Below are 57671 nucleotides of genomic sequence, written 5' to 3' on the forward strand. Positions count from 1 at the left end.
GCGTTTGAGTGTACCCTTGCCCTCATCATCCAGGTCGACATAAATGAATCCGTAACGCTTGGACATTTCCGAAGTGGACATGCTCACCAGGTCAATCGGACCCCAGGCCGTATAACCCATCAGCTCCACACCGTCCTTGACTGCTTCTTTCATCTGAATAATATGCTGCTTCAGGTAGTCGATGCGGTAAGTATCATGGATAGAACCGTCAGCCTCAACACGGTCGATGGCGCCGAGTCCGTTCTCTACAATAAAGAGAGGCTTCCGGTACCGGTCATACAAGGTGTTCAGCGTAACGCGCAGGCCTACAGGATCGATCTGCCAGCCCCAGTCGGAAGCTTCAAGATACGGGTTTTTGACGCCGCCGATCAGGTTGCCTCCTGTCACGTCCCCTTCCGGTCCGGCTGTTACAGTAAGTGTCATGTAATAGCTGAAGGAAATGAAATCGACTGTGTGCGCGGCAATGATATCGTCATCCCCCGGCTCGCGTACGATCACGATATTGTTTTCGGCAAAATAACGGTTCATGTAGTTAGGATATTCACCGCGGGCATGCACATCAGTAAAGAATAGGTTCATCTGGCTTTCCAGCTGGCTCTTACGGACATCTTCAGGGTTACAAGTGTGCGGGTATGATTCAAGACGGGCCAGCATACAGCCGATCTGCGAACCCGGAATGATCTCATGACCCAGCTTCGTAACCAGCGCGCTTGCTACAAATTGATGATGCAGCGCCTGGTAGACTGTCTGCAGCTTGTGCTCGGTTTTGTCGGACAGAATACCTCCGCCGGTATAAGGGCTCATTACCATTACGTTAATTTCGTTAAAGGTCAGCCAGTATTTCACCTTGTTCCGGTAGCGGGTGAACACGGTCTCGGCGTATTTTACATAATGCCCGATTACTTCACGGCTGGCCCATCCGTTATACTTCAGGGTCAGGCCAAGCGGAGTTTCATAATGGGACAGCGTTACCAGCGGCTCAATACCGTATTTCAGCAGCTCGTCGAACACATTGTCGTAGAATTGCAAGCCTGCTTCGTTCGGCTCGGCGTCATCACCGTTCGGGAAAATACGCGCCCAGTTGATCGACATGCGGAATACCTTAAAGCCCATTTCAGCGAACAGGGCAATATCCTCTTTATAACGGTGGTAGAAATCCACACCTTCGCGTTTTGGAAACCGCTCGCTGAGGTCTCCCGCCAGAATCTCGGCAATGCGCTCCGAGGAAATCTCCATCGAGTGATCCCCTTTACGCAGCGCCTTCGGCACATGGGCAATCATATCGGCAGTAGACAAGCCTTTGCCGTCCAAGTCAAAACCGCCCTCAAGCTGGTTAGCCGCCGTAGCGCCGCCCCACAAAAAGTTGTGCGGGAATTCTGTTATTGCTTTAGCCATGAACATAACCTCTTTCTGTAATTTTATGAGTAGGATGCCCGAAAACAAGAAAAACCTAAACCGTTAGTAAAGAAATTTGCCGCCCTCCAAAAAGAGTAGACAAATGCTTTACCATCAGTTTAGGTTTTGCCTGGCCCGGCCAGTAACAATCCATTAAACGATGAATTTAAGGATTATTCAATTACTCCTATCCTAACACAGCAATTCCGGAATTTCAAATTCTTATGCAGGGGTACACACCGGCTTATCCAAAAACCAGTAAACATACGGCAATAGCCGCGATGAAGCCGACAATGTCGGAGAACAGGCCGACCTTGAGCGCATAACGGCCGTTACGAATACCGACTGCGCCGAAATAGACTGTCAGCACATACAATGTTGTGTCTGTGCTTCCCTGAATGGTGGACGCAATCATGCCGATCAGGGAATCCGGCCCGTGGACGCGGATCAGGTCGGTTGTATAGGCCAGTGAACCGGTACCGGTCAGCGGCCGCAGCAGGCCGAGCGGCAGCACCTCCGGAGGCACACCGAGCCCTTCCAGCGCAGGAGCGATAAAACCCATCAGGAAATCCAGAGCTCCGGAGGCCCGGAATACGCTGATGGCGACAAGCATGCCGACCAGATGCGGAATGATGGCAATCGCTGTGCTGAAGCCGTCTTTAGCACCTTCGACAAAGGATTCATACACTGGAACCTTACGTGTAAAAGCATACAGCGGAATAAAGGTGATCATGACCGGGATCGCCCAGGCTGAGATGAGGCTGATTAGGTGTAACAAGCTCGGCTCACCCTTTCATCGAGGTATGCGGGAGCCCGGGGCTCCCTCCGGACGGATCTCCCGTCCTTACGGCGGGCGGCTTCGGCGGCTTGCGCAGCAGCGTCAGCCTGCGCATTAGCCTGTCCGCGCCAATCGCAGCCAGTGTCGCTACGGCGGTTGCCGCCAGCGTCGTACCGACAATCCCGGCCGGATCAGCTGAGCCGTAATTGAGCCGGATCGCAATCAGTGTAGCCGGAATTAGCGTTATACTGGCTGTATTCAATGCGAGCAAGGTGCACATGGCCGGGGTCGCTGTCTCCTTGTCAGGGTTCAGCGTCTGCAGCTCCTGCATCGCTTTTATCCCCATTGGAGTTGCAGCATTGCCCAGGCCCAGCAGGTTAGCGCTCATATTAGAGAGAATATAGCCGATTGCCGGATGGCCCTTCGGCACATCCGGAAACAGGAAGCCTACCACCGGCCCGAGCAGTCTGGCAATTTTGCGCAGAAGCCCCGCGTCCTCGGCTACCCGCATCATCCCCATCCAGAATACCAGCACACTGATCAGGCCAAAGCTTACCGTAACCCCGTTTTTGGCGCCGTCAAAGACAGCTGCCGTAAATGCATCCATCCGGCCGTTTACGGCAGCAAATATAAAGCCAATCACGATCATTCCTAGCCAGATTCCATTAATCATCCCGGTCCCTCCCCTGCCCTATAATCCCGGACCTCTAATTATCTTCCCATCTGCAGCAGTGCCCGTAGCGCACTTCCCAGTGCCTGCAGCCAGTTGCTTGCCGGATAGGCAGCGGCAGTTCCGGCCGTGCTGTATCGCTTCATATACTGTGATTCTTCAGGCGGCAGCTGATTGGGCTCATAGACCGGTACCCGGCCGATTTCCTTCCCGCCCAGCTGCAGCACTACAGCTCCCTTCAGTCCGAAGCTGCTGGTGCGGACTGCCGTTCCCGTGGCGGGCTCCTCACTGAGCACCAGCTTTGTTGTAATTCTGGCCTCCTCGCCCTGGCCGAGCGGATAGGCAAATTTCCTCGACGTCAGGAAGCTGTAGCCGCTGATGCCCTCGCCGCGCTCAATTAAAGTTTTTAGCGGATAATGATTGAACCCGAAATTCAGCAGCGCCGCATGATCATTCCAGTCGTTGCCGTCATTCAGCGTCACCGCAACCAGCTGCTGGCCGCCGCGGGTAGCGGAGCTGACCAGGCAGCGCAGCGCTTTTTTGGTGTAGCCGGTTTTAACGCCGTCGGCCCCTTCGTACAAGCGCAGCATTTTGTTCTTATTGGCCCATTTGTAGTCCCATTTCTCATAAGGGTTGTCTGCTGTCTTCTCTTGTGTCTTCACAATCTCTTTGAATACAGGATTATGCATTGCATATGCGGTCAGCACAGCCATGTCATTGGCACTGGAATAATGGCCTTCTGCATCCAGCCCGTGCGGATTGGCAAAGTGGCTATTCTTCAGCCCCAGCTCTTCCGCCTTGGCATTCATCATGTAGACGAAACCCTGCTCTGATCCGCCCACATGCTCGGCAATGGCTGTGGCTGCATCATTTCCCGAGCGCAGCATCAGGCCGTACAGCATATCCTCCAGCAGCATCTCTTCCCCCTGCTTCAGGTACAGCGAGGAGCCTTCCTTGGCAAAAGCATTTTTGCCCACCTTTACTTCGGAAGCCAAATCCCCGTTCTCTATAGCCACTATAGCCGTCATGATCTTGGTCAGGCTGGCAATTAGCATTGGCTCATCTCCACGGCTGCTGTATAGCAGCCTCCCGGACTCAACATCAATCAGCGCCGCTGCCCTGGCATGTGTTGAGATAGAGGCGTTCTCAGCCCGGACCGGATAAGCCGGAGCCGTAACGGCCAGCAGCATGCACATTATCAAAAGCAACATCGGCTTCCCAGTGATCCTTTTTAATCGTTTCATGTTCTGTTCATCCTCCGGCTTTCATTCAGTTCTACTATCCTTCTGTGTTGTACAAGTGTATGCGGGTGGCCCGGCAGGTATGTCCTTCTCCACCCCGGAAGGCAAAAAAGGACACCGCCCTGTTTAGGCGGTATCCCAAAGGTTATAAGCTGCCGGACATTAATGGGCTGATGAGTTGGATTGCACGGTTTCCGTTTTTACCGTTGTCGTTTTGCTGCCCGGAGCGCCTACAATCTCGGCACCGACCGGTGTCCCGGATTGAATCATGTTCTGAATTTTGTCAATCAGATTCGGGGCTGCATCAATGATCTTTTCAAACAGATGGGTCTGGTTATCCAGCGGCACAATATGTACCCCTTCCCTGCCGACTACGAGAAAAGCAATCGGACGGATGGATACCCCGCCCCCGCTGCCACCTCCGAACGGAAGCATTTTGACTCCGCTTCCGCTTCCGTTGACGCCGGGACCGTCGTCCTCCACTCTGAAGTCGCTGCCCCCTGCAGCAAATCCGAAGGCCACTTTACTGATTGGCAGGATAACACTCCCGTCCGGGGTTTCCACCGGATCTCCGACAATCGTATTTACATCCACCATGCCCTTGATATTTTCCATCGCCGTCTGCATCAGACCTTGAATCGGATGGTCGCTCATATTATTATCCTCCTTTGGCTTTTAAAGACTGTTCAGGTTGATCACAGGTGATATCATCCCCAATACGCAGCATTTGTATGTAAGATGTTTCTTAGCATAAGCTTCGTAAGCGGGAATCAGCTTTTATTCTTAAGCAGTCGTATCCAGCGTGACAGCCCGCCCTTTACCCGGATGACACGCCACAGCAGCTGGATTCCCGCATAGAAAACACTGGAAACCGGCAGCTTGCCTGTACAGACAGCTTCTGTAGAAAAGCACAGCTCATCATCACGGAACACAGGAACGACAAACATGCGCGGACTGCGCTGCAGGCGGACATAACGCGAGATCCAGCCGACCAGGCCCCATTTCAGCCCGGACAGCGCTCCTGTAGCCGTGGCTGTATAAGCAGCGTCACCCAGAGAGAAATCAGTAGACCAGTCAAGCCGGGTAATACGGACATGGGATAGCAGATTTTTCATCCAGCGCTTCAGCCCCTGAGTAGCCTGCAGTGCCTCTTTCAGTTTGTCCCTCCAGTCCCGCAGCGTCTCATCATCAATTCGCTCAACCGAGTCGGCCTCCCTGGTGACAGGCGCAATCCCGCTCTCCTCAAGCTTAACCCTTACACCGCGGGCAATTCCCTCATAGATCAGCTTGGGCAGCTCATAATGGAATTTAACCAGGCCAAATAAAGCTTTTATATCGAATTCAATCCGGTCATCCTTGCCGATTCTGCATAAACGGAAGTGAAAATGAATGGAGGAAGACATCACAAGTACTATTACAAGCAGCAGCAGCGCTAAGGGTACAGCAAGCCATAACGTCACGGATTAACCTCCAAGCAGCCTTTTTATAGAACCCTTGGATTAGTATGGCAATGTTAGCTGGAAAACATTCGGACAAATCCAAATCATCGCCGGAAAAAAAGCTCCGGCCCTGCTGTGCTTGCCCGAATAGGCTGTAAACGCAAAATAAGCCCGCAAGGCGGAGGCTTACACCCGAGCTGACTCAGTCGCTTTGCGGGCAATCCGGAATTCTTATTGTATAAAAAAAACCGCTGCTCCTTCCGGAGCAACGGTCAATGATAGAGATAAGGATAATGGCTTTATTGCCCTGCATCTTCAAAGGACATCTGGCTGTCCAGCTTATTGAACAAAAGCTGGGTTTCCTCCTCCAGATTGTCGGCTGTATCGAAGCTTGAAGGCTCCGGCAGCTCCTTCAGGCTGGCCAGCCCGAAGCTGTCCAGGAAGGATTTGGTTGTACCATACAGAATAGGCCGCCCTACGGCTTCAGCACGTCCAACCTCGTGGATCAGATCCTTGTTGTTCAGCGTCTGGATCGCCCGCTCAGACTTCACTCCGCGGATCTCCTCGATCTCAACACGGGTAATCGGCTGGCGGTAAGCCACAATAGCCAGCGTCTCAAGTGCAGCCTGGGACAAGGAAGATCTTGCCGGCGAATACGCCAGCCGCTCGAAATAGGGTGCATGGTCAGGCAGCGTAGCCAGCCGGTAATTACCCGCAATCTGTACTACCTGAAGGCCTCGCTCCTGAGCCACGTAATCATCCTTCAGCTCCTCCAGTGCCCTGGCCGCCAGCTCCGGACGCTGCTCGGTAATTTCAGCAATCTGCCGGACAGACAGCCCTTCATCCCCGGACAGGAACAGCAGACCCTCAATAATTGATTTCAGCGTTTTGTAGTCCACTGAATTCCTCTCCTCCTCTCCACTCCATCACAATGTCATCAAACAATTTTTCCTGAAAGCAGAAAATCGCCTTCATCTTCATCAGCTCAAGAATAGCCAGGAAGGTCGTAACGATCTCATGGCGGTCCATACTCTCGTGCAAAAGCGCCGAAAAACGCAGTCTGCCGCCCATGCCTTTGCGCATCAGCGCCTCTGATACATCACGGATCCGGTCTTTAACCGAGATTTCATCGCGGGTAATCCTCTGATAGGAGGTTCTTCTTGCCGCCTTGCTCAGCGCTTTACGGAAAGCGGCAATGAGGTCGGAGGTATGCAGCCCTTTGAGCGTATGATCCAGGTTGACCGGCACAAACGGTCCGAGATCCTCTGGTTCTTTGGTAAAAATCAGGCTGCGCTCGCTTTCCATATCCATCAGCTGTACGGCAATGCTCTTGATTTTGCGGTACTCAATCAGCCGCTCAACCAGCTCGGCCCGCGGATCATACCCGTCATCCTCGTAGTATTCGAAATCCTCGATCTCGATAACCGGCGGCTTGGGCAGCAGCAGCTTGCTCTTGATCGACAAGAGAGTAGCCGCCATGACGAGAAATTCACTGGTAATGTCCAGCTCAAGCTCCTGCATGCTCTGCAGGTAGGCCATGTACTGCTCGGTAATCTCGCTGACCGGAATGTCCTGGATGTCGATTTCCGCTTTGTCGATTAAGTGCAAGAGCAGATCGAGCGGACCTTCGAACGTCTCCAGCTTGTACAATACAGTCACGACATTTCCTCCTGCAAAAAAAAGTAAAGTGCAGCGCCGCTAAAAGGACGCTACACAAGTAGAAAGATTTTTTATAGTCCAAGCTTTCTTCTTATACTTATAACTAAGCACGAATCCTGCCATTCCGTCAAGAGGGGTGCTCTCCCTACCGCCCAAAAAGCTTACTTAAACAGCTTGTTCAGGTTAGCCATCTCAATGGCGGAGGTAGCTGCATCCCAGCCCTTGTTGCCTGCTTTGGTTCCCGAGCGTTCGATCGCCTGTTCAATATTCTCGGTAGTAACAACACCAAAGATTGTGGGAACGCCGGTTTTGAGATTAATAGCTGCTACTCCCTTGGCAACCTCGTTGCACACATAGTCATAATGGGTTGTGGAGCCGCGGATAACCGTTCCAAGCGCAATAACCGCATCGTACTTACCGCTTTCAGCCATTTTTTGGCAGATCAGCGGGATTTCGAATACACCCGGTACCCAGGCTACATCCACTTCATCGTCGGCTGCACCGTGGCGTTTAAAGGCATCCAAAGCGCCTGACAGCAGCTTGCTCGTAATAAATTCATTGAAACGTCCTACAACGACACCGTAACGCAATCCCTCGGAGACTAAATGTCCTTCAAAATAATTCGGCATAATCGTTCATCAACCCTTCATTGGTTAGTTAGTATTTTATGGTAAAAGTCAAGCCTTCGAATCCTCATTTTGTTCAATGTTGTCAAAAGACAGCAGATGACCCAGCTTTGCCTGCTTGGTATGCAGATAACCTGTGTTGTCCTTGTTCTCCGGCATCTGGATCGGCACACGCTCCACAACCTCCAGGCCATAGCCTTCCAGCCCTTTGATCTTACGCGGATTGTTGGTCAGAAGCCTGATCTGGCGGATGCCCAGATCCTTCAGAATCTGCGCGCCAATCCCGTAATCCCGAAGATCTGCCGGGAAACCGAGCTTAAGGTTGGCATCAACAGTATCCAGCCCTTCCTCCTGCAGCTTATACGCCCGCAGCTTGTTAATCAGGCCGATGCCTCTGCCTTCCTGACGCATATAGAGCAGTACGCCCCTCCCCGCATCTTCGATCTGGCGCAGCGCCGCTTCAAATTGCGGCCCGCAATCACAGCGGTGCGAATGAAACACATCGCCGGTCAGACATTCGGAATGGACACGCACGAGCACCGGCTCATCACCGGAGATATCCCCTTTCACCAGGGCGACATGCTCCTTATCGTCCACTTCGTTCGTGTAGGCGATAGTCTGGAAGATGCCGAAGTCAGTCGGCAGATTCACCGATACTTCACGGGTAACCAGGTTTTCCTTCTCGTTGCGGTAATGAATCAGATCCTGGATGCTGATCAGCTTGAGATCATGCTTCTTCGCAATTTCTACAAGATCAGGCAGGCGGGCCATCGTGCCGTCGACCTTAACCACTTCACAGATAACGCCGGCCGGATAAGAGCCGCACATGCGGGCCAGATCGACAGCAGCCTCTGTATGGCCGGAGCGGCGCAGCACACCGCCTTTTTTGGCAATGAGCGGGAACATATGCCCCGGTCTGCGGAAATCGGACGGCTTCGCATCCGGATCCATCAAAGCCTTGATCGTCTGGGAACGCTCTCCGGCTGAAATTCCGGTAGTTGTGCTGACATGATCAACCGATACGGTAAAAGCAGTGCCGTGATTGTCGGTGTTCGTGGTCACCATCGGCTGCAGATCCAGCTCTTCTGCACGCTCTGCGGTAATTGGCACGCAGACCAGGCCGCGGCCCTCTGTAATCATGAAATTAATAACTTCAGGCGTAGCCCGTTCGGCCAGGGCAACGAAGTCCCCCTCATTCTCACGGTCCTCGTCATCGACCACGATAATCACCTTACCGCGCATCAGATCATATATGGCCTCTTCAACAGGGTCCAGGACACTGTCCTGCTTGTTATGCTCGCTCATTATTCTGTCCTCCTGATCGCTTTATGCTTATTAGTTCCCGCACATTCGGATACCGTCCCATTCTGGGCAGCGCAGCCGTTACGGCCTGTTATACAAATCCGTTCGCCGCCAGAAAATCACGGCTGATCCTGGAACTGCTCTCTTCTTCCTCACTGCCTGCGCCCCTGTAATGCAGCAGATGATCGACATATTTGCCGAGCACATCACATTCAATATTGATGCTGTCACCCGGCCGCTTATGGGTAAGCACCGTTTCACCGAGTGTATGCGGGATAATGGATACGCTGAATGCAGCGGATGATGTATTCACTACGGTAAGACTGATGCCGTCAAGTGTAATGGAGCCCTTGGGGATAATATATTTGAACAGGGAATTGCGGTCCGGCGTAATTTCGAACACGACCGCATTCTGGTCACGCTTGACACTGCGGATCTCGCCAGTGCCGTCCACGTGTCCCTGGACGATATGGCCGCCAAATCGGCCGCCGGCAGCCATTGCCCGCTCCAGATTCATCCGGCTTCCGCTGCGCAGCTCCTTAAGGTTGCTGTTACGGTAAGTCTGCGGCATGACGTCTACGGTAAAAGAATGCTCGCTAACCGAGGTAGCAGTCAGGCAGACTCCGTTGACGGCCACGCTGTCGCCGATTTTGAGATCACTCATAATCAGCGAGGCGCCGATGCTCAGCACCATCATCTCACCGCCGCTGCTGACACCGCGCAGCACACCGATCTCCTCGATCAATCCGGTGAACATATTATCCCCTCCTGAAAGTTTTGTTAGGAATACTACTGTGAAAATTACTTCGGACAAAACTGGCCTCGGAAGCACTTCTCCTATTAACGCACCGGAGTCCCGCTGATACAGACATTATCCCCGAGCACTTCGACTTCCAATCCCTCCAGCGTGATTGCGTCCTTCATCAGCGCCACGCCCGGGAAATCGAAGGTTCCCGGAGACTCTGATCCGCCGCCGACAATCTTCGGCGCATAGAACAGAACCACCCGGTCAACCAGCCCGCTCTCCAGCATCGCACCGTTCAGCGTTCCGCCGCCCTCAAGGAGAATGGAGCTGATCTCCATCTCGCCGAGCTTGACCATCGCGTCCTTCAAATCTACCCGTGGCCCTTCTCCGCTGATTACGACTGTAACGCCTGCCGCTTCCAGCGCCGCTCTGCGGGCCGGGTCGGCCGCTGCTGTTGCCACAATAATCGTCGGCGCCTGCCCGTCGGCGACCACATTCGCATCCAGCGGAGTCCGCAGGGCGGAGTCAATTACGATGCGCACCGGATGTAGTCCGGGAACCTCGAGGCGCGTAGTGAGCGAAGGATTATCCGCAATTACCGTGCCTACACCTACCATAATCCCCTGATGACGATGGCGCAGCGTATGTACAATTTCCCTTGCCTGTCCGTTCGATATCCATTTGCTGTCACCGGTCTTCGTGGCAAGCTTGCCGTCCAGCGTGCTGGCACTCTTCAGGGTTACAAACGGCTGCTTCGTCAAAATATACTTGATAAACCGCTCATTGAGACGCAAAGCACGGCTACGCAGTATCCCGACTTCAACATCGATCCCCGCTTCGCGCAGCATTTCAAAGCCCCGGCCTGCCACCTGCGGATTAGGGTCTTCACAGGCAACCACCACCCGGGTAACCCCTTCGTCAATCAGACGCTGGCTGCACGGCGGCGTCTTGCCGTAATGGCTGCACGGCTCAAGCGTGACATAGGCGGTGCTTCCCTGTGCCTTGCCTGCGGCCATATTCAGCGCATGCACCTCAGCATGGCCGGTGCCGCGCTGCAGATGTGTGCCCAGGCCAATCACGGCCCCGTCCTTTACGACGACACAGCCGACAACCGGGTTAATCCCCGTCTGCCCCTGCGCTCTTTCCGCCATGTCCAGCGCAAGCGACATGTAAAACTCATCATTCATGATATCCATGATCTGCCTCCAATCTCTGCTGTGTTGCCTTCAGTAAAAAAACAGAAAAACCCGTCTCAATCTCCAGGCGGAGTTCAAGACGGGATATACGAGAGTTTGCCGGCAATTCAAATAAAATGGTGCGTAAATAAACCCTTTCACCAACCTTTGTGAAAGTTCGCACAATATATTATGAAATACACCAGTATGCCTGCCCGTTCAGGGGCAGTACGTTATTCTCTCCTTCTTCCATCCAGACTATACTGTCGGTCCCGGAATTGCACCGGGTCCACCGTCTGTATCACAAGATACAGCGCGGGTAGCGGACTAAGCACGTTAAGGCTGTAACAGCCATTGAACAGTGACATCACCGCCGGTAGGGAATTACACCCTGCCCTGAAGGATCAAACCAGTATGAAATTAAGTACCTATGATAGCACAGCCAGCAATACTGACTAAAATAAAGTTAGCACTATACGGTAAAAAAAGCAAGCGGGTACTGAATGCCGACGGCTTAACCGCTCCTGTCCGGCAGGCCTCAGTTGCAGCTATCTTAGGAGTGCCGGTTGATGTACCCGCCGCCCTTCAGCTTTATCAATAGCAGATAATTAAGCACAGCAGCGTTATAGCATAGCCAGCACCCTACCGCTACACCTCTCCCTGCTTATTCACTTTCAGCAGATCGCGGATTTCCGTCAGCAGGACAATCTCCGGACCCGGTGCCGGAGTCTCTACAACCTCAACTTTTACCGTCTCCTTGTGCTTAAACCGGTTGGCCAGCTTGACCACCATAAAAATCGAGAACGAAATAATAAAGAAATCCACCACACTCTGCAGGAACATTCCGTATTTCACTACAACATCCTGATAAGTAAAAGTAAGCTTTTCCAGATTAATCCCGCCGCTAAGCAAGCCCACAAGAGGCATAATAATGTCGGCAACCAGCGAGGATACAATTTTACCGAATGCCGCCCCGATGACTACGGCAACTGCCAGATCCAGCACATTCCCCTTGATGGCGAAGCTTTTAAATTCCTTCCACATTCCATTTCCCCCGATCATTGAATTTTAGTTATTATAGCATTACCGCAGCAAATGACCAATAAGCAAGTCCCTGAACTGCTAAATCTGAAGATTTGTTAAGAATAAATTAAGCTTTTGTACAGATGCTCTCCTGCCGGCGTTAAGATTCCCGGACTACAATGAACAGGCGGCGGCAGATCATGTATAATTCAGGTATGCAAAGCAAGGCTGCACGGATACGCAGGAAAGGATGTTGAACCATGAATAACGGAACACTGCTGCTCGTGGATGATGAGGCGGAGATTATCAAATTAATGCAGATTTATCTGGAGCACGAGGGCTACAGGCTGCTGACTGCAAGGACCGGGCTGGAGGCGCTGGACATTGTCAGCAGAGAAACCATTGATTTGATGGTGCTTGACATTATGATGCCGGAAATGGACGGGCTGGAGGCCTGCATCAAAATCCGCGAAACCCGTAAATTCCCGATCATTATGCTGTCCGCCAAAGGACAGGAGCTGGATAAAATCACCGGGCTCAGTGTGGGCGCTGACGATTATGTCACCAAGCCGTTCAGTCCGCTGGAGCTGGTTGCCCGCATCAAATCACAGCTGCGCCGGACAAGAAGCTATCTGGGTGACGCCGCCGCCAAAGACAGCGGGATGATTATCGACGGGCTGGCAGTTAACTCCGCCACACATGAGGTTAGTGTAGAAGGCCAGCCGGTCAAGCTGACACCGCGGGAATTCGCCATACTTGAGCTGCTGGCCCGCAACAGCGGACAAGTACTGAGCATGGAACAGATTTACTCCAAGGTCTGGAAGGAGCAGTATCTGGACAGCAATAATACGCTGATGGTGCATATCCGCAAAATTAGGGAAAAAATCGAAGATAACCCGCGCCAGCCGAAATATCTGAAGACGGTATGGGGCGTTGGCTACAAAATTGAAAAGGGAGGTTAAGCTGCTCTGAATACGAAGCGGTTCAATACTTTATCCTGGCGGCTGGCCGGATTTGGCCTGGCCAGCCTTGTGCTGGCCGCACTCATCATCATGGTCCTGTTCTGGGGGGCTTCCATGCTGCTGTGGCTCAATCCCTCGCGCTCCTTCTGGGGGGTCAAGCTGCTCCGCTGGGTAATTAACAATATCGGCTCCATTCCGGTTGTACTGATCATCGGCATCCCGCTGTACACCTTCTTTTTTCTGGCGTTGACCAAAAATACGATGAGTTATGTGCGCAGCATTTCATCCGGTGTGCAAAACATGGCGGACGGCAACCTGTCCTTCCGGATCGCAGTCACAGGCACAGAGGAGCTCGGGACGCTTGCTGATAACATCAACAAGATGGCCGGCAGGCTTAAATCGGCGATGGATGAGGAACGGGCGGCAGCCATAGCCAAGGATGAGCTTATCACCGGGGTATCACATGACCTGCGTACACCGCTGACCTCTGTGCTGGGCTTTCTGGAATATGTCGAAAAAGACCGCTATGCCGATGAAATCGAACTTCGCTATTATATCAGCATCGCTTACGATAAATCACTGACGCTCAAAAAGCTGATCGACGATCTGTTCGAGTATACCCGCATTACCTCAAGCGGTCTGCCGCTGCGACAGGAGCCGGTCAATCTTGGCAACCTGCTTGAACAGCTTGCTGAAGAATTCGTCCCTGTACTTGAGGCCGCAGGCATGAGCTACAGCATCCGCACCGATCCCGGTCCGCTGGTCATACAAGGAGATGCTGATGAGCTGGTCCGGCTGTATGAGAACCTGTTCACCAACGCAGTGCGTTACGGAAAAGAAGGCAAGCAGCTCGATATCTCCGTCTTCCGCAGGCAGGATCAGGTCGTAGCCGTCTGCACCAACTACGGACCGCCAATCCCAGCCGGGGATCTGCCCCATCTGTTCCAACGCTTCTACCGGGTGGACAAATCCCGCTCACGGAAGACTGGCGGCAGCGGACTCGGCCTGGCGATCGCCAAGAGCATTGCCGAGCTGCACGGCGGGGTTATTACTGCTACAAGTTCACGCAAACAGACAGCGTTTGAAACAAGCTTTCCGCAGTGCATACCGTAAAATCAAATTCAATCGCTGAGTTTTCGCCAGCACAAAAAAGAGGAGGCCGGCCAACCCCGGTTTCGCTCTTTTTGTGCTGCACTGGTACTTGTACTATCCTACTGCTGGTGCAGCTCACGGTAAGTATCGCGGATGAACGTGCAATATACAGAGGACGGAAAATGCTGCACACGCTCGTAAGCAGTCTGCGACTGCTGGCGCGCTTCCTCCAGCTTGCCTGTTCTGGCATAGATTCTGGCTTTATAGGCATAAGAAGTGAACACTGCCGCCCGGTCCAGCGGATGGTGAACGTCATCTGTCAAGGTAACCCGGGACAATGCCTCCAGCGCCTCTTCATCACGGAGCAGATGATACAGGGCTATTCCAGCCATCAGGTTACAGCTGGATACATACCGGTCCCCTGTCACCTGGAAGCCGTGCCCCAGCTCTAGCGCCTCTTCATACCGCTGCTCCGCATTCGCCAGCCTGATATCTGCCAGCCTGAGCAGCTGTACAGACTCTTCATTCTCCGACAGCTTTACATACAGACGCGCCTTCTCCAGATACTGTTTCGCTTCATCCAGATTTCCCGACATGAGTGCAAGATTGGATAATACGCGGTACAGGTGATCCGTCATATAAAAGACGTTTTCTTCCCGGGACAAGGCAACAGCTGCCTGTGCAGCTTCCTTACTCCCGCTGTAATCACCCAGGGCGGACAGGGTCACACTCTCAGCATAATGAAGGTCCAGTTCAAACAGAAAATTGTTGCCTACCTTTTTAGTCAGATATTTTCCCCGTACACTCCGGATCAGCTCCAGGCTTTCCTCATACTTCCCCTGCGTGAACAGCAATGCGTACGTCAGATATTGTACTTTGGCGCTCTCTACAAACAAGCCGAAACGCTCGTAAATTTCTGCCGCTCTGGAAACCGCCTCTTCACCTCCGGCACTTCCGGTATAGTAACAGGCAGCCACATAGAACTCCATCAGCCGGGCGGCATCGACGGTTACCGGCAGCTTTCCGCCCAGCAGCGGCTGCACACTGGAGACAACTGCCTGATAATTTTTCTGCTTGAACTGTACTTCTATATCACGCACCATCCTGGCCAGCTCCACGCTCTGGTCATCCTCCAGGAAGTAACCGGCATCCACTCCAAGCCGTTCAGCCAAAATCTGCAGGCTGCGCATGGAGGGCAGTGCCCGGCCGTTTTCGATCTGGCTGAGCATGCTTTTGGTCATATCTTCTCCGGCCAGCTCACTCTGTGTAAGCCCTTTGGATAGGCGCAACGCTTTTAGTTTATCCCCGATCGCCTGTTTCGTTGTCATCTTTTTAGCCATCCTTCTGTCTGTCTTTCCCCCAGTATAACTTAATATAGGTTAAAGAAAAAACAAAGTTTAATTTAATTAAACTTTTTATTGCATTTCTCAGCTTATGATCATACAATAAGTTTAATTTAATTAAACATGTATTTTAAAGGGGTTGAGTATATGGTTAAACCAATAAGCTTCTGGGCTATTCCAGGCAACCGTAATATGCTGCTGTTCTTCACAGCCAAGCTCGCTTCAATCCTCTGCTCCGGCATGTTTACCTTTGTAGTCGGCTTATACATTCTGAAATTGACGGGCTCCGGAAGCAGCTTCGCGGTTACGATGGTCTGTGGAATGCTGCCCCGGATTGTGCTGGCACCTTTTGCCGGAGTAATGGCTGACAGGATGAACCGCCGCAGGCTGCTGATCTATTCCGATCTCGCCGCTGTAGCGGGGCTGCTGCTGGCGTATCTGGCCGTCTCGCTGAACGGAGTTACCCTGACGCCTGTTTATGTGACCCTCGTTCTCCTGTCCGTATGCTCCACCTTCTACGGCATCGCGGTCTCCGCTTCCCTGCTCCAGCTTGTAGAGCCCGGCTCACTCCAGCGGGCCAGTTCACTTAATCAGACTGCCGGCTCCATCGGCAATCTGCTTGCCCCTGTGCTCGGCGGCATGCTCTATGCTATCGTCCCGCTGAAGCTATTCCTGCTGCTGAATGCTGCCGGCTTTGCTGTCTCCACCCTCATGAGCATAGGCCTCAAGTTCAACCCGGCGGCTAACCCGGCTGATATCGCTGAACGGAATAAGCCGCGGCCCGGTATATCCGCCGCCCAGACCAGGCACCCGGTATTCGCAGAATTCCGCGGCAGTCTTGCCGGGGGCATATCCTACGTGTATCAGAACCCGGTCATCCGCTCCGTCCTGGTCATTGTTTTCTGGGTCAATTTCTTCGTCGTTGCCCTGAATGTTGTGCTGCCCTATGCCGTTGTGCAGAACCTCTCACTCAGCTCAGGACAATATGGCACCATTAATGCAATGCTTGCCGCCGGCATGCTGGTGATGTCCATGCTGCTGACCGTCCGCCGCCAGAGCAGCAGTCCAACCGGCTCGCTCATCCGCGGCCTCTTCATGCTCGGCCTGCTGTTCCTTGGCCTTGCCGTACCCCTGATTCTGGATTTGAGCCGTACCGGAGCTTTTATTTACCTGATGTCCATGCTGTTTATGGTCGGCTGCACAGTGATGAATATTAATATTCCGGTGCAGGTGTACCTGCAGCAGAGTGTCGAACCAGCCTATCTTGGAAGAGTGTTTGCCGTAGTGGAAACAGCTTCAGGTGCGATTGCACCGGCAGGAATGATCCTCTACGGTGCACTTGTAGACAGGGTCCCCTCCTACCTGCTGCTTGCGGCTTCCGGTATGTCGATCCTGCTGGTCACCGTCCTCGGCTCCAGGAATTTGAAGCAGGGCTCACGGAAGGAAGCACAACAGAAGCTGGAAGCAGGGATGCGGCTTCATTCCTAAGAAAACATTCATACCTGTTAAGAAAATGATAAGATCTCTGCCAGGCCGCTCTTAAGAACTGTCGCTTATAGTAATTGCTATACTAATTTCTCTATAAGCGAGGGTACATATGCTATTTAATTCCTACACCTTCATATTTGCTTTCCTGCCGGCTGTGCTGGCAGGATATTTCCTCCTGAATCGTCTCCGTCTGTTCCTCTGCTCCAAGCTGTGGCTGGCGCTGGCCTCGCTTGTATTCTATGGCTGGTGGAATATCCGTTACATCCCTTTGATCCTTTTGTCCATTCTGTTCAACTATGCGCTTGGCCGGATCATGCACGGCGGCAGACTGCATCCCCGGCTGCTGCTGCTTGCCGGCCTGGCTGCGAATCTGCTGCTGCTCCTGTATTACAAGTATGCTGATTTTCTGATCAGCAGCTGGAACGGACTTACCGGAAGCAGTGCAGCTCTGCTGGAGCTTGTCCTTCCGCTGGGCATCAGCTTTTTCACTTTTACACAAATCGCCTATCTGGTTGATACATACAGGCAGCAGGCCCGCGAATACAGTCTGGTTAATTACATTCTCTTCGTCACGTTTTTCCCGCATCTGATCGCGGGTCCTATCCTCCATCACAAGGACATGATGCCGCAGTTTGACCGGCTGCGCGGCAAGCTGTGGAACTGGGGGAACATTCTGCAGGGCTCCCTGCTGTTTTGTACCGGACTGGGCAAAAAGGTGATCCTTGCCGATACGCTTGCCGGTTATGCAGACAGCGGCTTCAGCTCGGCAGTCTATTTTATCGACTCCTGGGTAGCCGTGCTTTCTTATACGCTGCAGCTTTATTTCGACTTCAGCGGCTATACGGATATGGCGATCGGAATCGCCCTGCTGTTCAATATCGTGCTTCCGCAGAACTTCAACAATCCGTACCGGGCTATCAGTATCAGCGGCTTCTGGAGACGCTGGCATATGACGCTCAGCCGGTTCCTCCGTGATTATATCTATATTCCGCTTGGCGGGAACCGCAAAGGCTTCTGGACCTCCATCCGCAACGTGATTATCACTTTTCTGCTGGGGGCCTGTGGCACGGGGCCGGCTGGATGTTCCTGCTCTGGGGGCTGCTGCACGGAGTAGGCCAGGCCGTCGAAAAAATCGGAGCCCGCATTGGGCTAACCCTGCCTAAATGGCTGGCCTGGGCGTTGACGTTTTCTTTTATCAATGTGACCTGGGTGTTCTTCCGGGCTGAGGAAATACCGGTTGCCCTCAGACTGTTGAAAGGGATGAGCGGGCTGAACGGACTTGGACTCGGTTCGGCTGCAGGACTCAAATGGGCGATCCTGCTGATTCTTTTGCTGACCGTTGTCATTCTTGTACGCCCGGAGCAGCCGCTAAAGGTGCGGGGCTGGAAAACATTATTGGCGATGGCCTTGATCTTCGTATTCTCCCTGTTTTTCTTCAACCGGATTACACCGTTCCTGTATTTTAACTTTTAAAACTGCCATAGGAGGTCTGTCCACGATGCTCACACCACAGCCTAAACCTGTTATTTCTGCAAAAAGCACAGCACAGCCGCGCGGTCTGCATACCCGCTCCAGGCAGCTGATGCTCCTGTTCCTGCTGTTTCTTGCCCTTACCGCGGCGGCTGCCGCCCTGCTTACCGCATTCCTCGACCCGCTCCAGTTCTATCATAAATCCTCATGGTATACGCCTCTATTCTCTGAAGAAGAACGGTACCAGAACCCCGGGCTAGCCAAAAATTATGACTATGACAACATCATCATCGGCACCTCCATGACGGAGAACTTTCTGCCTGCCCAGGTGAATCAGAGCATTGGCGGAACCACGCTGAAGCTGTCAATGGAAGGCTCCACAGTAGATGAGCATTACAAAATCGCCAGGCTGGCTCTTGAGACCGGGCAAGTAAAGCAGGTAATCTGGGGGCTTGATTATTTCTCCCTGAAGCTGGAAACGGAGTCAGCCTCAGCCGATTTTCCGGACTATCTGTACGACAACAAACTGTGGAACGATTATCGGTACTGGTTCAATTCCTCCGTGTACAGGCAGTTTGCACTCAGTATTAAAAGCATGCTTGAAGGCACGGCCGGCAAGGAGCTGGAGCTGCTGAACAACTGGAATGAAGAAGTAAGCTTCGGTAAAAAGAATGCGGCCGAAGCCTATCTTCAGGCCAGTGATAATGAGCTGTACTTCGGGGTGAATGAGGAAGGCACAGACCAGCTTAAAGAGCATTTCAACACGTATATCCTACCGCTGCTGGAGGCTTATCCCGATGTCAAATTTCACTTTTACTATCCGCCCTATAGTGTGATGCGCCAGGTTGCCTGGTACAATGATAATCCGGTCCGCTTTGCCAACCAGCTCGTGATGCGTAAATGGATGTACGGGCAGTTCAGCCGGTACAGCAATGTCAGCCTGTATGATTTCCAGAGCGCTTCCGGCTGGACATACAACCTGGACCTGTACAAGGATCTAAGCCATCACAGCGGTGAGGTTAACAGCCGGATCGCTGAAGCCATAGGCATACGAGACAGCGATTATCTCGTAACAGATGATAATATCGACAGATTTAACGGTTTGCTGGAAGCTCAGGCCGGCAGTGCAGCTATCGACACCAGCGGTAATGTTTATACATGCAGCGTTATCATAGACGGACATAAACTGGCCTTTACTGCCCGGCTGATCCAGGGTAATCAGGAGTTATGGCTATCCGCTAAAGAAATAGCCGCTGCATTAGGAGCGGAAGTCACCTGGGACCCCGTAAGCAAGACTGTGAGCGTCTCAAATCAGCAGCATACGGTAGTGTTTACGCTGGGCAGCAAGGCTGCGCTGGCCGACGGCATAAGCCTGGCACTTGAGGCTGCCCCCCTGCTGGCCGGAGGCAAAGCGCTGATCCCGCTGTCCTTTACGGCAGAAAAACTAGGCTGGAACCTTTCATATGCCAAGGATGGCACTGCAATTCATTACATCCTCACTTTGAATTAGCTAGAAAAAGAGCCTGCGGCATCTTCTGCCGCAGGCTCTTTGCTATAACTGATTATGAGATCCGTTTATTCGTATCGTCTGCTACTGATTGCGTCTGTGTCTATACACCCGGTTCAGTACCACACCTGCTGCAATCAGTCCAAGACCGGCCAGATAGATCAGCAGGGGACTGTTCTCCCCGGTCTGCGGCAGCTGGCCGCCGGCTGCCGGATCTGTCACGGTTCCCCTTGGAATGCTGTCATCTGTAATATCGATATCAGGAGTTGTAGTATCCGGGGTACCAGGGGTACCGCTATCCGGATCACCGCCGCCCAGCGGAATCTCATCGGTCGGGATCTCCACCGGACCTTCACCCGGAGTTCCTGTCACTCCCGGTGTTGCCGAAGGAAGGATTGCCGGACCGCCAGGAATTTCATCATCCACTACAATTATACCAGGCACTTCAGTCCCTGGAGCCGGTGTTCCCGGTGTACCTCCCGGAATTGCCGGAGTAACCGCCGGTGTTGGTGCCGGTGTTGCCGGAGCTGTAGGCGCCGGTGACGGCGTTATGCCAGGGGCCGCCGATTCCGTTGGAACCGGTGATGCTGTAGGCACCGGTGACTCTGTAACTGCCGGTGTTGCTGTTGGTGCCACGGTTGGGGCAACCGTTGGTGCTGCCGTAGGTGCCACAGTTGGTGTAGCTGTCGGAGCAGCCGTCGCTGTAGGCAGCACTGCGGTATTATACACCGTCAGGTTGACGCCTGTTACCGAGCCTATGGTTACAGGATATTCTTTTGTATCCAGTACATATCCGCTTGGCGCTGCTGTTTCAATCAGGATATAGCTGCCCAGCCAAAGGTTGTTAAATACAGCTTTCCCTGCAGCATCCGTAGTCCGCGTGTTGACAAGAACACGTTCAGTACCGTTCAGCCGGTACAGCTCGAAGGTAGCGCCTGCCAGCAGCTTCCCGCTGTCCTGTGCGTCCAGCTTGCTGACTGTCAGTGTTCCCCGCTCGCCGCTGCCTGTACCCGAACCGCTGGATACCCCCACGATTATTTCCGAGGTTGTGTCTTTTTCAACAAGCACGACGTTATTACCGGTGAATTTCGCCGTATTGGTCAGCTTGTCACCGGTCTTTGCTACAATCAGCGACTGATATTCAAGGATATACGCTCTGTCGATGTCACGGGCAAAGCTTAATTCAAAGCTCTGTCTGCCATCGTCATCAGTCAGTACCTGCAGCGTATAATCCACATCTTTAATTAGTGCTGCGCCGCTCTTAGTGATGTCACCGTTAACGGCAGCCGCCCCAGCATACAGCCGGAAAGAATCCGGCAGCAAAATCTGGTTAAAGCTTGGTGTATCAATAATTTTGGCATCCTTCACATGGGACTGGCTGCGGTTCACTGCCAGGCTCCAATCGACCTTATCCCCGTTCTGCAGCCCGCTCTTCAGAACATACTCTCCGCCGTTCGGGATCTTCACTGAGGCAATTAAATCCTTGGATACCTTTACGCTGCCATCCAGGAGCTTTGCAGTATTAACTACTGTGCTGCCAATCAGCTGCCCGGCCAGGCTGGTCTTGAAGACAATGACGTAAGGCTCGTTGATGCTGTCTGCAAACACAACCCGCAGTTCATTACCGCTTCCCACCGAATAGGAAAATGCATTACTGCCCAGTTCGGCTCCCTGCGAATAATCCCCTTTGGCGTCCACATTCAATCTGTAGACCTTAAGGGAAGCCGGAACCAGACTCTGCCCTGCAGTTAGCACATCTGAAACAATAGGGGCCACTACTGCTTTAGCTGTATAATTGACACCTACAGTCCAGGTCAGCTCCTTGCCGGAAGCATCATATACCCCGGTTTTGAAGCCGTTATTCTTCCACTCCGGACGGGGAATGAACTTACCTTCTGCACTGGCAGTCTGAGTAACGCCTTCGATATCCTTCCAGTCAATTCTGGCGGTGTTGATAAAATCATCGGTTGTACCCTTCAGCCAGTCATTGCTGAACTGTGTAGTATAGCTGATGGTATAAGATCCGCTGATTGCGGATTTAAATTTCACCTTGAAGCCGGCATTCGGCACAACCGGCGAAACATATTCCAGTGTGTACGCTGAATCGCCAAGCACGGTACCGCTGCTGTTCCGCACCACAATGGTATCCGGGAGCAGCTTTTGGCCTCCCTGCGGGAAGGTATCAGTAACGAGCACCTCCTTCATCGGATAGTTATCACCGTTTAATGTGATTTTCCAGTTGGCAGTGTGAGCCTTGTAATCCGCCCCCGAGAAGGTCTTGTAAATAATGATCGGTCTGACCAGCTGTGTAGCTGTAGAGCTGTAGGTGCTTTCGGAAACAGTATTCGTCACCGTATGGTCCTTAAACACCCGGCCGACCGCCTCCGTTTTATACTCGATCCGGTATGCAGAGCTGATACCGTTTGTGAACTGCAGCTTGAAGCCCTGCTTTTTGTCCCCGGTAATACCGCTCACTGTATAGTCCGTGTTTTCTGTCAGGGCCGAACCCTTGATTGCTGTACCGGTTGAATCCAGTGTTACCGGATAAACAACAACCGAACCGGGCACAAGCCGCTGGGAATCATCGAACAGGTCTGTAAGCACTGCACTCTGCTGCGGAATAGCCTTCAGATTGTAGTTGTATTCAATAGCCCAGGTAATGACCTGAATACCCCAATCATAATGCACCGCTTGTTTTTTCAGGCTGCCGCCGCGCTCTACTGTAACAGTCGCAGAGGCACTGGCCGGATCGCGTCCGTCTCCCGTAAAGGTCGCAGTATTGGTATAGCTGGCTTCATCGCCAGTGATTCCTGTGGAATAGGTGAGCCGGTAAGCCCCGTTAATGACCGGATCGGCAAAACGCACGGTAAGTACGCCACCGGCAACCTCCGCGGTATACTTCCCGGTATCCACCAGGCCCCCCTGCTGCACTGAGCCGTCAAGCTGCACATTCAGCTCATACACAGCCAGTGTCACCGTATTGTCCAGCGACAAACCGGCCGGGACCGGATCGGTAACAACTGCATTTGTCACCGGCTCCAGCCGTTTGTTCACATCCACAGTCCAGTCAATCCGTCCGGCATTGAAGCCGCTGGCAACACCGGACTTGCCGATTGTTGAGCCTACCTCCGGCTTGAATGACACTATTATGGTCTGTGAACCTCCGTTAACCGGAAAGACAATCTGCTCTGTCGTGCTCCCGCCGACTTTTGTCCGGTCAAACTTGGTATTTACCCGCAGGGTTCCGTGCACGTTCCCATGGCTCTCAATGTAGCTGCCAAAGGTCATAGCCGCTTCATGAGTATCCTTGCTGATCGTAAATACCCCTGCCTGCCCGTCATCTGAGACGAGTTCCCCGCTGATATCATTGTACAGCTGGAACTGCTCAGGGAGCTTGAAGGTAAAAGTATCCCCTGCACTATAGCTGTGCCCGTCCGGAAGCGCCCATGTATAATCAAGGGTGACGGTTGAATTCACGTCATAGACGCTGCCGGTAACCGTACTTCCGTCAGGTCCGTAAACAGCCATGGACACACTGGTAATGATGTCCGCCTCATTTTCGATCGCTGCTGCCTTAACCTGTGAAATAGACCCGATACCGTAAGCGTATTGCACAAATAGCATAAGAACCACAAGCGCCAGACTAATCCTTTTTTTCACCATTCCCCGGTAGCCCCCATTTCCTGGTTTTCATATCAAGCTCCCACCAAGGATTCTGTTAAAGATGTCGCCGAACCTGTTTGTAATGACATACGCCGCCCCAAGGCCAGTTATGTATTTCGGTCGTAAAGCGTCCATCTTATGTAAACACACAGAATTCCTTCCTTTTCTGGTCAGCTTGAGCGTTATATACTTATATCACCTAAGTATAGAAGCTTAGAATCAGAATAATGTTAAAAATCGGAATATTTATTTTTGATAAGCAAGACTCATTTAAAAAGGAGCGACCGTTGTGGACCTGATCACCTTATTTGGACGGAAGCATGAAACGGATTTCATTATGTTCTCGCTGCCGCATTTCATTGCTCTTGGTGTGACAGCAATACTCTGCCTGCTGCTGTTCTCGGCCAGATTTGCGCTGCGTACCCGCCCGTCACTGCGGAACTCCGTCCGCTGGCTGCTGATCATAGTACTGCTGGCTTCAGATGGAGGACTGCATGCCTGGTATCTTTCGCACGGCATCTGGACAGCCCGGCACTCGCTGCCGCTTGAGCTGTGCGGGATTACTCTGCTGTTATCCATTATCATGCTGCTGACCCGCAGCCGGCTGCTCTATGACTTTCTTTATTTTGCCGGGATCGGGGGAGCGGCTATCGCTCTTTTAACCCCCAATCTGGTATATCCTTTTCCTCATTTCCGTTTTATACTGTTTTTCACCGCCCATGCGGCGATAGTGCTGTCATCCCTGTTCATGACCTGGGCCTACGGCTACCGTCCAACCTGGCGGTCACTGCTGTTCACGATGCTGGGTCTCAACCTGGTTGCTGCCGTGGTCTTTGGCCTGGATAAGCTGCTGGGTGCCAACTATATGTTCCTGGCACATAAGCCCGGCACATTTTCTGTACTCGATTATTTTGGCCCTTATCCATATTATCTGCTGGTGGAGGAGGCCTTTGCCTTTATCATTTTCCTGTCGATGTTTCTGATCTTCTTCAAACTTCCGGAAAGCCTTAGAAGCCGGGGCAACTCCCGTAAAAGAAGCTTATAGGCTTGTACAAAAAAAGCACCGCGCTGGAAAAACCAGCACGGTGCTTTTGCGGTATCCGAAAAGGGCATGTACCCCTGAACCGGATTAATTAAGCTTCAATAATTTCAACTGAAGTCATTTTGTCGCGTCCCTGGAAGCTGTCAACCAGCTCCATGCCTTGTACTACTTTACCGAATACAGTGTGTACTCCGTCAAGGTGCGGCTGTGGTCCGTAGCAGATGTAGAACTGGCTTCCGCCTGTGTTTCTGCCGGCATGCGCCATTGCCAGTGACCCGCGCTCATGCTTGTTAGGATTGATCTCACAGTTAATGGTGTAGCCTGGACCACCAGTTCCTGATCCGTTAGGGCAGCCGCCCTGCGCTACGAAGCCAGGGATAACGCGGTGGAATACAAGACCGTTGTAGAAACCGTCGTTAGCCAGCTTCTCAAAGTTGGCTACAGTGTTAGGAGCATCGTTCTCAAACAGGTCGATCAGCACTACGCCGCCGTTCTCAAGTGTTACTTTCGCTTGCTTTGCCATATGTAAATGACCCCTTCCAAAAGTTCAGATGTAGAATACGTTTATTAGTTTACTATGAAACTCCGCACAAAGCAAAGCAGGCGGGAGGGTTTCCCGCCTGCTTTGCAGCGTACTCAGCCCGGACAGCCTGTGCCGGAGTAAGAATGCCTACTTCGTTACAGCCTGCTTGGCAATCCGCTCAGGGACAATATCGTTGGCGACAATGTCATGATGACTCTCACGGCGCACAACCAGATCGCTCTGTCCGTTCTGCACGAACACCACTGCCGGACGGCGGATGCGATTGTAATTGCTGGCCATCGAATAGTTATAGGCACCGGTGCAGGCTACTGCGAGCAAATCCCCGCTCTTCACGGCAGGCAGCTCTACATCCCAGATCAGCATATCGCCGCTCTCACAGCATTTGCCGGCGATGGAAACCGTCTCTTCGTTGTCTTCAGTAGCCCGGTTAGCCAGCAGCGCTTCATACTTGGATTCGTACAGCGCAGGGCGCGGATTATCCGTCATGCCGCCGTCAACAGCAACGTATTTGCGGACACCCGGAATCTCCTTGTTCGTACCCACTGTGTACAGTGTAGTACCGGCATCACCGACGATACTGCGGCCCGGCTCTACCCAGATTTGCGGCAGCTGGCTGCCGATCCCGGCAAAATGTGTCTTAACAGCATCTGTAATAGCAGCAACATATTCCGATACGAGCAGCGGAGTATCGCCGTCCACATACCGGATGCCGAAGCCTCCGCCAAGGTTAACGACAGGGAAATCAACGTTCAGCTCTTCCTTCACCTTGCGGGTGAAATCGGCAATCCGTTCAACTGCCAGCTGGAAGCCTTCCGTTTCAAAAATCTGTGAGCCGATATGGGAATGAACGCCCAGCAGCTGAAGATTGGCTTTGCCCGAGGCCTGCTGAACAGCAGCATAAGCGGAGCCGTTACCGATGTCGAAGCCGAACTTGGAGTCGGTCTGGCCAGTCGAAGCATAGGCATGGTGGGCATGGGCTTCAACCCCCGGCGTCACGCGCAGCAGCACGTTGACAGTGACTTCCTTGCTGGCAGCGATAGCCTGCAGAAGGCCAAGCTCCACAAGGTTATCTACCACAAAGCAGCCGATGCCCGCTTCAATCGCCATTTCGATCTCATCCGGCGTCTTATTGTTACCGTGGAAGTGAATGCGCTCAGCCGGGAAGCCGGCTTGCAGTGCTGTGTACAATTCGCCGTCAGATACGACGTCCAGCGACAGGCCTTCTTCGTCAGCCAGGCGGCACATCGCCATGATGGAGAAGGCCTTGCTCGCATAAGCAACCTGGAAGCCCAGCCCGGAGGCTCTGAAGGCATCCATATACTCGCGGCAGCGCTGACGGATTAATTGCTCGTCCATTATATATAGCGGGGTACCATATTCCGCCTTGAGTTCGGTTACATCACATCCGCCGATTTCCAGATGTCCGGCATCATTAATCCGGCTCGTCCCGTGTAAAAACATTGTCCAGTCCTCCAATTTCCGTGGAACGTCTTGATTCCACCCTGTCTATTGTATGAAATATTGCCCCTCAGAGTTCCAAAAACAGGCTTCAGGCTGAAACCCGGACTTCACAGGGGCTATTTAGTGTATTCAGTATACCAGACAAGGGGAACGTCATAGAATGGACTAATGTGCAGTTGATTTGTATTTTTTGTACGGCTACTTCTCGTTCTCCTGGACAGGCGGCATTCTGGTATTATCCCGCGTTTTGTTGAATGACGGCCTTGCTTTGGAGCTGAGCACCGGCTGCCGGACCAGAATAGCGCCGAGAGCTTTTGCATTAAATGGTATAAACGGCCACAAATATGAGGAGTTATATGACCGGTGGGTAGTCAGCAGAATAACCAGCAGCGTTGTCCCGATCATGAACCCCTGCACCTGGAAGGCGGCCACGGCGAGCAGCAGCGCAAGCCTGACAATCCGGTTGGCCAGCCCCAGCTCATAGGAAGGCGTAGCAAACATTCCGATTGAGGCGACCGCCATATACAGCACGACCTCATTGACAAAAAGCCCGGTCTGTACGGCGATGTCTCCGACCAGAATCGCAGCGATCAGCCCCATCGCCGAGCCCAGCGGAGTCGGCGTATGCACGGCTGCCATACGAAGCAGATCAACCCCGAGCTCAACAATCAGAAATTGGGCCAGCAGCGGAATCTTAGCCATTTTCTGCGGACCTATAAACTCCAGCATGGCTGGCTTTAGCTCAGGATGGATAACCAGCAGCATCCAGAGCGGCAGCAGAAACATGGAGGCAAATACGCCTATAAACCGCACCCAGCGCAGATAAGTCCCCATGAACGGGGTCTGCCGGTTCTCCTCGGCATGCTGACACAGATCAAAAAACGTCGTCGGCAGGACAATGACGCTTGGTGAGGTATCCACAAAGATCACAACCCGGCCTTCCAGCAGATGTGATGCCACGGTATCAGGGCGCTCTGAGTAGCGGACAAGCGGATAAGGGTTCCACCCTCTGCCCACAATCGCCTCTTCCAGCTGCTTATCCGCCAGCGGAATACCGTCGATGTCAACGCTCTTGATTTTGTCGGTAACAGCCAGCACCTGAGTCTTGTCCACGATATCATCAATATAGGCTACACAGACATCGGTCCGTGTCCGGCGTCCGACCTGGTGCATCTCATATTTCAGTCCGGGGTCGCGGATTCTTCTGCGTACCAGCGCCACATTGCTTAGCAGCGTTTCCGTGAAGCCGTCACGGGCTCCGCGTACAACACGCTCAATTGAGGGTTCATCAGGACCGCGCGCCGGATAGGCACGGGTATCCATGATGATGACCTGGTTCTCCCCTTCAAGGAAGAATGCACTCATGCCGGACAGCACCTTGTTAATACTTTCACTCAGCAGCTCGCCCTTTTCCACCTGCACATGAGGAATATATTCGGTCATAAAGCTGCTGAGCGCACCGGTGGATACCTCGTCCGGGGTCAGGTACGTCAGCCGTTTAAGAATTTCATCAATGATCGTATCCTTGGCAAAGCCGCTGATGCACAGCAGCGCCGCCTTTCGGCCGCCAAAGGTCATTTCCCTGAATACGATGTCAAAAGAGGACCCGAGCCCCAGCACCTCTGTCAGTGTATTCTTGGTGTCCTCCAGACGCTCAGGAATCTTATCATGCCCCTGCCAGTAAATGATTGACTGCTCCAGCGAGTCTGAGCGCTCCGAATCCCGCTTCTTCTGCCGCGGGTCAGCCTTTTTCTCCTGCGGCGCCTGCCCGTCCTTCGCCCGCTTCCCGGCTTTTTTCCCTGTCTGTTCCTTGTCCTTCTTGCCCGTTACTTTATCCGCTCCCTGTTCTCCGCCGCCGGTATCTTCCTCCCCCTCCTCATCCTCGTCCGGTTCATCGCCGAACAGCCTGGCGAAAAAACCCTTTTGGGCCTTTTCCGGCTCCTCTGTACCCAGCTCACTGGAAATTTCGGCATCCCGGCCACCGGAGAACTCGTTATCCTGCTGACCGGAATTCCCGTTGTCCTGCTGACCGGAGCTCCCTTCATTCTGTCCGCTGGAATTCTCCACGCCGGAAGTATCCTCCTGATCCCCGTCATCGCCAAACAGCGTGGACAAGAACCCCTTTAAGCCGCTGCCCTTCTCCGGGGCCTCTTCCTGTTCCGTCGAATCTCCCTGTTCAGGGTTATTTTCCAGTGTCGCTGCATCCTGCTCGCTGCTTCTGCTGTGAGGCTCTGACTCCGCCCCGGCATCACGCCCGTTACTGCCGTCAGTCCCTGTCCCTGTCCTTGTCCCAGTGTCAGAGGCACCGGATATTTCCGGTGTCTTCTCCCCTTCCTGATCCGGCGTACCGGCAACATCAGAGGTCTGCAGGTCATGATCCCCGTATCCCGTCACTGAGGCATCTACGCCTATGTCAGCCCCGCCTGCCCCTTCATCATCCTGCTGCCCTGCACCGTCTTCCGTGCTTTCCTGATTCTGAGTAAAGGTGCTCGCGCCGGCATTACTGACGTTTCCCTGACTATTATTATGATTGCCGGTATTGCTGTCTTCCGGCTTTTTGCTCTGCGGCTGGTTTGTTTGCATAGTTGCGTCTCCCTCCGATCTGCCGGCTGCAGCAGTCACATGTTCGCCTTCCGGAATCGTCTGGCCTCCTTCAAGCAGTCTGCCGAGTTCATCCGGCGGCTCTGTTCGAGCCTCCTGCACTTCCGCTTCTGCCGGAGCAGAAGCCTTTGATTTCTCGGCTTTCACCTGATCTCCGCTGTGAATATACCTCGTCACTCCATAACCCCCTTAAAAGTTCCTTGATTCTCCGGACAGCCGGGACAGGCAACTGCAGCTCTTAGCGCTGGTACACAAACCAGTCAAATAATGAACCTGCAACCTTGCCGCAGACCATCGCCATCAGAAGCCCGAACATATAATGTGTCATATGCAGGCGTTTCGCCAGGATCGGCAGCACGTTCAGCACTTCCGTCAGGGCCGCAGCCAGCATGCCGACAAAAATACCATCGAGCAGGCCCACTCCCAGCTCAGCCAGCGGACCGGCGGATATTTTCCAGTTCCAGAAATCGCTCACTGTTCCAAGCAGTGAACCGCCCACCATCGCGCCTTCATACCAGTGCACCTTATTGTAGGATGCAGTCAGCTGGGCGAGCCGGGGCACCATATCCAGCACAATGAACAGGGCTATAACCCCTCCACCGACGGCAATTCCGGCTGCTACACCCAGCAGCAGATGCAGTCCAAGGGAAACAGGCGCAGTCATGGGACTCCCCCCTTCTTACCTTTGGTGCTTTGCCGGTGCTCCAGCTTGCTGTATTCCTCGTGCACGACATAATGATCGATATTTTTTTGGTACAGGAACATTTCCACCTCCAGCGGTGTCGGCTCCTCATTCCATTTTTTCTTGAACAGGTGATTGAAAAAGACAACCATCCCGAAGCCGATCCCCAGCGAATAGGCTACCTGAAAAACATAAGGATGCTCGTCACGCCGCCCGGTCAGTATCTCCACGATCCGCACATGCACCTCCTGCATGCTGACGTCGGCATGGAAATTCATAATCGTCAGTGCCGAACCAAAGAACAGCAGCAGCCAGACCAGTACAAACAGGGTAATAGACGGCTTGCGCGCCTCAAGCGGACCTTCAATCTGTACAATAGTCCGCCCCTCACCAATCGGCTGAATATCAGCCCCCGGAATAAGCTCATGAATCCGCGGAATGATGCTCAGCAGATCAATTAGGATAAGATTGCCGTCACTTTGCTCCGGCTGGTGCAGCAGAATCGAGTCTAACGGCTCCCTCCACTCCGGGCCGGCAATCAGGTAGGCCACATCCCGCAGCATAACGCCCCGGCCCTTGGGAACCGTGACCCTGTTCTTCAGCTGTATGTAAATGGCGGGTGCCTGCTTATCCATCATCTTCATACACCTCCTCAAAGGTTGACAGCAGAATATCGGTAGTATGGGAGAAAGGCCTTATTTTTACTCTTAAGCACAAAAAAACCTCCTTTTTGTGCAAGCGGAGGGAGAGCTCCCGCTTAAAAAGAGGTTTCATGTAGTTCCAGCTATCTTCCGGGCGGTTAAGCGAAGCATGCAAAAAAAAGAGGATGTCCTCCCAGCCGTACGGCTGCGTGATGACATCCTCTTCCTGTATTCGGGCCCTGGGGTCTATCCCCTCAGGCATCTATCTTATATATGGTTAGGCTGCCTGCTTTAATTCTGCCTGCGCCTGTCTGTTCTGCTGGCTGGAAATATAGAACAGCGCCGTCCAGATCAGAGCGAATCCGACAACCTGGGCCATGGTTACCAGCTGATGATAGACAATCCAGTTAATCAGAATCCCGGTCATCGGGAAGCTGAGCTCAGCCAGGGTTGCAAAGGAGGCTTTGGTCGTATTCAAGCCTTTGTAATATAGCAGCATACTAAGCAGTCCGGGCAGCAGCGCCTGCAGCAGCAGGTTAACTGCAACGAGCGACGTGGCTCCCAGTCCGCCGCTTACCTGCCACGGGGCACCTTCCAGTGTAGTCAGTGCGAACAGCAAAGGCAGGGCCAGAATGAAACGCAGCGAGGTTACGGTCTCATAGCTCAAGGAGCCTAGCAGGTATCTGCCCATAACCGTTGATCCGCCCCACAGTGCGGCAGCGCCCATTGCCATCAGGCTGCCTACGCTGACAAAATTGTTAACATGGCCGAAAGGAACCGTCCAGCCGAAGGTCAGCAGATAAGTTCCGCCCAGAGCAAGCACAATCAGCAGGCCGAAGTTACGCGGAAGGCGTTCCTTCAGAATAACGGCAGCCAGGCCGATAGCGAACACCGGCTGAAGCTTCTGCAGCAGCAGGACGGCGTTCAGATCACCGCTGGATAATGCTTTGGTGAACAAAATGGTTGCCAGGGCTGAACCGCCCCAGGAAACAACCAGCAATGCTCCTGCCTGGCGGAGACGGATGCCCTTCAGCTCAGCCCGGTGACGCCACAGTACAGGTGCAGCTGCGAGAAACAGCACCACATGCTCCAGCAGAACAATTTGTGAGGACGTCAACGATTCCAATAAAATGATCCGGAACAGCGGATCGACGCCCCAGAGCGCCGCGCCCATTACGACCAGCCAGAAGCCGCTGCGGACCGGCGCTGTGCGCATACCTGATGGTGAAGCCGATGCATTACTCATAATTCATTCTCCTTGTCGATACAAACCCTCGATAAGAGACCAAAAGCCCCCGATACGCCCTGCAAAGGGCTATTATCGGGGGCATTTCGAATAAAAGGCAGCAGGAATAATCCCGTGTCCTTATTCTTTGATCCTCTCCCATCCGGACTTTACCGTCGGCTCTGGATTGTCACCAGATCAGTCAATTCCGCCTTAACAGCGGAGCTTGAGTCGCGGGCTTAGTTCGCTTTGAACATCACCGCCGGTCAGGAATTTCACCTTACCCCGAGAATCTTGTATTCCGTTATATTTTTCACAATCTCAGAATACCTCCATTATGTCATTTCGTCCAGTCTTTTATGAAAATATTTTGCTTTATTTCATTTTCGTATTACAGAGCTTAGTCAACAGGTCAGGATATTTGGAAGAAAATACTGAATTATTAAGGTATAATAAAATCATCTTTTTTTTCCATACTTTATCATTAAGAAAGAGGTAGCTGTGAAAAGATCTGTCTGGTTAAACCTGCTATTTTCCGTTGCAGCCGTAGTTCCACTCGCCCTGGTAGCCTTTATCGGGTACTTTTTGATCGCCCTGCTGGGCGGTTTCAGGTTCTACGCTCCGCTCTCTGCCGTTGTCGCTGCCATGCTCGGTGCCTACATTGTCGCTGCCATCTTCGACTGGTTTGAGCCGCGCACCCGGGGTATTGCCTTTGCTTCATTCCTGGGACTGTGTCTGCTGGCCACCGGCGGATATGAGATCAATAAAGCCTATGTGAACAGTCTGGCCGAAGTACGCGAGCAGGAGGTTTCTCTTGAGCAGTATCAGCCGTTCCATGCTGAATCCAAGGTTGCGGTGCTGGACGCGCCGGCATCCTATCAGATCACGGACACGGTACCGCCGCGTCTTGACGGGGCCACAGCGCTTTATCCGCTCTACTCTGCCTTTGTGCAGGCTGTATATCCTGAGGATAAGTATGATCCGTATGATTTTGACGGCAATCCGGTAGTGTGCTCCTCAACCTCGTATGCCTATAAGCGGCTGATCTCCGGAGAGACGGATATCATCTTTACCGCCGCCCCTTCATTCGCCCAGGAAAAAGATGCAAAGCTGGCCGGGCGCGAGCTGGTGCTGACACCGATTGGCCGTGAAGCCTTTGTTTTTTTTGTTAACAAGCGCAATCCGGTAGACAGCCTGACGACAGAGCAGATTCTGGACATTTATTCCGGTGAGCTGACCAATTGGAAGGAAGCCGGCGGACGGAACGACCGGATCCGGGCCTTCCAGCGTGATGAGGGCAGCGGCAGCCAGTCCATGCTGCAAAAAATCATGCAGGACCGCACCCTGATGCAGCCCCCGTCTGAGGATGTGATGGACCTGATGAGCGGCATTATCTCCCGGACCTCCAACTACCGTAACTACAAAAGCGCCATCGGCTTCAGTTTCCTCTACTATGCCTCCCAGATGAACAGCAGCGACGAGCTTAAGCTGCTTGCGATCGACGGGATTGAGCCGAACAGAGAGAACATCAGCAGCGGTGCTTATCCGTACACAGTTAACTTTTATGCCGTAACAACAGGAACACCTTCTCCTAAGCAGCAGGAATTCCTCGACTGGATCATCTCCCCGGAGGGGCAGGAGCTGGTAGCTAAGACCGGCTATGTGCCGGTTAACTGAGAAAGTGTGTATTAAAAAGAGTGCTCCCGCGCTGTATCCGGGGAGCACTCTTTTGTGTTTTTTAGGGCTCAGCTGCCCTGCTGTGCCGACAGCAGCCGTCTGCGCTTCTCCCGGTCCGGGTCGGTCTGCACATGAATGCTCGGACCGAAGATCATTGTGGCACGCTCACCCGGCACATATAACGGCCAGTTCAGGCCGGCTGCCTCCGGGCTGCCCCGGTGCGCAAATGCGGTCCAGGCCCCCTGCATCCGCTCCGCCAGCGCTGTAAGCTCAGGGCTGACAGATACCCCGTATTGATGCAGCAGGTCTATTGTATTAAATACATAATAGATCTCTGCACCGTGCACCGCTTTATCCAGCAGCGGATGGCCGGGAATCGTCCAGTCGAACCGGTACATCCAGACCGGCGCGTGCTCCAGCTGCCGCTCAGCAAAGGCGATGGAGCTGTCCCAGAAGTACAGGTCAGTCATCATGTCCGCCTGCCCTTCCCAGTTGTGCGGGTAATGGCTGGCCAGCTCTGCCAGATTCTCCACACCGAGCATCAGCTCAAGCGCCTTCAGCGACTGGTCAAAGCCTGCACTTTCCCGGTCGCCCCGGAAGAACAGATGGCCTTCGTGCAGATTCGTACCAATCATCAGCGGGATTCCGGTGGCTGTGCCCCCGGCTACAGCCTCCGCCGGCTCCAGCGGCAGGGTTGCCGGGTCAATCTGCGGCTGAAACAGCAGGCTGAGCGAATTGCCAGCCACCTTATAAGCCATCCGGGCCGCAGCTGCCAGAATCTCCTCTGCCGGTTCAGCCTGCAGAGAAGCGGGTTCACCGCCAAGCTCGGCAAGGAAGGCAGCAGCAATCTGCGCACCTGTCTCCGGCTTCATTGTCTGCGCCGCACCGCTCTGCATAATGGCCCCGGAGAATAATCCTTTGGCCGCAGGCATCGCCAGCAGGGCGGCAATACTCATGCTGCCGGCAGATTCACCGAACACGGTTACCCTTGCCGGATCGCCTCCGAAGCCGGCGATATTATCCTGCACCCACTGCAGCGCAGCAATCTGGTCCAGCAGGCCGAGATTTGATTCATACTCTCCGAACGGTGACAGATGCAGGAAACCGAACGGCCCTAGCCGGTAATTGACAGTTACGACAATCACCTTACCGGCTTCCGCCATCCTTGCCCCGTCGAACATCGGCTGGCTGCCCGCTCCCGTTAAGAAGGTGCCGCCGTGAATCCAGACCATAACCGGCAGCGCCTTCTGCTCTCCGGCCGGTGACCAGACATTCAGATACAGGCAATCCTCTGAGAAGACCGGCTGTGTCCCGCCGAACCGGATGCTGCTTGAGCTTGGCGGCTGATGCGCTGCCGGGCCGAATGCTACGGATTCCCTTACGGTATGCCAGGGCTCCGGCGGCCGGGGAGCACGGAAGCGCAGCTCCCCGACAGGCGGTGCCGCAAACGGAATGCCGCGCCAGACATTCACTCCGCCGCTATGCGCTCCCTTTACTTTTCCGTATACCGTATCAGCAACGGGTCTAGTCATTTTACAATCATCCTCTCATGCTATTCCTCGGCAGGCTGTTCCTGCTCAACTTCTTTTGCAGCTTCAACCCTGTATAGCCCGGAACGGAACCGGAACCATTGAAAAATATGCGTAACGACAACTTTAAGCACGGCATACCCCGGAACAGCCAGAATGATACCAAGCACGCCGAACATTTTACCGGCAAATATAATAACAAAAATGATCGTAATCGGATGAATCTTCAGTGATTTGCCCATGATCTGCGGTGAGATAAATTTACCTTCAATAAGCTGGACAGCCGTCCAGACAAAGATCATCTTAAGCAGCATGAACGGGGAGGTGACCAGGGCCACAATCAGGGCCGGAGTAATCGCAATTGCCGGGCCCAGATAAGGGACAACTGCCGTACACGCCGCAACAATGGCAAGCACCAGTGAATACTCAAGGCCGATAATCAGATAACCTATGTACAGCAGTGCGCCAATACAGCAGCTGACAATAATCTGCCCGCGGATGTAAGAAGCCACCTGGCTGTTCATTTCCTTCATGACCAGACGGGTCTGCGGCTGAAGGGCGTTTGGGATAAAGCGCATCAGATAGTCAGGCAGACGTTTGCCGTCCCGGAGCAGATAGAACAGGATGAACGGAGTAGTGACCACGGCCAGTACAACCTCCGTCAGCGCACCGACAAAGTTGCCGACACCGCTAACCGCATTATTTAAAAAAGAGGTGGCCCATGTGGTCGCCCTGTTCGTCAAATCTCCCAAGTCAAGGCTTGTGCCTACACCGACATTCTCCTGAATCCGTCCGAACAGCTCACTTCCGGTCAGATTAATAAATTCCTCCTGAATCTGGTCACTGTATTTGGGGAAATTATCGATCAAACCCACGAGCTGTGTGCGGATAATCGGAATTACAGTCAGCAGGATGAGCGTGACAATACCTGCAATACCCAGATACAGGATGACAATACCGTAAGCCCGCTTAATCCGGCTTTTTGACTCCATCCGGTCTACGAGCGGATTCAGCAGGTAATAGGCAATTCCCGACAGCAGCAGCGGTGCAGCCACCGTATGCAGCAGCGCCGATACCGGCTTGAATATAAACGGAACCTTGGAAAATACCAGAATGTTAATGCCAATCAGCAGAACAACCAGTAAAGATACAACAAATCTGTTATTCAGAAAAAATCTTCTAAACCGTTCAGGCCATACCTGCAGCCTCTCCATCGCTAATGCTCCCCCCTGCAACAAGTCTTCATCTAATAGTGTGATAAAATGCACTTGCAATAAGCATAGTCAACGCAGGCCCTGCAAGTCAAATAACCCATGTTAACCTTATGTATCCGAAAAAAGCCTGAATCAATCACTTCTTCTTCTTCCCCTTGGTGCCCTTGGCAGAAGCTGCGGTAAGCTGGCCGTCATACGTGTATAAGATGTTATCCTCCAGTCGCTCGCCCTCAAGCAGCCTGCGTACCAGCGCTTTACCGGATTTAGGGGTCATCTCCCGGTACCATATACCCTCAGGATAAGAGATTACCACACAGGCATCGGAGCATCTTCCGTTACAGCGGGTAACAGTCGTATGAATAAGGCTTCCGGCTCCCTGCTTCTCAATTTCGTCTTCGATTGCTTCGGCTATTTCCTCACCCTTGTTCTTTCTGCAGCTGCTTCCATTGCAGATCAGCAGGTGGTTTACCGTTCCTTGCAGGTTCCAGGTCGTCACAGGCAGTCCCCCTCCTTTTACTCAATTATACCCTGATCACAGATTAACCTAAACACTACGTATCTCCCGGAGGATCGTCAATAGCCAAAAAACTTGCTATACTCTAATTGAGAATTGTTATCATATGAAAAGAGGGAATTTTAATATGACTGCTCCTTATTCCGGCACCCCGTTCCCGCTTTCAGCAAGCTTCCAGCTCCCCGGCCGGATCGTTAATCTGTCCGGACTATCGGCAATCTGCGGCCCCGGTGCTCCGGCTCCTTGCTCTATTCTGATGATCGTATCCGGAGGCAGCGGCAGCATAGAGATAGATGGCAATCAGCATGTCCTCACCGCCGGCAGCATGCTGTGCTGCAGCAGCAGCCTGCCGCTCTCCCTGAATGCCCAGTTCAGTCTTCAGGGTGTGTGGATAGAATATACCTCTGTCACCCGGCCGGGAGATGCAGATGCCAGCCCGCTAAATAACGGCAGGCTGCACAGTTCAGCCCCCGCAGCAATCTGCAGCCTGGCCTGCCGGCTGCTGCAGAAATGGAATGAACCGTCAGAGGATAACCCGTTTGCTGTACAGCTGCTGTTCACTGAGCTGCTGGCCGGACTCTACAAGCTGTATACTCAGATTATTCATCCGCAGGAGCACTGGCTTGACCGTATTCTGCAATACATAGACGAGCATTACAATGAAGACCTGACCAGAGCACAGCTGGCCGAGCTGGTGCAGGTCAGTCCGGAGCATTTCTCGCGGACCTTCCGCAAGGCTACCGGACGCTCCTTCAGTGAATATCTGACCCTGCAGCGGATCCGCCGGGTTCAGCAGCGCCTGCTGACTGAAACACAGAGCCTCAGCACGCTGGCACTTGAAGTAGGCTACAGCGAAGGCACTTATCTCAGCCGTAAATTCAAACAGGTGGTGGGTGTTTCACCGGCGGTCTATCACCGCAAAGCCAAAAGAATTGCCTCGCTGAATTTCAACCATACCGCCAGTCTTAGAGCGCTGGAAATTGTGCCTGAGCTGGGTGTTTATTCGGGCTGGATGAAACAGCTTGAACTCGTGCCCGCCTACCCAGGACTACGGGCAGAGGGTACTAATGGAACTGATCTGTACCGTTCGGTAGCCGCTGTGAAGCCGGATGTCATAATCAGCTATACGCTCCCGGGAGGACGTGAGCAGCTTCTGCCGGTCGCTCCGGTTATTGAGCTGTCCTATATGCAGATGGGCTGGCGGGAACAGTTCATAGCCATTGCGGATATCACCGGCCGCAAGCTCCGGGCTGAAGAATGGCTCAGCCGGTATGATGAGCTGTGCTGCCGCTATAACCGGGAGCTGGACCGGCTGATCGGCCCGCGCGGGACAGCCGTTGCCTGGGAGGTCGGCGGAGCAGCAGCCTACTGTTACAGCAGCAGCTATGGGCACGGTTCCCAGATTCTTTACGGTGATCTCGGGTTTAGCCCGCCTGCTGCCTTACTTAAGCAAGGCTTACTCGGCCAGGGGTATCTTGAGACTGCCATTGAACACTTGCCGGATTATAATGCAGATCATATCTTCATTACCAGCGGCCCTTCTACGCCCGCCGGACACGAGCGATTCAGCAACATGCTGCTTTCTCCGCGCTGGCAGACGCTTGCTGCAGTCCGTAACAACCGGGTATATCTTGTAGACCAGACGGAAATGTTCTATGGCTTTGACCCCCTGTCTTCGCTGGCACAGCTGAATACACTAATGCAATCTATAAGATCACAAATTTACATGGGACATGATCACATCCGGCCATAGTCTTCACAGGCAGTTATCTGTAAAGTGTAAATGAGAATGATAATCAATATAAATAAGGGGGCAATAACTTTGATTAACCGGCAGCACGGCAGTACACAACGAAAAGCACGAAAATACCGGATCCTCTTTCCTCTGCTGGTGATCCTGGCCCTTGTGGCATCCGCCTGCGGAAATAGCACCGGCAACACTAATAAGGGAACGGCCAATACAGGGGACAACGCCACAGCCACTGCATCCCCGCAGCCGGCAGCCACCACTGCACCTGACGCCTTCAAAACAGTTACGACCATCAACGGTGAAATCGAAATTCCGGCGGAACCAAAACGCATCGTTGCGGAAGAATACCTCGGCAGTCTGATTGCCCTGGGAACGATCCCGGTCGGTGCCCCGGGCCTGACCCTGGAAAATGTCTACTTTAAAGAAGCGCTTGCCGGAGTGACGGATACCGGAACCTACGGGAAGATGTCTCCGGAGAATATTATCGCACTGGAGCCTGACCTGATTATCTCAGGCATGGCCGATAGCTATGAAACGCTGAGCCAGATTGCGCCGACAGTCATTGTTCCTTACGGTGACCTAAAAAATGCCCATGAGGAGCTGACTTATTTCGGGGAGCTGCTGGGGAAGGAACAGGAAGCCAAAGACTGGCTGGCCGATTATGATGCACGTATTGCCGCAGCCAAAGCCAAAGTGGACGCAGCTATTCCCGCGGATGCCTCCTTCAGCATTCTGGAGCATGCCGACAAATCCACCTGGGCTTACGGCGACAACTTTGGACGCGGCGGACAGCCAGTCTATCAGGCGCTTGGACGCAAACCACCGGCAGCAATAGCGGATGAGATTATGGAGAAGCAATGGGCTGAAATTTCTACAGAGATGCTGAACAGCTATGCCGGGGATTACCTTATCATAACGGACAACACTCTGACTGCGGATGATTTTAAAAAGGACCCGGTCTGGGGCAGTCTGCCTGCCGTTAAGAACGGTCATCTTTACGTATGGAAGGAAGAACGCTCCTGGTATTATGATCCGATTGCCGTCCTCTCCCAGACAGAAGAGCTGGCTGACTGGCTCACTTCAGCACAATAACAGTACACGGCTAACAGGTCTTCACAGGCTTGTTGGCCGTGTTTTTTTTGAGAAGGCGTCTGTTTTATCCCCCTTATTACTTATCTGAAGGTAAGGCGACTACCTTTTCCGGCAAATGGGGATAATACCTTTGTCTGCCGCTTCGGCAACAGGAGGAGGATTGTTAGTCATGAAAATCATCGGAATTTATCTGGTACTCGCCCTTTTGACGATGGGGATGATTGTTGGCGTTGATATGATTGGCGGAACCCCCATGGCCCGTTCCCTGCACTCTCTCGTCACTGTATTTGCTACCACAACACTGCAGGAAGCCTTCTGTATGATTGTTTTTGCTGCCCTGCCGGTTCTTGTTGCTGCAGCAGATATGTTCAGACCCCGTAAGCCCACACGTAAATAAGTCTACTTGTACCAGCCGAACCGCCGCCGGATACGATGCACAATAAATAACAGAACCGGAATCACCGCGCACAGAATAGGCAGGATGTTCTCCAGAAATACTTTACCGTCATTCATATGCAGCGGGAAATTCTCTGCACTGACAAATGAGCTGTACAGTACCACTGATCCCACTGGAATAACAAGCCTCCGGGGCTCCTTGACATGGAATAAATCAGCCGCAATGCAGACAGCCGCATAGCAGTAAATGGACATTTTGAAAAATACCCCGATAATCAGCGTCAAAATAACCAGTGCGTCTAGCCGCTGCAGAAAATTAGCCACATTGACCAGCGTAATCGTAGTAAACATCGGAAAGGTGGTCCGGCTGTAAATATCCTCGCCCAGCACTGACATTTCCACCGCATGGGTAAAGCTCAGCAGAAAGGCGCTCAGAGCCATCGCCCCAACCCCGGTCCTTCCGATCTTGTGCTTCGAATTGAAATGCGGCAGAATCGCTGTAAAGCAAACCAGTTCCCCATACGGAAAAATCCAAATATTGGGATACGCTGATTTCAGCGCCTCCACCCACTCCCCGGGATGAATCGGAAACAGATTTTTGAACTGTACCAGGCCGGCTATAATTACCACGAAGTTCGCAATCAGCCCCATGAGGACAATCACCCAGAAATAAATTTCTGATGTTCTTGAGAACACCTCGATTCCCTGATACAGGATATACATAACAGCAATAACCATAATGGAGTTGATTATAAAAATCGGTGTCCGGTCATACGACGAGGAGATCAGCAGATCACCAGCCTCGCGCAGGTTCCGCGAGCCGTTGTAGGTCAGGACCGGCAGGTACAGCAGGCTGAGCGGCCAGCCAATCCATTTGCCGAGAATTTTTCGCGTATACCCGCTGATTATAAGATCCGGGAACTGGCGGTACAGGTAGGCGTACACTAGATACAGCAGGATGCCGCCGGGCAGCGCCAGCAGGATGGAGATCCATACCGCATGCCCGCTCTCCAGGCCGATGGGTACAACCACCGCCGTTCCCAGCTCGAACAGAACGATCATCGCAAACAATTGAAACGGTCCAATGACTTCCTTTCGCATACTACGCCCCCGTTCCTCACCAGGCTTTATTTTTTGGCAGGAATGTACGGCTTGAGCCGCATTCCCGTACTGCGGATGTAGGCATCCACCTTGAGATCCAGCTCCCCTTCGACAAAGGCGGCACTCCAGTCCTCTTTTACCGTTTCCCAGGCCTGCGGATGGATTCGCTTCAGCTCATTGCCAAAGTTAAAAATATCTGTTTTCATGTCCTGTGCAGCCTTAACCGCCTGCCGGACCTCGGCCGCTGTATTGTCTGCGATACCCTTTTCCAGCGCCTGAAGTTCATCCTCCTTGCTCAAATCCACGAAACCCCCGGTTTCATTGATAATCCCTTCTTCACTGATATGGACATGAAATACCGGCTTGCCGTCCTGGAGGTCCACCTTTACACGGGTCTTGGAATAAAAAATATTTACAGCGATATCTTCCTCCATGTCCGGAGAATCGATGTTCACATTAGTTTCATTCAGTTTATCAAGTACCCATTGCGTTCCCCTCGACTCAGGACCGTTCAGCCAGCCGATCAGCCTGCCCTCCTTAAAGACGCCTAGCCCGCTCATTAGTGAACCGACCATGGGATCAGACTGCTCCAGGCTGCTTTTTTTCTCCCCTTCTGCTGCATCGCCTACAATCTCTACACCATTAATAGTAAAATCGCTTTCCCCGGTAATTCCGTTAATCACCTCAAACACCGTAATGATTCGGTTCTCCCCCCATACTTTGGAGGTGTTCTGCATTTTTTTCAGGAGTCCCATGGACGGCATGCTCTCCAGTGTGGTCAGAAGCTTGAGAACCGAAGCAGCATCCGTACCCTTGGAGATCAGCACCGCCGAGTTAAGCCGCAGCTCATGGGACCGTTCAAAAATATCAAAGATGCTGGTAATCCCTTTTTCCGCCAGGGACTCTCCGATCAGCACCAGCTGGGTATGGGCAAAAAAGAGCTGCCGGGTTGCCCGCCGCGACGCTTTGCGGAGTGCTCCAAAAATGGTACGGTCTGTTGCCGAGACGACGATGATCGGCGGTTGATTGCTGGCAGATCCCGTTGTCTGTGCGGAAGAGGACGGATTAATGATCTGAAAGGTTACCCGGTAGCCCGGCTTGCCGTCGAGAGCATCCAATCCGATTCCGCTGACGATCGCCAGCTCATTCAGCTCCCGGCTGTTCCAGCAGCCGCTCAGCACCAGGGAGCAGCCCAGAACAGCTGCGAGCAGCAGCGCCAGCTTAGCTTTCATGGCGGCCGTCCCGGCTGAGCTGTGCGGTAGTTCCCGGTACCTTGCTGTCCTTGCTGATCAGACGGCGCCGTGTCTTCATGAAATGCAGCGGTGTCCGCATAAAGATATCCTTTTGATCACCCGATGCAAAAGGAGCTACAGGCGACATGTACGGCACACCCAGCGAACGCAGACTGCACAGATGGGCAACGAGCATAAGTCCAATGATGGCAATCCCGTATAGTCCGATATAAGCCGCGACAAAAGTAATAATGAAGCGGAGGATACGGATGGACAGGGCCATATTGAAGGCCGGCGTCGCAAAGCTGGATATTCCCGTCAGTGAAACGACAATAACCATCGCCGGCGAGACGATACCCGCCTGAACGGCTGCCTGCCCCAGCACAAGACCGCCGATTATAGAGACCGTCTGGCCGATCTGCGAGGGCATGCGGATACCGGCTTCGCGGATAATTTCAAAGGTCACCTCCAGCAGCAGAACCTCAATAACTACCGGGAACGGCACCCCCTCACGCTGGGAGGCAAAGTTGATCAGCAGCGGCGTTGGAATCATCTCCTGATGGAAATTAAGCGCAGCAACAAAAATCGCCGGGCCGAACAGGGAAACCAGCAGACAAATAAACCGCAATATCCGGATAATCGAGGAAATATCATAACGCTGGTAATAGTCTTCAACTGTATGAAAAAACATAAAAAAGGTAGCCGGAAGAATCAGCACAAAGGGAGTCCCGTCCACAAAAATGGCGATTCTCCCTTCCAGCAGATTCCCGGCCACACTATCCGGACGTTCAGTATTATAGAGCGTAGGAAACGGCGAATAATTGTTTTCTTCGATCAGCTGCTCAATGTAGCCGGATTCCAGGATGGAATCCACATGGATGTCCGCCAGCTTCTTTCTGATCTGCTGCAGCGTCTCTTCCTTCGCCAGGCCGTGAATATGCATAATGGATACATCTGTTTTGGTTACAGCGCCTATGGTCAGGGTCTCAACCCAGAGATTCGGATTTTTAATCCGTTTGCGCACTAGTGAAAGATTCGTCCCAAGCGATTCCGTAAAGCTGTCCTTGGGACCGCGGATATTCACCTGTGTCGTTGCCTCTGTAACAGACCTGCCTTCACCGCCGCTTGTGCTTACGCTGATTCCCTTCTCGAGGCCGTCAAAAAGGATCATCGTATCCCCGGACAGAAGCCCCTCCAGCAGACTGTTCTGGTCCTCTACTATCTTTTCTTTGCCGATATTCTGGGCTTTCTCCTTGGCATAAGCAAATACTTCCTCAGCGCTTGACTCTTTCTCCCGTAAAGAGTCAAACGACAAGGCATGTGTGATATATTCTTCTACAAGCTTCTTATCAATAAGACCGCTAATATACATTACCACTGCGCGATTGTCCTCATTCGGAGCTTCATAGGTGCGCACAATCAGATCCGGGCTGTTCCCCAGCCTGTCACAGATTTGCTTAATGTTCTCTTCAAGCTTCAAATAGATAGGCGGCCCCTGCTCCTTGCTGTTGTTGATTTCCCCCGGTCTGGATTCTGTTGTCTTATTCGTCATGCTCTGCACCTCCCCTCTTACTATTTGCCTGCGAAACTTTTTTTATGCAGCTTATGGAATGAGCGGGATTGTAAGCAAAAATAAGGCTGCCGGCCTGTAGAACATCCTACAGGCCGGCAGCCTTAAGTAACTATAAATCTATAATGGGAAGTACAGCCGGAATACAGGCTGTCTTCTAGTGATCATCACTTACGCCCAGCGCCTTGTTCTTCTCCTTGAACCGGTCATTGTGTGAGGATACATAAGCATATTTGGGTGCATCCGGGTCCATGAACAGCTTGGCGCTGTTCAGTGCCAGCACCGCATCCGTAAACGTTCCGGCAATCAGGCGGACCTTGCTGTCATAATCAACAAAATCTCCGGCGGCAAAAATACCGGGCAGGTTCGTTTCAAGCCGGGGACTAACCTTGGCCCACCATTCGCCCATCTCAATGCCCCAGTCACGCAGCGGGCCGAAATCGCTCTTGAGCCCGTGATTCACAATAACCGCGTCCACCGCAAACTGCTCGCTCTCGCCGGAATCGACATGGGTGATTGTCACCTGATCAATGGCTTCACCGTTGCTGCTATGCAGCTGGCTTACCGTATACGGTGTCCGGACCTTAACCGAGGATGCCTTCATACGGGAGATGTTTTTCTCATGTCCGCCGAACTGATCTCTTCTGTGCACAATTGTAACGCTGGCTGCGATTTTCTCCAGCTCATTGGCCCAGTCTACTGCGGAGTCGCCGCCCCCGGAGATCAGCACATGCTTGCCGCGGAACGGCTCCAGCTCCTGAACGGTATAATGCAGGTTGGTTACTTCGTAACGGTCAGCGCCTTCAATCTCCAGCTTGGCCATCTGCAGAATGCCGTATCCGATGGCCAGAATAACAGTCCGTGTCCAGTGCTGCTCCCCTGTAGCCGAGGTCAGAATGAACGTGCCATCCTCCTGGCGTGCCTGGTTAACAATCTGCTGCCCGAGTACAATGGACGGTTCAAATGTACGTGCCTGCTCTTCCAGCCGCTTGATCAGATCACCGCAGAGGGTCGGGGTAACGCCGCCCACATCCCAGATCATTTTCTCGGGGTAGATCAGCATTCTTCCGCCCAGCTCATCTTTGGCTTCGATCAGCTTTGTCTTCAAATCTCTCATCCCGCTGTAAAAAGCTGTATACATCCCGGCAGGTCCCCCGCCGATTATCGTCACATCATATAATTCCAGTTCCTGATCACTCATGTTATCCCCTCCGGTTAGATGTTGGCCAAGCTGTCTATGACTTCGTACGTGCCAGCAGATACAAAAAATAAGGTGCGCCGATGACGGCGACGACGATGCCGGTCGGAATCTCCGACGGCTGCAGGATCCAGCGGCCGATCGTATCGGCCGTAATCACCAGCAGAGCGCCCAGCAATGCTGAGGCCGGCAGCATCAGCTGATGCTTGGGACCGACCAGGCGGCGGGCCAGATGCGGCCCGACGAGGCCGACAAAGCCGATCCCGCCGCTGACCGCAACACTGGATGCAGCGAGGCCGACAGCGGCTGCCAGCAGCTTGAACTGCTCTTTGTTGACGTTAGCCCCCAAGCCAACCGCTGTCTGCTCACCCAGGTTAAGCACATTCATTACCCGTGCCTTATAGATGACATAGGGTACCAGGATGACAATCCACGGCAGAAGAGACAGGACAAACTTCCAGCTGGTCCCCCAGATGCTGCCCGCCAGCCAGGTCGCAACGAACTGGTATTTGTCGGGATCGAGTCGCAGCGTGAGTACAATCATGGCGGCGCTGATTCCGGCAGCCACAGCAACACCGGTCAGCAGCAGACGAATCGGCTTGATGCCCTCATGCCGTTTGTACGCCAGCACATAGATCAGGGCTGCAGTCAGCCCTGCCCCGACAAAGGCAATGACCGGAAGAAAAAAGACCGGAGCCGCATTGGTTGTCGGATAAAAGGAAACCATCAGCATGACCATCAGCCCGGCACCGGCATTGATGCCAAGGATGCCCGGGTCAGCCAGATCATTGCGGAAGACACCCTGCATAACGGCCCCGGAAACAGCCAGTCCGGCACCGATCAGCAGCGAGATGACGATCCGCGGCAGCCGGAAATCAAACAGAATCAGCTCCTGCTTGTCGGTGCCTTTCCCCAGCATTGTGTTCAGCAGCTGCAGCGGGGTTAAACGTATGTATCCTGTATTCACACTTATAATAAAAGCAATCACGATCAGCATAAAAATCACTGCCAGAATACCCAGTCCGCGTCTGCGTCTGGCAGACTCATAGGACAGACCAGTTGTCGTTCTCTGCATGCTCATAGCTCCCTTCTTTCCTTGCGGGCCAGATACAGAAAGAAAGGCACGCCGATCAGCGCGATAATCGCACCAAATGGGGTCTCATGCTTAGGGATAATCATTCTGGCCGTCAGATCAGCAAAGATCGCAAGCAGGCTGCCGAGCACTGCCGAGCAGGGAATAATCCACTTATAATCGACACCCACCAGATAGCGCGTCAGATGGGGGATAATCAGGCCGATAAAGCCTACAGCTCCGACCACTGATACGGATGCTCCGGCCAAAATCAGCACGATCAATGCCCCTGCCAGCTTGACCAGCCCTGTACGCTGTCCAAGTCCTTTGGCGATATCCTCACCGAGACTTAACATGGAGATGGATCTGGACAGGATGATGGCTCCAATAATGGCTCCGCCGATCCACGGAAACATGATCTTGAGCTGGAACCATTTCGTTCCGGCTACCCCTCCGGCATACCAGAAGGCCAGATCTTGCCCAATGTTAAAATATAAAGCAATCCCTTCGCTGAGCGCGGAGAGCAGCGCACTGAAGGCTGCACCGGCCAGCACCAGCCTGGCAGGCGTTAATCCGCCTCTGGACAGGGAGCCGATTCCATAGACAATGCCTGCCCCCATACCTGCACCTATAAAGGAATACATAATCAGGTACATGAACGGAAGCTGCGGAAAAAAGGCAAAACAGACCGCCAGCGCAAATCCGGCGCCGGAATTAATCCCCATAAGGCCCGAGTCCGCAAGCGGATTACGGGTCATTCCCTGCATAATAGCGCCTGCAACGGCAAAGCTTGCCCCAACCATCGCTGCACCGAGCACCCGCGGCATCCGCAGCTCGCGGATAATCTGATGGTCCGTCAAATCCGGGTTAAAATGAAAGACAGCGGTCCATACCACTGACAGCTTGATATCCGCTGCTCCAAACGATACTGAAACTGCAATACCGAATACCAAGGCAATCAGACCGCCGATCAGGATCAGCGTCGCCGCCCACGGGCGTGAACGAAACTTCACGTGATCCGTAGTAGGGATCTGCCCCTTGCTGGCAGTTGCCTGTTGATTCATGAATCTCACCCATTCTTCTGAAATTGATTCTCATTATCATTATAGTATTGTAAGATAGATTGCCATGGTTTGGCAATGGACAAATCTAAACACCTGCTTAAAAAAATCTATTGTCATACGAAAAAGCCCCTGTATTCTCTGTCAGGACAGGGAATACAGGGGCTTCCGGCAACCGGTTAACTTTAGACATTTTGCAGGGTGCTCCCGAATATTTTGCGGATCATCCCCTGCATTTTGCCGATATGGGGGACAAAAAGACTTTTGTCATACACGTAGCCCGACTGGGTTACCAGCTGTGAATAGACCTGGAACAGCTGTGCCGCCAGCTGCCGGTCAATCTGCTGCTCCTCCCGGATCAGCAGCTCCGCCTCTTCCATTGCTGCATATAACCGGGCAAATGCCGGCTCATTAATGCTTTTCCGGCGCAGCGGCCCCATGATATCGGTTACAATTCCCTGGATAGACACGGTAAGTGACTGAATCCTCTCATCCATCCGGCATTCCTCCTGCGCTGCAGAGTAGATGAAGACTTATACCATTGTATGATAGACTCAGCCCCAGCAGACCTTGCGCCTGGTTCGCCGTATCCAATAAAGACTACCGTTATCTTGTATACTCCTCATATTCGCTTCTGCCGCTGCTTCTGCTGCTCAGGTGCCTGTCGTACATGTACTCGTCATTCCGCAGCTTATAGATTGCCCCTATGCCGCCAAATACGAACAGCAGCAGAATCATCAGCGAATAGGCGTAATTAAATTCACCGATATAAAAGCATACCCCAATGGATACGACGAGCAAAAGCAATAATCCGAGTCCGATTCTGGACAATATTTTTTTCACAGTAATGACCTCCTGGTTTTTGCTAACCGTAACATGCCTAAAATTAAAGCATTGTCGAAATCTGCTTCACGTACCTCCGTGTGTACAGCTGATAGAACAGCAGCTGGAGCAGGATAAACAAGGCGCTGACGATAAGAGCAGTTACAATAATCATGATCATATCAGCAGCATCCTTTGCCTCCAGCATAGCCGTGAGACTGCAGAAAATGAAGCCGGAAATCAGCGCAGCAAGAATATACGGCAAAAAAAAGATCAGCCTGAGCGGACGTTTCATCTGCTGTTCTGCTTCTTGTACAGTCATTCCGATCCTGTATAGCTTACGGTACTTACGCTGCTCTGCTTCAAGCTCGCTCAATATACCGAAATGCAGCACTGCGCAGCTCGAGACATAAAAGATCAGGCCGACAAAGCTCATAATAATCAGGCCGAATAGGCCGGACTGCTTCCACTCCTCGTATTCCGCAAATCTGGAGCTCGTTTTGAACGCAAACTCCTCAAGCTTGGCCGTGTTATACCAAGGCTCGGTATGCTCCCGGTTATACGCAGCCAGCGTCTCATTCAGCCTGCGGTCCACATCCCCGGTCTGCCTCCAGTCAGCAAACTGCAGCAGATGGATGTGTCCCAATCCATTCCGGATATCCTCTCTGATGAACTCATAATCATAAGGATTCACAATCAGGAAATGATAGCCCATTACCGGAATCAGATTGAACAGCATCCGTTCTACTGTACCGGCCGATACCAGATGAAGCTTACCAGAGAGCACCGGTGCATCATAGTCCGCAAAGGACTCGTTGACCCGGGTGTATCCGCTTTTGTCCGCAACCAGGAATAAATTCAAAAAGCTTCCGCGCTCCACCAGATAATCCGTGCCGGTTACCGCATTAAGCAACTCTGAGGAAAGAATTTTCGGATGCGGCATATTGAGCACTTCCAGACTCTGCGAGGCGAGAAGCTCTGTCTGAGATGAGCTGGTTATACTCTGTAATGTCTGCGGGGAGATGGTATTTTTGCCGTACAGCTCGGCATAAGCGATACTGTAAGGATTACTATCTGCAGCACTGCCCCATGACCGGAAATAAAGGTCCAGCATCAGGCTGCTTAGAAAAATAGCAATTGTCATCAGCAGCGTAATCAAAAAGCTAATGTTGCGGAAGCGGACAAACCTGTGCTTGAGGTCTGAAATGAACAGCAAATTCCGGTATCTCCGTGACGATTTCCGTTCCTGCGAAGCTGCCGCCCATGCTCCCAGACCAGTAAGCAGCAGATAGAGTGCAGGCCAGCACAGCAGCATACTGAGCTGAAATACCCATTCAGCCTTAATGAACCAGCCGGATAACAGGCAGGCTGCCAGCAGCAGAACACCGGTTAGACCCGGAAGCTTACCGCGCAGCAGCGGACGGTCAGCGCTTTGGGCGGATTTCAGCTGAGAAAGAATGCCGGGCTGAAGCGCGGACAGCATACTGACGGCAATAACCAGCACATAGAGAATTCCAAAGAAAGATGCAGTCTCCACATAACTCTCCCGTGAGAAGGTCACCGGGATGCTGTCCAAGTCGACGATCCTGCCAATGAGCAGATAAAAAATTCTCATAAACAGGCTGCCTGACAGGAATCCCGCCGCCATAGAGCTTAGTGCAAGCAGGACATTCTCTAGCAGAATCAGCCTGCAGATATTGCTGCGGGTCATTCCCAGCACCATAAAAAGACCGAACTCGGCTTTGCGGGACTTCATTAATGATGACTGCGCAAATAATAGGAAGAGCACCGAGAATACAATCAGTGCCCATCTGGGTGCCATGAGATTACTGCTGATTCTGCCGTCTAACAGGGATGGATCATTAAAGCCGGGATTGGTGTAAAGAGAATTAAAGGTGAACAGGAGCATTACGGCAAAGCTGCTGCACAGAAAATACAACAGGTACTTGCGGAAATTAGCCTTGAACATCCGCAGCAGGATACGGTTAAAAGTCATCTTCCCCGCCTCCTATGAACGCAAGGCTGTCCAGAATAGTCCCGAAAAAGGTTTTTCGCGCAGCTCCCTGCTCTCTGCTGATCTCTAGGCCGATCTCCCCGTCCTTAATAAATACAACCCTGCTGCAATAGCTTGCGGCAAAAGGGTCATGAGTAACCATTACAATGGTCACCTGCCGATCCCTGTTCAGACCGGCTAAAGTCCGCATCACCGTGCCTGCTGACTTGGAATCCAGATTGCCGGTAGGCTCATCTGCAAACACAATTTCCGGGCCGTTAATAATCGCCCGCGCAATCGCCGCCCGCTGCTGCTGGCCTCCGGATACCGTATAAGGATATTTGTCCTGAACTTCAGCGAGTTCGAACAGCGTGAGCATATCCGCCATCTTTGCTTCGATCTCCTCCGGCTCCAGCTCATCCAGTACCAGAGGCAGCATAATATTATCCCGCATATTCAGGCTGTCCAGCAGATTATAATCCTGAAAAATAAAACCCATCCGCTGCCTCCGCAGCAGTGCCAGCTGATCCTTTTTCATACTGCTGAGGCTGCAGTCGTCAAGCTGAACCGAGCCGCTATACTCTGTATCAATACCGCTCAGAATATTGAGCAGTGTCGTTTTCCCGCTGCCCGACGGCCCCATCACCGCTACGAACTCCCCGCAGTCCACCGTAAAGTTCAGCCCGTTCAGTGCCGGGAACAGATTGTTTTTGCCCTTGCCTTTATATTGCTTCACCAGATTCTGCACGGTCAGTATCGACATATCGGTAGCATCCTGTCTGTAACGGATTTGGAGCATGCGTGTGATCTAAAGTAACTTTGCTGGCTCAGCACTTCACAATCCGCGCTCCAAACCTACTATAAATCTATCATCAGGAAGAATATGTATTATTTTTCACAAGATGGAGTATTGCATACATCAGAACATCAACTTAACTGCACTCTGTACAACTATCCCGGCCCATTTTCACAAAATCCGCACAATAACTGCACTCCAGACAACTAAAATCAGCAAATTCTCTCCAAACGCCAATAATCACTGAATATAGCTGCACAAAGTACATCTAAACTCTAATTAGTCTGAAAAAGGCCGGATTTAAGTGTATAGAGTGCAGCTATGTCCGATAAAAACTGCTTATCCGCAGACCTAGGTGAGGATGAAATTTTACACCCCAAAAATCTATCTGATTATAAAGCGCACCAGCTTGCGGGAAGTCTGTCTGACTATAAACAGAATGCACCATAATATAAGCATCATTGCGATTATAGTTACTTCACTTAAATCTATTCCCTCAGTTGATTTATAAAGAAGAATCCCGATCCCGGCCAAAATATTGATTGTTAATGGTACCAGCGTCATAGTAAGCACAAAATACATCGCGTAGAAAACAATATGCTGAAGCTGTTCGGCTGCTAATGAGAGCTCCAGCTGCGGATTGGCAACCCTTGCTGTAAATCTCCTGCTTAAGACCAGGATTACAATTCCGCTTATTAGAGTAAGTACTGCTGTATACAAATCTTCTAATTTGTCCATCATCAGCAGCTCAATATAGGATTCGTGACTAGTCAAATAGATGCTATAGCTCAGAGTGTCCAGAAATCCCGTAACAATTAAATACAATCCGTAAATCCGGTAACAGATGTTGAGTACATTGAAATATGTAATATTGCCAGTTGTCTGGTTGTCCATGCTCTACTCCTTGTACATGATGGGATTTGTTAATGTTCTTATTTCTCAGCACCTCCACTGCTCTCACCCAGCCGCACACTATAGCTTTTATATCCGTCTTCACCAATCTCCAGGCAGTTCAGCTGCCCGCCGTAGGCGCAGCCGCCGTCAATGCCGATTTTGTCGCCGTACGGGCTGAACCAGATGCCGGGGTTATCCTGGAACTCGAAGGTTGACGTGTGGCCGAATACTACAGTTTTGCTGGTACTTGTTACCGGATGCTTGTAGAACGGCTCCCTGATCCAGATAAAATCATAATCCTTCTGCGTTCTCCAGTCCGCCAGCGCCGGATCGATCCCGGCATGCACGAACAGATGGTCCTCCGTCTCATGATACAGCGGCAGCGAGCTCAAAAAATCCAGATGCTGCTTATACGCCTGCCTGATCCAGTGCTTGATCCGGATATACTCTGCCCAGCCCAGATCCTGTTGTACGAAATCTGCATCCGCTCCTGCATAGCTCGCCAGGGTATAAAACCCGCCGTTGTTCATCCAGTGCAGATCGAGCTTATCCTCATCGTCGCTGAGCAGCGCATCACAGGCCATTTTGTCATGGTTGCCCTTCAGGACAACTGCACCGTATTCCGCATGAAGAGACATCACCTGCTCCACAATAGCCTTGCTGTTCGGCCCCCGGTCCACATAATCGCCGATAAGTACCAGCTTGTCCCGTTCCGGGACATAATCTGCTTTTCGCAAAAGCGCGTTAAATTCCCGGTAACAGCCGTGAATATCGCTAACCACTAAGGTTCTGATGCTCTTTTCCTCCCTCCGGTACATATCAGAACCTTATTATAGCATCAAAAACTACATACGCACGGGTCTTTGCGCCAAGCTGTCCCACCGCCAAGGTACCGAATGACCTAGCAGATGCAGTCCGCCGTACCACACATCAATACCCTGCGCTGCCACCCGGTCCTCTCTACCGTCCAGCACCTGTCCGCCAAGCGTTGTAGCCGTTACTTTCCGGTTCAGAAAATCAGGCACCTGCCGGAAATCCCAATTGTCCGCAGCCTCCGCACCGTCAATATGCAGCAGCGGATTCGCCCCCTGCACCATTCCCCGCAGATACAGCCAGTATTCCAGATCACCCATCCCCAGCATATGCAGCTCATCTGCCACTTGCCGGAACAGCTTCATTGGAGTGTCAGCTCCGCCGCGCACCTTGTGCAAGGTCGTCTGCTCCACGATGCCAAGCCCGTTCTCCACTGAGGGCAGGCGCGACAGATGGGCCAGAAATGCAGGATAAGCAAAGGGCAGTGCTGATGCCGCCAGCTGATCTTTTCTCAGCTCAAGCATATCTGCCATGTGATCCGGTTCTGCAGCGGCATAAGCTTGCCACAGCTCACTGCCCAGGTCCAGCTCTTCGTTCCCGATACTCCGCCATGTCCCGTTCAACGTACTAAGCTGTTCCGGAGTCAGCTGGCCTAGACCGTGAAACAGCTCGATGCCGGGAAATTCCCCGATGCAGAGCAGGCTGAGCCTGGTACGGCCTAGCCTTTGACCATTGAACCAGTGCAGCAGATAGGCCAGCATACTCTGGTCGAACAGGTCATGCTCGAACCACAGCACCACTTCCTCATAGCGGCTGAAGCCATGCAATTTCTCCTCCTGCTCCGCACAGCCCGCTATGTATTCTGCTGACGGGATACCCATGGACTGCTCGAGTGCTTGTGCCCGGAAGGCGCGTTCTTGGTCACCTGCGGAATTCACAAAATTCGGCCCGGCCGAGTACACCTCTCTCCAAACCAGCACATCCCCCTGCACAATGCCCTGCTTCATCATATTACCTACACTATCTCCGTTCACAATATGCAGCATATTCCTGCCTCCTTCGTATAAGCTGTTGAACACGGAAGCCAGGTCGATGACAGGCAATGCTCCGCGCAGCTTGCGCCGTGCATCGAAGAGCCGTTTTTTGAGTGCAGACAGCGGAATGTCGAGGTATGCGGAGATTTCCTGCAGGGAATAGCCGTAAAAATAAAACAGCTGAAGCGGGACACGCAGCCTGTCACTCAGTTCCTCCACCGATTGATGCAGAATGCGTGCGCCCTCTTTTTGCTCGGCAAGCTCTGCTACCGCCTGTGACCCGTCCGTAAGATGGGCTGCCACTTCCAGTGGAAGACTGGAGTACCGTTTGCGCCGCAGCGTCCGCTGGCATTGTCTGATAACTATTGTTTTGAACCAACCCGGGAACGCAGCCGGCTCTTCCAGCCTGCCGATATGGGTATAGGCCTCAAGAAACGCCTCCTGGACAGCATCCTCCGCCAAATGTACATCCCTCAGCCTGTCATACGCCACCGCAAACGCCATCCCGCGAAAATGCGCCGCCAGCCGCCCGAACGCTTCCGTATCCCCTTGCTGCGCTTCCTCAATCCACCGCGTTTCCATGCCTGCCGTACCTCTTTTCACATGTTCTTAACTATAAGTGCCGTTCAGGGGCTAAAGGGTTACCTTGTGTTGGAATTAATGTAGCATATGGAGTGTGATGGGGGAAATAAGGGGGTGGGACCATGGGAAGGGGAGATAAAGTTTAGAGTATGTGGAGGAACATAGTGTCATTTCTTATAGAATAATAAGGCGTTTTTGTGCTAGCTGATATAGACGTACTTTTGCTTTCCCATCCATTTCTTGCGTAGCCGGATTTTGAAAAACAAGCAGACCCTCCTTATTCACTCCCTTGCTGTTTAGAGCAAATTCAAGAGATTTATATGCCCTGAGTTCCAGCAGTTGTATGACTTGCTCTTTGTTAAGTATACCGCCGGTTCTTACGATTTCCCTGCATGTAAACGCTGCTGCCTCTTTACGGAATGCTTTCCCTAAAAACAGGGTATCTAAGTCAGCTCCATCACTGGGAGAAATTCGGTCGGCTTTTAAATTTTCTATAACGATACTTTCCAGTGACATATAGTTATTCTGTCTGTAGCAGGCGGTAAGCTCGTCAAGCAGTTCACGGCTCAGGTATGTGGATTGCAGGCAATCTTCACAAACTTTATCATTGAAATATTTCCAAGTAACATGTTCTTGCACAGATGTATGCAGAGAGAGTAAGGGTAGCATGTGATAGAGTCTAATTAATTGTGCTTTGCTTAGATGACCATGCAGTTCTGCTTGCTCCACTACTTTTAATAGTGGTAATAGCCTGTTAAGCTGGTTTGACACTTGCGCTTCTTGTAGAGAATAATCCTCTAGAAGTGACCTGATTTGTAAAAGTATCGTTTCGTTCATTAGCTCCTCCTTATTCGTCCTCCTCCAAAAGCCTCTTAACCTGCCGCTCCAGCTCGGACTCCTCATCCCCAATATCTTTATCTGTGACCATATAGACATTATTATGTACGATCTCTACAACTTCTGCGTCAAAATAAGCTTCTTCAAACCTTCCAAGCAGCTCCTCCCGCTCATCGGCCAAATCCTGCGCATTCTCAAACTCGTAGGCATGCAGCGTCTGGAAGGTAAGAGGGAAGATAAGCGTTACTTGTGCAGTAGCAGTTGGGCAGATGATTGTGGCAGGGGTCTCGGCACTGGCTTCAGTAAAAATCATTTTATGTTCAGCCAACAGCCTGGTGACATCCTTCAGGTTCATATTCATCTCGTCGGCCGGTTGTTGGTTGGATTGACAGGAGGTTAGCAGGATCAGAACAAGCGCACTGAAGGTGATATATGCTTTTTTCACAGTTGTATTTCTTCCTCCTCTTCCTCTAAATCCGGTCCTTTAAAATATTTAATACGCAGAGTGTTGTTTATAATATCCGCTTGATAGACTGCACTGGAGGAAACCGCCGTCTCAGAAAAATCTCTGATAAATTCCCTGTGCATTTTTGAAGCATTAAACATATCTTGATAAATCAATCTATGTTCATCATCTACATATAAAATATTGGTTCCCTCACTCAGGACGGGATTATAGTATGGTTCAGAAATTCTTGTATTCTCTATATCATAATAAAATACATATCGGTTAGAACTGCCCAGACTTAATGTAATTTGAATCAAATGGGAACCCAACATTTCGGTCGTCGGTTCTACCGGATATTCTTCTTCGAAAACCGCTTGATGCGCTTTATTGAAAAGCACCATCGAGTAGTTACCATCACTGATTTTTTTGATGTATATGCTTTCTTTCTGCAATCCAAAGGATGGGTAGAAACAAATAATTCCTAATGCTGCGGCTACTTTTAGAAGGCTATGTATCTTCATAATGCTCCTCATATTTTGCTCTTTGATTATTAAAACGTTCTAGCATCCGATTAATGGAGATATATCAACGGAACATTCCTACCTCTGTGTACTGTACCTCTTGACACTACCGCTCCACATCAAAATAAAGAACATTCCGCTTGTGGTCAAAATAGAAATTGCCTGCGAAGCTTGAACTTTTAATGTAGGCATCGAAATCTTCACTGCTGCTCCAATGCTGAAGCTTGCCTTTAAAATCATACTGAAGCTCAGGAATAATCAGCGCATTCTCCCAAGTATAGTCCTGTTTAAGCGCTGTTGAAGCAGCCTGGCTCAAAAACACATACCCTCTCATCCAATAATTAGTCGGTCCGAAATCACCGCCAATACTGCTCCCGCTCCAAAAAACTTTATCAATGCCCGCCAGGTTGGGAAAGCGCTCGCTGATTGGTTTGATGTCTGTCCTATAGCTAATCTCGGCTTGGCCCGACGAATACCCGGAGTAGAGTGAAATGCCGATAAGCAGAACCAGTATAGCACCTAGTGAGATCAGCTTTTGCATCGTGTGAACTTTTATATTCACTTTTCTCTGCCTCCTTTTATTGCTTAGATTGCCTTGAAGCCTAATACAATCTTCCCGTCATGGAAAAATTCAATCACAAATGAAAAGTCAGGACAGACAACCCAAGTATCGCTCCCCACTGCCAGGATATCATCTAAATGCTTTTCTAATTGTCTAAGATTCACTAGAACACTCGGAGAATCAGTATTGTTCCAAAGTATATTCATTTGCATTTCATGAGCTTTCTCTATCTTTGAGTTTAGTATTTCGATAGCTTCTTTAATGGAACCCACAGGATAGTGTTCATGAACAAGGTTCCAGTCAATTCTTCCCCACTGTGTAATTGGGTACGCCTCCACCAAGCGTTGAAGTAATGACTCTGTCCGACCATCCGTTTCCATAACAACGTTCCCAGCCAATACCTCTATAAGCTCTTCGAATAAAGTCATTGCAGTGCCTCCAGTATTTTCATCGTAAAAATTGAATGTCACAAGTTTTTATTTTCTTTTATAATTCTAAGCAGCATCCCCCTGGCACGCTCATGAGCCTCCAGATCTGCTGAAATCGTCGGATATTCAGACAATCCAGGCTGTATAAAAGCATACGCCGGATAGCGCTCAAAAAAGCTTTTTCGTAACAAAGCAAGCTGTCTCTGAGGAATCTCAGTAACGGAGTTATGAATAACATAACTGATCGTTCCGGCAATCAACGCACAATATTCACTTAAGTCTGCGTTGAACGATTCCTCCTTTAAATGTGTAAAAGCTGCTGCGAAATCCTCCTTCAAGCGTGCTGAATCTTGATAAGGAAAAGAGCGGTGTAAACTCTTATAAAGCAGTGCTAGTTCTTTAATGGTTGCTGATTGGTCTGACATACTATACCCCTCTCTAAATTCCCATACACGCGGCCCCTCCAGTAAAAGCCAACCATTAACCTCATCATATCCGCTGACGGTTGCTTCAACTAACAAGCCTTTATATATGCTGCGATGCCCGGCATGTGCAGCACATTCGTCATAGTCAGCAAGTCCAAGGGCTTTAGTATCCGGAATGCTTACAATAACTCCATGCGGATATAGCACTTCTAGATAGCCGAATATTCTGGTGCCCTGTGTAAAGGTACGTTTGGTCTCGAGCCAATCCGGCAGCTGCTCCTTGATCAGTTCATTCCAGACTGCCTCGAATGCGGCTTTGGGGATGGGCTCCAGTTC

54 protein-coding genes and 2 riboswitches (2 of these 56 running past the window's edge) are annotated in these 57671 nt (G+C 52.0%); of the genes, 11 read left to right on the forward strand and 43 right to left on the reverse strand.

Annotation, left to right across the window (positions count from 1 at the left end):
• The 13 genes from R70331_RS19900 to mscL form a co-directional block, all read right to left on the reverse strand.
• Positions 1 to 1395: the 5' portion of a glycoside hydrolase family 1 protein gene (locus tag R70331_RS19900; RefSeq protein WP_042178318.1), read on the reverse strand. The gene continues 63 nt to the left of window position 1, outside the view; 1395 of the gene's 1458 nt are visible here — the first part of the coding sequence; it begins with the start codon at positions 1393 to 1395; the stop codon falls past the left edge of the window.
• Between the two features lie 244 nt (positions 1396 to 1639).
• Positions 1640 to 2173 (reverse strand): spore maturation protein, encoded by a 534-nt coding sequence (locus R70331_RS19905; protein WP_042178321.1) that lies wholly within the window; start codon positions 2171 to 2173, stop codon positions 1640 to 1642.
• 7 nt (positions 2174 to 2180) lie between these two features.
• A complete protein-coding gene (locus R70331_RS19910) occupies positions 2181 to 2846 on the reverse strand; it encodes a nucleoside recognition domain-containing protein (protein ID WP_042178324.1) in 666 nt (221 codons plus the stop codon).
• A gap of 38 nt (positions 2847 to 2884) precedes the next feature.
• Positions 2885 to 4087 (reverse strand): D-alanyl-D-alanine carboxypeptidase family protein, encoded by a 1203-nt coding sequence (locus R70331_RS19915; RefSeq protein WP_042178326.1) that lies wholly within the window; start codon positions 4085 to 4087, stop codon positions 2885 to 2887.
• 159 nt (positions 4088 to 4246) lie between these two features.
• Entirely contained in the window at positions 4247 to 4738 is a 492-nt protein-coding gene (ytfJ, locus tag R70331_RS19920) for a GerW family sporulation protein (protein WP_042178329.1), read from the reverse strand.
• A 116-nt stretch (positions 4739 to 4854) separates the two neighbouring features.
• Positions 4855 to 5544: a DUF2953 domain-containing protein gene (locus tag R70331_RS19925; protein ID WP_042178331.1), complete on the reverse strand. Its 690-nt coding sequence runs from the start codon at positions 5542 to 5544 to the stop codon at positions 4855 to 4857.
• Positions 5545 to 5822: 278 nt separating this feature from the next.
• The gene (scpB, locus tag R70331_RS19930; RefSeq protein WP_042178334.1) at positions 5823 to 6422 is read right to left on the reverse strand and encodes an SMC-Scp complex subunit ScpB; all 600 of its coding nucleotides are present in this window, start codon (positions 6420 to 6422) and stop codon (positions 5823 to 5825) included.
• Positions 6391 to 7182, reverse strand: a complete 792-nt coding sequence (locus R70331_RS19935; RefSeq protein WP_042178336.1) for a segregation and condensation protein A — start codon at positions 7180 to 7182, stop codon at positions 6391 to 6393. Before R70331_RS19935 ends, scpB begins: the two co-directional genes overlap by 32 nt.
• 161 nt (positions 7183 to 7343) lie before the next feature.
• Complete coding sequence (ribH, locus tag R70331_RS19940) at positions 7344 to 7811, reverse strand: 6,7-dimethyl-8-ribityllumazine synthase (protein WP_042178338.1); 468 nt, start codon at positions 7809 to 7811, stop codon at positions 7344 to 7346.
• 48 nt (positions 7812 to 7859) lie between these two features.
• Positions 7860 to 9113, reverse strand: coding sequence for a bifunctional 3,4-dihydroxy-2-butanone-4-phosphate synthase/GTP cyclohydrolase II (locus R70331_RS19945; protein ID WP_042178341.1), 1254 nt, complete (start codon positions 9111 to 9113; stop codon positions 7860 to 7862).
• Between the two features lie 88 nt (positions 9114 to 9201).
• Entirely contained in the window at positions 9202 to 9867 is a 666-nt protein-coding gene (locus R70331_RS19950) for a riboflavin synthase (RefSeq protein WP_042178344.1), read from the reverse strand.
• An 83-nt stretch (positions 9868 to 9950) separates the two neighbouring features.
• The gene (gene ribD, locus R70331_RS19955) at positions 9951 to 11051 is read right to left on the reverse strand and encodes a bifunctional diaminohydroxyphosphoribosylaminopyrimidine deaminase/5-amino-6-(5-phosphoribosylamino)uracil reductase RibD (protein ID WP_042178346.1); all 1101 of its coding nucleotides are present in this window, start codon (positions 11049 to 11051) and stop codon (positions 9951 to 9953) included.
• Between the two features lie 216 nt (positions 11052 to 11267).
• Positions 11268 to 11438: riboswitch (FMN riboswitch) on the reverse strand.
• Between the two features lie 240 nt (positions 11439 to 11678).
• Complete coding sequence (mscL, locus tag R70331_RS19960) at positions 11679 to 12074, reverse strand: large conductance mechanosensitive channel protein MscL (protein ID WP_042178348.1); 396 nt, start codon at positions 12072 to 12074, stop codon at positions 11679 to 11681.
• Between the two features lie 239 nt (positions 12075 to 12313).
• Between mscL and R70331_RS19965 the strand changes: the two genes are divergently transcribed.
• The gene (locus R70331_RS19965; protein ID WP_042178351.1) at positions 12314 to 13015 is read left to right on the forward strand and encodes a response regulator transcription factor; all 702 of its coding nucleotides are present in this window, start codon (positions 12314 to 12316) and stop codon (positions 13013 to 13015) included.
• A gap of 6 nt (positions 13016 to 13021) precedes the next feature.
• Entirely contained in the window at positions 13022 to 14128 is a 1107-nt protein-coding gene (locus R70331_RS19970; RefSeq protein ID WP_042178353.1) for a sensor histidine kinase, read from the forward strand.
• Positions 14129 to 14226: 98 nt separating this feature from the next.
• Here R70331_RS19970 and R70331_RS19975 read toward each other — a convergent pair whose 3' ends face one another.
• A complete protein-coding gene (locus R70331_RS19975; protein WP_042178356.1) occupies positions 14227 to 15435 on the reverse strand; it encodes a helix-turn-helix domain-containing protein in 1209 nt (402 codons plus the stop codon).
• A gap of 162 nt (positions 15436 to 15597) precedes the next feature.
• Between R70331_RS19975 and R70331_RS19980 the strand changes: the two genes are divergently transcribed.
• The 4 genes from R70331_RS19980 to R70331_RS19990 all read left to right on the forward strand — a co-directional run bounded on the left by R70331_RS19980 (position 15598) and on the right by R70331_RS19990 (position 19918).
• The gene (locus R70331_RS19980) at positions 15598 to 16938 is read left to right on the forward strand and encodes an MFS transporter (RefSeq protein ID WP_042178358.1); all 1341 of its coding nucleotides are present in this window, start codon (positions 15598 to 15600) and stop codon (positions 16936 to 16938) included.
• A 109-nt stretch (positions 16939 to 17047) separates the two neighbouring features.
• Positions 17048 to 18052, forward strand: a complete 1005-nt coding sequence (locus R70331_RS19985; RefSeq protein ID WP_331281485.1) for an MBOAT family O-acyltransferase — start codon at positions 17048 to 17050, stop codon at positions 18050 to 18052.
• Positions 18019 to 18411, forward strand: a complete 393-nt coding sequence (locus tag R70331_RS32440; RefSeq protein ID WP_331281486.1) for an MBOAT family O-acyltransferase — start codon at positions 18019 to 18021, stop codon at positions 18409 to 18411. Before R70331_RS19985 ends, R70331_RS32440 begins: the two co-directional genes overlap by 34 nt.
• A 25-nt stretch (positions 18412 to 18436) precedes the next feature.
• On the forward strand, positions 18437 to 19918 hold the full coding sequence (locus tag R70331_RS19990; protein ID WP_042178360.1) for a copper amine oxidase N-terminal domain-containing protein: 1482 nt from the start codon (positions 18437 to 18439) through the stop codon (positions 19916 to 19918).
• A gap of 81 nt (positions 19919 to 19999) precedes the next feature.
• Here R70331_RS19990 and R70331_RS19995 read toward each other — a convergent pair whose 3' ends face one another.
• Positions 20000 to 23578, reverse strand: a complete 3579-nt coding sequence (locus R70331_RS19995) for an LPXTG cell wall anchor domain-containing protein (RefSeq protein ID WP_042178363.1) — start codon at positions 23576 to 23578, stop codon at positions 20000 to 20002.
• 289 nt (positions 23579 to 23867) lie between these two features.
• Here R70331_RS19995 and R70331_RS20000 point away from each other — a divergent pair, with 289 nt between their 5' ends.
• Positions 23868 to 24623, forward strand: coding sequence for a YwaF family protein (locus tag R70331_RS20000; protein WP_081947678.1), 756 nt, complete (start codon positions 23868 to 23870; stop codon positions 24621 to 24623).
• Positions 24624 to 24711: 88 nt separating this feature from the next.
• Here R70331_RS20000 and R70331_RS20005 read toward each other — a convergent pair whose 3' ends face one another.
• The 6 genes from R70331_RS20005 to R70331_RS20035 all read right to left on the reverse strand — a co-directional run bounded on the left by R70331_RS20005 (position 24712) and on the right by R70331_RS20035 (position 31795).
• Positions 24712 to 25143 carry a peptidylprolyl isomerase gene (locus R70331_RS20005; protein WP_042178366.1) on the reverse strand — a complete coding sequence of 144 codons (432 nt, stop codon included), beginning with the start codon at positions 25141 to 25143 and terminating at the stop codon, positions 24712 to 24714.
• Between the two features lie 147 nt (positions 25144 to 25290).
• Entirely contained in the window at positions 25291 to 26625 is a 1335-nt protein-coding gene (gene lysA, locus R70331_RS20010; protein ID WP_042178369.1) for a diaminopimelate decarboxylase, read from the reverse strand.
• Positions 26626 to 26823: 198 nt separating this feature from the next.
• Entirely contained in the window at positions 26824 to 28530 is a 1707-nt protein-coding gene (locus R70331_RS20015; protein WP_442950589.1) for a spore germination protein, read from the reverse strand.
• A gap of 934 nt (positions 28531 to 29464) precedes the next feature.
• Entirely contained in the window at positions 29465 to 29890 is a 426-nt protein-coding gene (locus R70331_RS20020; RefSeq protein ID WP_042178371.1) for a stage V sporulation protein AB, read from the reverse strand.
• Positions 29887 to 30546, reverse strand: coding sequence for a stage V sporulation protein AA (locus R70331_RS20025; protein WP_042178373.1), 660 nt, complete (start codon positions 30544 to 30546; stop codon positions 29887 to 29889). Before R70331_RS20025 ends, R70331_RS20020 begins: the two co-directional genes overlap by 4 nt.
• Positions 30547 to 30826: 280 nt before the next feature.
• Entirely contained in the window at positions 30827 to 31795 is a 969-nt protein-coding gene (locus R70331_RS20035; protein WP_042178377.1) for a DMT family transporter, read from the reverse strand.
• 126 nt (positions 31796 to 31921) lie between these two features.
• Positions 31922 to 32071, reverse strand: a riboswitch (FMN riboswitch).
• A 204-nt stretch (positions 32072 to 32275) separates the two neighbouring features.
• On the opposite strand from R70331_RS20035, the gene R70331_RS20040 reads away from it, so the two are divergent.
• Positions 32276 to 33451, forward strand: coding sequence for a substrate-binding domain-containing protein (locus R70331_RS20040; protein ID WP_052419132.1), 1176 nt, complete (start codon positions 32276 to 32278; stop codon positions 33449 to 33451).
• 68 nt (positions 33452 to 33519) lie between these two features.
• Here R70331_RS20040 and R70331_RS20045 read toward each other — a convergent pair whose 3' ends face one another.
• The 3 genes from R70331_RS20045 to R70331_RS20055 form a co-directional block, all read right to left on the reverse strand.
• Positions 33520 to 34983 carry a carboxylesterase/lipase family protein gene (locus tag R70331_RS20045; protein ID WP_042178378.1) on the reverse strand — a complete coding sequence of 488 codons (1464 nt, stop codon included), beginning with the start codon at positions 34981 to 34983 and terminating at the stop codon, positions 33520 to 33522.
• A 20-nt stretch (positions 34984 to 35003) separates the two neighbouring features.
• Complete coding sequence (locus R70331_RS20050; RefSeq protein ID WP_042178381.1) at positions 35004 to 36194, reverse strand: AI-2E family transporter; 1191 nt, start codon at positions 36192 to 36194, stop codon at positions 35004 to 35006.
• Positions 36195 to 36330: 136 nt separating this feature from the next.
• Positions 36331 to 36690 carry a (2Fe-2S) ferredoxin domain-containing protein gene (locus R70331_RS20055; RefSeq protein WP_042178383.1) on the reverse strand — a complete coding sequence of 120 codons (360 nt, stop codon included), beginning with the start codon at positions 36688 to 36690 and terminating at the stop codon, positions 36331 to 36333.
• Positions 36691 to 36835: 145 nt separating this feature from the next.
• Between R70331_RS20055 and R70331_RS20060 the strand changes: the two genes are divergently transcribed.
• The 3 genes from R70331_RS20060 (at position 36836) to R70331_RS20070 (ending at position 39947) form a co-directional block, all read left to right on the forward strand.
• The gene (locus tag R70331_RS20060; protein ID WP_042178385.1) at positions 36836 to 38461 is read left to right on the forward strand and encodes a helix-turn-helix domain-containing protein; all 1626 of its coding nucleotides are present in this window, start codon (positions 36836 to 36838) and stop codon (positions 38459 to 38461) included.
• Between the two features lie 69 nt (positions 38462 to 38530).
• Complete coding sequence (locus tag R70331_RS20065) at positions 38531 to 39550, forward strand: ABC transporter substrate-binding protein (RefSeq protein WP_231576322.1); 1020 nt, start codon at positions 38531 to 38533, stop codon at positions 39548 to 39550.
• A gap of 169 nt (positions 39551 to 39719) precedes the next feature.
• Positions 39720 to 39947: a YczF family membrane protein gene (locus R70331_RS20070; RefSeq protein WP_042178389.1), complete on the forward strand. Its 228-nt coding sequence runs from the start codon at positions 39720 to 39722 to the stop codon at positions 39945 to 39947.
• A gap of 2 nt (positions 39948 to 39949) precedes the next feature.
• On the opposite strand, the gene R70331_RS20075 is transcribed toward R70331_RS20070, so the two are convergent.
• From R70331_RS20075 to R70331_RS30610, 19 genes are all read right to left on the reverse strand, one after another.
• The gene (locus R70331_RS20075; protein ID WP_042178392.1) at positions 39950 to 41047 is read right to left on the reverse strand and encodes a GerAB/ArcD/ProY family transporter; all 1098 of its coding nucleotides are present in this window, start codon (positions 41045 to 41047) and stop codon (positions 39950 to 39952) included.
• Between the two features lie 26 nt (positions 41048 to 41073).
• Positions 41074 to 42279: a Ger(x)C family spore germination protein gene (locus R70331_RS20080; protein WP_042178394.1), complete on the reverse strand. Its 1206-nt coding sequence runs from the start codon at positions 42277 to 42279 to the stop codon at positions 41074 to 41076.
• Positions 42269 to 43831: a spore germination protein gene (locus tag R70331_RS20085; protein WP_042178396.1), complete on the reverse strand. Its 1563-nt coding sequence runs from the start codon at positions 43829 to 43831 to the stop codon at positions 42269 to 42271. The genes R70331_RS20080 and R70331_RS20085 overlap by 11 nt, the downstream gene beginning before the upstream one ends.
• 175 nt (positions 43832 to 44006) lie before the next feature.
• Positions 44007 to 45050 (reverse strand): NAD(P)/FAD-dependent oxidoreductase, encoded by a 1044-nt coding sequence (locus R70331_RS20090; RefSeq protein WP_042178398.1) that lies wholly within the window; start codon positions 45048 to 45050, stop codon positions 44007 to 44009.
• Positions 45051 to 45084: 34 nt separating this feature from the next.
• Positions 45085 to 46122: a FecCD family ABC transporter permease gene (locus R70331_RS20095; RefSeq protein WP_042178400.1), complete on the reverse strand. Its 1038-nt coding sequence runs from the start codon at positions 46120 to 46122 to the stop codon at positions 45085 to 45087.
• A gap of 2 nt (positions 46123 to 46124) precedes the next feature.
• A complete protein-coding gene (locus R70331_RS20100) occupies positions 46125 to 47183 on the reverse strand; it encodes a FecCD family ABC transporter permease (protein WP_042178402.1) in 1059 nt (352 codons plus the stop codon).
• Positions 47184 to 47365: 182 nt separating this feature from the next.
• Positions 47366 to 47677, reverse strand: a complete 312-nt coding sequence (locus R70331_RS20105; RefSeq protein ID WP_042178404.1) for a hypothetical protein — start codon at positions 47675 to 47677, stop codon at positions 47366 to 47368.
• A 109-nt stretch (positions 47678 to 47786) separates the two neighbouring features.
• On the reverse strand, positions 47787 to 48023 hold the full coding sequence (locus R70331_RS20110) for a hypothetical protein (RefSeq protein ID WP_042178406.1): 237 nt from the start codon (positions 48021 to 48023) through the stop codon (positions 47787 to 47789).
• A 43-nt stretch (positions 48024 to 48066) separates the two neighbouring features.
• Entirely contained in the window at positions 48067 to 49998 is a 1932-nt protein-coding gene (locus R70331_RS20115) for an FtsX-like permease family protein (protein ID WP_042178408.1), read from the reverse strand.
• Complete coding sequence (locus R70331_RS20120) at positions 49988 to 50758, reverse strand: ABC transporter ATP-binding protein (protein ID WP_042178410.1); 771 nt, start codon at positions 50756 to 50758, stop codon at positions 49988 to 49990. Before R70331_RS20120 ends, R70331_RS20115 begins: the two co-directional genes overlap by 11 nt.
• 417 nt (positions 50759 to 51175) lie before the next feature.
• Complete coding sequence (locus tag R70331_RS20125; RefSeq protein WP_042178412.1) at positions 51176 to 51685, reverse strand: hypothetical protein; 510 nt, start codon at positions 51683 to 51685, stop codon at positions 51176 to 51178.
• Positions 51686 to 51723: 38 nt separating this feature from the next.
• Positions 51724 to 52467 carry a metallophosphoesterase family protein gene (locus R70331_RS20130; protein ID WP_231576323.1) on the reverse strand — a complete coding sequence of 248 codons (744 nt, stop codon included), beginning with the start codon at positions 52465 to 52467 and terminating at the stop codon, positions 51724 to 51726.
• Between the two features lie 63 nt (positions 52468 to 52530).
• Positions 52531 to 54114, reverse strand: coding sequence for a sigma-70 family RNA polymerase sigma factor (locus R70331_RS20135; protein WP_042178414.1), 1584 nt, complete (start codon positions 54112 to 54114; stop codon positions 52531 to 52533).
• 174 nt (positions 54115 to 54288) lie between these two features.
• Entirely contained in the window at positions 54289 to 54951 is a 663-nt protein-coding gene (locus tag R70331_RS20140; RefSeq protein ID WP_042178416.1) for a hypothetical protein, read from the reverse strand.
• 10 nt (positions 54952 to 54961) lie between these two features.
• Positions 54962 to 55396 (reverse strand): hypothetical protein, encoded by a 435-nt coding sequence (locus R70331_RS20145; RefSeq protein WP_042178419.1) that lies wholly within the window; start codon positions 55394 to 55396, stop codon positions 54962 to 54964.
• On the reverse strand, positions 55393 to 55920 hold the full coding sequence (locus R70331_RS20150) for a hypothetical protein (protein WP_042178420.1): 528 nt from the start codon (positions 55918 to 55920) through the stop codon (positions 55393 to 55395). The genes R70331_RS20145 and R70331_RS20150 overlap by 4 nt, the downstream gene beginning before the upstream one ends.
• Positions 55921 to 56026: 106 nt before the next feature.
• On the reverse strand, positions 56027 to 56482 hold the full coding sequence (locus R70331_RS20155; protein WP_156131164.1) for a hypothetical protein: 456 nt from the start codon (positions 56480 to 56482) through the stop codon (positions 56027 to 56029).
• Positions 56483 to 56505: 23 nt separating this feature from the next.
• Positions 56506 to 56910 (reverse strand): CDI toxin immunity protein, encoded by a 405-nt coding sequence (locus R70331_RS20160; protein ID WP_042178425.1) that lies wholly within the window; start codon positions 56908 to 56910, stop codon positions 56506 to 56508.
• 38 nt (positions 56911 to 56948) lie between these two features.
• On the reverse strand, positions 56949 to 57671 hold the 3' portion of the coding sequence (locus R70331_RS30610) for a YxiJ family protein (protein ID WP_052419133.1). Its footprint extends 54 nt past the window's final position; the window shows 723 of its 777 coding nt (coding positions 55-777); the start codon falls outside the window, past its right edge — the gene reads right to left on this strand; its stop codon occupies positions 56949 to 56951.

This window comes from Paenibacillus sp. FSL R7-0331 (genome assembly GCF_000758645.1).
In the GTDB taxonomy this organism is placed as follows: Bacteria; Bacillota; Bacilli; order Paenibacillales; family Paenibacillaceae; genus Paenibacillus_AQ; species Paenibacillus_AQ camerounensis.

What these genes read in the sequence shown, in the direction of transcription:
- R70331_RS19910 (WP_042178324.1), bottom strand. Translation starts at nt 2,846, where the DNA reads ATGATTAATGGAATCTGGCTAGGAATGATCGTGATTGGCTTTATATTT.
- R70331_RS19915 (WP_042178326.1), bottom strand. Translation starts at nt 4,087, where the DNA reads ATGAAACGATTAAAAAGGATCACTGGGAAGCCGATGTTGCTTTTGATA.
- ytfJ (WP_042178329.1), bottom strand. Translation starts at nt 4,738, where the DNA reads ATGAGCGACCATCCGATTCAAGGTCTGATGCAGACGGCGATGGAAAAT.
- ribH (WP_042178338.1), bottom strand. Translation starts at nt 7,811, where the DNA reads ATGCCGAATTATTTTGAAGGACATTTAGTCTCCGAGGGATTGCGTTAC.
- R70331_RS19945 (WP_042178341.1), bottom strand. Translation starts at nt 9,113, where the DNA reads ATGAGCGAGCATAACAAGCAGGACAGTGTCCTGGACCCTGTTGAAGAG.
- R70331_RS19950 (WP_042178344.1), bottom strand. Translation starts at nt 9,867, where the DNA reads ATGTTCACCGGATTGATCGAGGAGATCGGTGTGCTGCGCGGTGTCAGC.
- ribD (WP_042178346.1), bottom strand. Translation starts at nt 11,051, where the DNA reads ATGGATATCATGAATGATGAGTTTTACATGTCGCTTGCGCTGGACATG.
- mscL (WP_042178348.1), bottom strand. Translation starts at nt 12,074, where the DNA reads ATGTGGAAGGAATTTAAAAGCTTCGCCATCAAGGGGAATGTGCTGGAT.
- R70331_RS19965 (WP_042178351.1), top strand. Translation starts at nt 12,314, where the DNA reads ATGAATAACGGAACACTGCTGCTCGTGGATGATGAGGCGGAGATTATC.
- R70331_RS19975 (WP_042178356.1), bottom strand. Translation starts at nt 15,435, where the DNA reads ATGACAACGAAACAGGCGATCGGGGATAAACTAAAAGCGTTGCGCCTA.
- R70331_RS19980 (WP_042178358.1), top strand. Translation starts at nt 15,598, where the DNA reads ATGGTTAAACCAATAAGCTTCTGGGCTATTCCAGGCAACCGTAATATG.
- R70331_RS19985 (WP_331281485.1), top strand. Translation starts at nt 17,048, where the DNA reads ATGCTATTTAATTCCTACACCTTCATATTTGCTTTCCTGCCGGCTGTG.
- R70331_RS32440 (WP_331281486.1), top strand. Translation starts at nt 18,019, where the DNA reads ATGTTCCTGCTCTGGGGGCTGCTGCACGGAGTAGGCCAGGCCGTCGAA.
- R70331_RS19990 (WP_042178360.1), top strand. Translation starts at nt 18,437, where the DNA reads ATGCTCACACCACAGCCTAAACCTGTTATTTCTGCAAAAAGCACAGCA.
- R70331_RS19995 (WP_042178363.1), bottom strand. Translation starts at nt 23,578, where the DNA reads ATGGTGAAAAAAAGGATTAGTCTGGCGCTTGTGGTTCTTATGCTATTT.
- R70331_RS20005 (WP_042178366.1), bottom strand. Translation starts at nt 25,143, where the DNA reads ATGGCAAAGCAAGCGAAAGTAACACTTGAGAACGGCGGCGTAGTGCTG.
- lysA (WP_042178369.1), bottom strand. Translation starts at nt 26,625, where the DNA reads ATGTTTTTACACGGGACGAGCCGGATTAATGATGCCGGACATCTGGAA.
- R70331_RS20020 (WP_042178371.1), bottom strand. Translation starts at nt 29,890, where the DNA reads ATGACTGCGCCTGTTTCCCTTGGACTGCATCTGCTGCTGGGTGTAGCA.
- R70331_RS20025 (WP_042178373.1), bottom strand. Translation starts at nt 30,546, where the DNA reads ATGATGGATAAGCAGGCACCCGCCATTTACATACAGCTGAAGAACAGG.
- R70331_RS20035 (WP_042178377.1), bottom strand. Translation starts at nt 31,795, where the DNA reads ATGAGTAATGCATCGGCTTCACCATCAGGTATGCGCACAGCGCCGGTC.
- R70331_RS20045 (WP_042178378.1), bottom strand. Translation starts at nt 34,983, where the DNA reads ATGACTAGACCCGTTGCTGATACGGTATACGGAAAAGTAAAGGGAGCG.
- R70331_RS20050 (WP_042178381.1), bottom strand. Translation starts at nt 36,194, where the DNA reads ATGGAGAGGCTGCAGGTATGGCCTGAACGGTTTAGAAGATTTTTTCTG.
- R70331_RS20060 (WP_042178385.1), top strand. Translation starts at nt 36,836, where the DNA reads ATGACTGCTCCTTATTCCGGCACCCCGTTCCCGCTTTCAGCAAGCTTC.
- R70331_RS20070 (WP_042178389.1), top strand. Translation starts at nt 39,720, where the DNA reads ATGAAAATCATCGGAATTTATCTGGTACTCGCCCTTTTGACGATGGGG.
- R70331_RS20075 (WP_042178392.1), bottom strand. Translation starts at nt 41,047, where the DNA reads ATGCGAAAGGAAGTCATTGGACCGTTTCAATTGTTTGCGATGATCGTT.
- R70331_RS20080 (WP_042178394.1), bottom strand. Translation starts at nt 42,279, where the DNA reads ATGAAAGCTAAGCTGGCGCTGCTGCTCGCAGCTGTTCTGGGCTGCTCC.
- R70331_RS20085 (WP_042178396.1), bottom strand. Translation starts at nt 43,831, where the DNA reads ATGACGAATAAGACAACAGAATCCAGACCGGGGGAAATCAACAACAGC.
- R70331_RS20090 (WP_042178398.1), bottom strand. Translation starts at nt 45,050, where the DNA reads ATGAGTGATCAGGAACTGGAATTATATGATGTGACGATAATCGGCGGG.
- R70331_RS20095 (WP_042178400.1), bottom strand. Translation starts at nt 46,122, where the DNA reads ATGCAGAGAACGACAACTGGTCTGTCCTATGAGTCTGCCAGACGCAGA.
- R70331_RS20100 (WP_042178402.1), bottom strand. Translation starts at nt 47,183, where the DNA reads ATGAATCAACAGGCAACTGCCAGCAAGGGGCAGATCCCTACTACGGAT.
- R70331_RS20105 (WP_042178404.1), bottom strand. Translation starts at nt 47,677, where the DNA reads ATGGATGAGAGGATTCAGTCACTTACCGTGTCTATCCAGGGAATTGTA.
- R70331_RS20115 (WP_042178408.1), bottom strand. Translation starts at nt 49,998, where the DNA reads ATGACTTTTAACCGTATCCTGCTGCGGATGTTCAAGGCTAATTTCCGC.
- R70331_RS20120 (WP_042178410.1), bottom strand. Translation starts at nt 50,758, where the DNA reads ATGTCGATACTGACCGTGCAGAATCTGGTGAAGCAATATAAAGGCAAG.
- R70331_RS20125 (WP_042178412.1), bottom strand. Translation starts at nt 51,685, where the DNA reads ATGGACAACCAGACAACTGGCAATATTACATATTTCAATGTACTCAAC.
- R70331_RS20135 (WP_042178414.1), bottom strand. Translation starts at nt 54,114, where the DNA reads ATGGAAACGCGGTGGATTGAGGAAGCGCAGCAAGGGGATACGGAAGCG.
- R70331_RS20140 (WP_042178416.1), bottom strand. Translation starts at nt 54,951, where the DNA reads ATGAACGAAACGATACTTTTACAAATCAGGTCACTTCTAGAGGATTAT.
- R70331_RS20150 (WP_042178420.1), bottom strand. Translation starts at nt 55,920, where the DNA reads ATGAAGATACATAGCCTTCTAAAAGTAGCCGCAGCATTAGGAATTATT.
- R70331_RS20160 (WP_042178425.1), bottom strand. Translation starts at nt 56,910, where the DNA reads ATGACTTTATTCGAAGAGCTTATAGAGGTATTGGCTGGGAACGTTGTT.